The 48945-nt window shown below is 60.0% G+C and carries 48 protein-coding genes; 15 read left to right on the forward strand and 33 right to left on the reverse strand.

From position 1 onward, the window contains the following. Window positions 1-215: 215 nt before the first annotated feature. A complete protein-coding gene (locus tag ACM6IR_RS08775; RefSeq protein WP_414907348.1) occupies window positions 216-1154 on the reverse strand; it encodes an aspartyl/asparaginyl beta-hydroxylase domain-containing protein in 939 nt (312 codons plus the stop codon). Between the two features lie 234 nt (window positions 1155-1388). Continuing rightward, window positions 1389-2363, reverse strand: a complete 975-nt coding sequence (gene cysK, locus ACM6IR_RS08780) for a cysteine synthase A (protein WP_414907349.1) — start codon at window positions 2361-2363, stop codon at window positions 1389-1391. A 127-nt stretch (window positions 2364-2490) separates the two neighbouring features. Between cysK and ACM6IR_RS08785 the strand changes: the two genes are divergently transcribed. Continuing rightward, the gene (locus ACM6IR_RS08785) at window positions 2491-3567 is read left to right on the forward strand and encodes a DUF748 domain-containing protein (protein ID WP_414907350.1); all 1077 of its coding nucleotides are present in this window, start codon (window positions 2491-2493) and stop codon (window positions 3565-3567) included. On the opposite strand, the gene ACM6IR_RS08790 is transcribed toward ACM6IR_RS08785, so the two are convergent. Then, window positions 3564-4067, reverse strand: a complete 504-nt coding sequence (locus tag ACM6IR_RS08790) for a DUF2442 domain-containing protein (RefSeq protein ID WP_414907351.1) — start codon at window positions 4065-4067, stop codon at window positions 3564-3566. The genes ACM6IR_RS08785 and ACM6IR_RS08790 overlap by 4 nt on opposite strands. Further along, window positions 4055-4285 carry a DUF4160 domain-containing protein gene (locus ACM6IR_RS08795; protein WP_414907352.1) on the reverse strand — a complete coding sequence of 77 codons (231 nt, stop codon included), beginning with the start codon at window positions 4283-4285 and terminating at the stop codon, window positions 4055-4057. Before ACM6IR_RS08795 ends, ACM6IR_RS08790 begins: the two co-directional genes overlap by 13 nt. Before the next feature lie 201 nt (window positions 4286-4486). Here ACM6IR_RS08795 and ACM6IR_RS08800 point away from each other — a divergent pair, with 201 nt between their 5' ends. Together ACM6IR_RS08800 and ACM6IR_RS08805 are read left to right on the forward strand one after the other, a co-directional pair. Next, on the forward strand, window positions 4487-5332 hold the full coding sequence (locus ACM6IR_RS08800; RefSeq protein WP_414907353.1) for an AAA family ATPase: 846 nt from the start codon (window positions 4487-4489) through the stop codon (window positions 5330-5332). Window positions 5333-5365: 33 nt separating this feature from the next. Continuing rightward, entirely contained in the window at window positions 5366-6544 is a 1179-nt protein-coding gene (locus tag ACM6IR_RS08805) for a vWA domain-containing protein (protein WP_414907354.1), read from the forward strand. Between the two features lie 100 nt (window positions 6545-6644). Here ACM6IR_RS08805 and ACM6IR_RS08810 read toward each other — a convergent pair whose 3' ends face one another. The 4 genes from ACM6IR_RS08810 to ACM6IR_RS08825 are packed head-to-tail and all read right to left on the reverse strand — an operon-like array spanning window position 6645 to window position 10352. Further along, window positions 6645-7571, reverse strand: coding sequence for a biotin-dependent carboxyltransferase family protein (locus tag ACM6IR_RS08810; RefSeq protein WP_414907355.1), 927 nt, complete (start codon window positions 7569-7571; stop codon window positions 6645-6647). Next, complete coding sequence (locus tag ACM6IR_RS08815; RefSeq protein ID WP_414907356.1) at window positions 7568-8272, reverse strand: 5-oxoprolinase subunit B family protein; 705 nt, start codon at window positions 8270-8272, stop codon at window positions 7568-7570. Before ACM6IR_RS08815 ends, ACM6IR_RS08810 begins: the two co-directional genes overlap by 4 nt. Then, on the reverse strand, window positions 8269-9021 hold the full coding sequence (locus ACM6IR_RS08820) for a 5-oxoprolinase subunit PxpA (protein WP_414907357.1): 753 nt from the start codon (window positions 9019-9021) through the stop codon (window positions 8269-8271). Before ACM6IR_RS08820 ends, ACM6IR_RS08815 begins: the two co-directional genes overlap by 4 nt. 44 nt (window positions 9022-9065) lie before the next feature. Next, entirely contained in the window at window positions 9066-10352 is a 1287-nt protein-coding gene (locus ACM6IR_RS08825) for an MFS transporter (protein WP_414907358.1), read from the reverse strand. A gap of 160 nt (window positions 10353-10512) precedes the next feature. Between ACM6IR_RS08825 and ACM6IR_RS08830 the strand changes: the two genes are divergently transcribed. Next, a complete protein-coding gene (locus tag ACM6IR_RS08830) occupies window positions 10513-11427 on the forward strand; it encodes a LysR family transcriptional regulator (protein WP_414907359.1) in 915 nt (304 codons plus the stop codon). 154 nt (window positions 11428-11581) lie between these two features. Here ACM6IR_RS08830 and ACM6IR_RS08835 read toward each other — a convergent pair whose 3' ends face one another. From ACM6IR_RS08835 to ACM6IR_RS08845, 3 genes are read right to left on the reverse strand one after another with little or no spacing between them, the layout of a single operon-like run. Then, a complete protein-coding gene (locus tag ACM6IR_RS08835; RefSeq protein WP_414907360.1) occupies window positions 11582-12124 on the reverse strand; it encodes a DUF2937 family protein in 543 nt (180 codons plus the stop codon). A gap of 13 nt (window positions 12125-12137) precedes the next feature. Next, window positions 12138-12914 (reverse strand): class II glutamine amidotransferase, encoded by a 777-nt coding sequence (locus ACM6IR_RS08840; RefSeq protein ID WP_414907361.1) that lies wholly within the window; start codon window positions 12912-12914, stop codon window positions 12138-12140. Window positions 12915-12946: 32 nt separating this feature from the next. After that, window positions 12947-13444, reverse strand: coding sequence for an MFS transporter (locus ACM6IR_RS08845; protein ID WP_414907362.1), 498 nt, complete (start codon window positions 13442-13444; stop codon window positions 12947-12949). Between the two features lie 190 nt (window positions 13445-13634). On the opposite strand from ACM6IR_RS08845, the gene ACM6IR_RS08850 reads away from it, so the two are divergent. Together ACM6IR_RS08850 and ACM6IR_RS08855 are read left to right on the forward strand one after the other, a co-directional pair. Then, window positions 13635-15689, forward strand: coding sequence for a S9 family peptidase (locus ACM6IR_RS08850; protein ID WP_414907363.1), 2055 nt, complete (start codon window positions 13635-13637; stop codon window positions 15687-15689). A gap of 238 nt (window positions 15690-15927) precedes the next feature. Further along, a complete protein-coding gene (locus ACM6IR_RS08855) occupies window positions 15928-16401 on the forward strand; it encodes a cyclic nucleotide-binding domain-containing protein (RefSeq protein ID WP_414907364.1) in 474 nt (157 codons plus the stop codon). Here ACM6IR_RS08855 and ACM6IR_RS08860 read toward each other — a convergent pair. Beyond that, complete coding sequence (locus ACM6IR_RS08860) at window positions 16398-16688, reverse strand: hypothetical protein (RefSeq protein ID WP_414907365.1); 291 nt, start codon at window positions 16686-16688, stop codon at window positions 16398-16400. The two genes, ACM6IR_RS08855 and ACM6IR_RS08860, sit on opposite strands and share 4 nt — an antisense overlap. A 93-nt stretch (window positions 16689-16781) precedes the next feature. Between ACM6IR_RS08860 and ACM6IR_RS08865 the strand changes: the two genes are divergently transcribed. The 4 genes from ACM6IR_RS08865 (at window position 16782) to ACM6IR_RS08880 (ending at window position 19009) form a co-directional block, all read left to right on the forward strand. Beyond that, the gene (locus tag ACM6IR_RS08865; RefSeq protein WP_414907366.1) at window positions 16782-17468 is read left to right on the forward strand and encodes a spermidine synthase; all 687 of its coding nucleotides are present in this window, start codon (window positions 16782-16784) and stop codon (window positions 17466-17468) included. A gap of 48 nt (window positions 17469-17516) precedes the next feature. Beyond that, window positions 17517-17888, forward strand: coding sequence for a YajD family HNH nuclease (locus ACM6IR_RS08870; protein ID WP_414907367.1), 372 nt, complete (start codon window positions 17517-17519; stop codon window positions 17886-17888). Window positions 17889-18080: 192 nt separating this feature from the next. After that, the gene (locus ACM6IR_RS08875) at window positions 18081-18551 is read left to right on the forward strand and encodes a TrmH family RNA methyltransferase (RefSeq protein ID WP_201119185.1); all 471 of its coding nucleotides are present in this window, start codon (window positions 18081-18083) and stop codon (window positions 18549-18551) included. 80 nt (window positions 18552-18631) lie between these two features. Beyond that, on the forward strand, window positions 18632-19009 hold the full coding sequence (locus ACM6IR_RS08880; RefSeq protein WP_414907368.1) for a DUF2892 domain-containing protein: 378 nt from the start codon (window positions 18632-18634) through the stop codon (window positions 19007-19009). A gap of 46 nt (window positions 19010-19055) precedes the next feature. Here the strand turns inward: ACM6IR_RS08880 and ACM6IR_RS08885 are convergent, their stop codons facing one another. After that, window positions 19056-20285: a hypothetical protein gene (locus ACM6IR_RS08885; RefSeq protein ID WP_414907369.1), complete on the reverse strand. Its 1230-nt coding sequence runs from the start codon at window positions 20283-20285 to the stop codon at window positions 19056-19058. 26 nt (window positions 20286-20311) lie between these two features. Next, entirely contained in the window at window positions 20312-20761 is a 450-nt protein-coding gene (locus tag ACM6IR_RS08890; RefSeq protein WP_414907370.1) for a YcgN family cysteine cluster protein, read from the reverse strand. A gap of 280 nt (window positions 20762-21041) precedes the next feature. Here ACM6IR_RS08890 and ACM6IR_RS08895 point away from each other — a divergent pair, with 280 nt between their 5' ends. After that, window positions 21042-21635: a nitroreductase family protein gene (locus tag ACM6IR_RS08895; protein WP_414907371.1), complete on the forward strand. Its 594-nt coding sequence runs from the start codon at window positions 21042-21044 to the stop codon at window positions 21633-21635. A gap of 141 nt (window positions 21636-21776) precedes the next feature. Here ACM6IR_RS08895 and ACM6IR_RS08900 read toward each other — a convergent pair whose 3' ends face one another. The 6 genes from ACM6IR_RS08900 to ACM6IR_RS08925 form a co-directional block, all read right to left on the reverse strand. Next, the gene (locus ACM6IR_RS08900; protein WP_414907372.1) at window positions 21777-22709 is read right to left on the reverse strand and encodes a D-2-hydroxyacid dehydrogenase; all 933 of its coding nucleotides are present in this window, start codon (window positions 22707-22709) and stop codon (window positions 21777-21779) included. A gap of 120 nt (window positions 22710-22829) precedes the next feature. After that, complete coding sequence (locus ACM6IR_RS08905; RefSeq protein ID WP_007898694.1) at window positions 22830-23123, reverse strand: YcgL domain-containing protein; 294 nt, start codon at window positions 23121-23123, stop codon at window positions 22830-22832. Further along, window positions 23120-24253 (reverse strand): ribonuclease D, encoded by a 1134-nt coding sequence (gene rnd, locus ACM6IR_RS08910; RefSeq protein WP_414907373.1) that lies wholly within the window; start codon window positions 24251-24253, stop codon window positions 23120-23122. Before rnd ends, ACM6IR_RS08905 begins: the two co-directional genes overlap by 4 nt. 123 nt (window positions 24254-24376) lie before the next feature. Then, a complete protein-coding gene (locus tag ACM6IR_RS08915; RefSeq protein ID WP_414907374.1) occupies window positions 24377-25039 on the reverse strand; it encodes a class I SAM-dependent methyltransferase in 663 nt (220 codons plus the stop codon). A 74-nt stretch (window positions 25040-25113) separates the two neighbouring features. Then, a complete protein-coding gene (locus ACM6IR_RS08920; RefSeq protein ID WP_414907375.1) occupies window positions 25114-26763 on the reverse strand; it encodes a phosphoethanolamine transferase in 1650 nt (549 codons plus the stop codon). 167 nt (window positions 26764-26930) lie between these two features. Continuing rightward, entirely contained in the window at window positions 26931-28313 is a 1383-nt protein-coding gene (locus tag ACM6IR_RS08925; RefSeq protein ID WP_414907376.1) for a glutamine synthetase family protein, read from the reverse strand. A 548-nt stretch (window positions 28314-28861) separates the two neighbouring features. Between ACM6IR_RS08925 and ACM6IR_RS08930 the strand changes: the two genes are divergently transcribed. From ACM6IR_RS08930 to ACM6IR_RS08940, 3 genes are all read left to right on the forward strand, one after another. Continuing rightward, the gene (locus tag ACM6IR_RS08930; RefSeq protein WP_414907377.1) at window positions 28862-30046 is read left to right on the forward strand and encodes a cyanate transporter; all 1185 of its coding nucleotides are present in this window, start codon (window positions 28862-28864) and stop codon (window positions 30044-30046) included. Between the two features lie 15 nt (window positions 30047-30061). Continuing rightward, entirely contained in the window at window positions 30062-30979 is a 918-nt protein-coding gene (locus tag ACM6IR_RS08935) for a DMT family transporter (protein WP_414907378.1), read from the forward strand. A 96-nt stretch (window positions 30980-31075) separates the two neighbouring features. Next, window positions 31076-32011: a LysR family transcriptional regulator gene (locus ACM6IR_RS08940; protein WP_414907379.1), complete on the forward strand. Its 936-nt coding sequence runs from the start codon at window positions 31076-31078 to the stop codon at window positions 32009-32011. A gap of 3 nt (window positions 32012-32014) precedes the next feature. On the opposite strand, the gene ACM6IR_RS08945 is transcribed toward ACM6IR_RS08940, so the two are convergent. After that, complete coding sequence (locus tag ACM6IR_RS08945) at window positions 32015-32380, reverse strand: 5-carboxymethyl-2-hydroxymuconate Delta-isomerase (protein ID WP_414907380.1); 366 nt, start codon at window positions 32378-32380, stop codon at window positions 32015-32017. A gap of 57 nt (window positions 32381-32437) precedes the next feature. Then, complete coding sequence (locus ACM6IR_RS08950; RefSeq protein WP_414907381.1) at window positions 32438-33364, reverse strand: LysR substrate-binding domain-containing protein; 927 nt, start codon at window positions 33362-33364, stop codon at window positions 32438-32440. Between the two features lie 186 nt (window positions 33365-33550). Here ACM6IR_RS08950 and ACM6IR_RS08955 point away from each other — a divergent pair, with 186 nt between their 5' ends. Continuing rightward, the gene (locus tag ACM6IR_RS08955; protein WP_201119215.1) at window positions 33551-33742 is read left to right on the forward strand and encodes a YegP family protein; all 192 of its coding nucleotides are present in this window, start codon (window positions 33551-33553) and stop codon (window positions 33740-33742) included. Between the two features lie 179 nt (window positions 33743-33921). On the opposite strand, the gene ACM6IR_RS08960 is transcribed toward ACM6IR_RS08955, so the two are convergent. The 11 genes from ACM6IR_RS08960 to ACM6IR_RS09010 form a co-directional block, all read right to left on the reverse strand. Then, window positions 33922-34626, reverse strand: a complete 705-nt coding sequence (locus ACM6IR_RS08960) for an NAD(P)H-dependent oxidoreductase (RefSeq protein WP_414907382.1) — start codon at window positions 34624-34626, stop codon at window positions 33922-33924. A 9-nt stretch (window positions 34627-34635) separates the two neighbouring features. Then, on the reverse strand, window positions 34636-36291 hold the full coding sequence (locus ACM6IR_RS08965; protein ID WP_414907383.1) for an ABC transporter ATP-binding protein: 1656 nt from the start codon (window positions 36289-36291) through the stop codon (window positions 34636-34638). Between the two features lie 2 nt (window positions 36292-36293). After that, the gene (locus tag ACM6IR_RS08970; protein WP_414907384.1) at window positions 36294-37121 is read right to left on the reverse strand and encodes an ABC transporter permease; all 828 of its coding nucleotides are present in this window, start codon (window positions 37119-37121) and stop codon (window positions 36294-36296) included. A 3-nt stretch (window positions 37122-37124) separates the two neighbouring features. Next, entirely contained in the window at window positions 37125-38084 is a 960-nt protein-coding gene (locus ACM6IR_RS08975; protein ID WP_414907385.1) for an ABC transporter permease, read from the reverse strand. Between the two features lie 190 nt (window positions 38085-38274). Further along, complete coding sequence (locus ACM6IR_RS08980; RefSeq protein WP_414907386.1) at window positions 38275-39876, reverse strand: ABC transporter substrate-binding protein; 1602 nt, start codon at window positions 39874-39876, stop codon at window positions 38275-38277. A 106-nt stretch (window positions 39877-39982) separates the two neighbouring features. Further along, a complete protein-coding gene (locus tag ACM6IR_RS08985; RefSeq protein ID WP_414907387.1) occupies window positions 39983-41398 on the reverse strand; it encodes an aldehyde dehydrogenase family protein in 1416 nt (471 codons plus the stop codon). Beyond that, window positions 41391-42581, reverse strand: coding sequence for a pyridoxal phosphate-dependent aminotransferase (locus ACM6IR_RS08990; RefSeq protein ID WP_414907388.1), 1191 nt, complete (start codon window positions 42579-42581; stop codon window positions 41391-41393). The genes ACM6IR_RS08985 and ACM6IR_RS08990 overlap by 8 nt, the downstream gene beginning before the upstream one ends. A gap of 27 nt (window positions 42582-42608) precedes the next feature. Beyond that, a complete protein-coding gene (locus ACM6IR_RS08995) occupies window positions 42609-44225 on the reverse strand; it encodes a 5-guanidino-2-oxopentanoate decarboxylase (protein ID WP_414907392.1) in 1617 nt (538 codons plus the stop codon). A gap of 10 nt (window positions 44226-44235) precedes the next feature. Continuing rightward, the gene (locus ACM6IR_RS09000) at window positions 44236-46335 is read right to left on the reverse strand and encodes an acetate--CoA ligase family protein (RefSeq protein WP_414907389.1); all 2100 of its coding nucleotides are present in this window, start codon (window positions 46333-46335) and stop codon (window positions 44236-44238) included. Between the two features lie 18 nt (window positions 46336-46353). After that, window positions 46354-47514 carry an acyl-CoA dehydrogenase family protein gene (locus ACM6IR_RS09005; protein WP_414907390.1) on the reverse strand — a complete coding sequence of 387 codons (1161 nt, stop codon included), beginning with the start codon at window positions 47512-47514 and terminating at the stop codon, window positions 46354-46356. Between the two features lie 51 nt (window positions 47515-47565). After that, a complete protein-coding gene (locus tag ACM6IR_RS09010; protein WP_414907391.1) occupies window positions 47566-48357 on the reverse strand; it encodes an enoyl-CoA hydratase/isomerase family protein in 792 nt (263 codons plus the stop codon). Window positions 48358-48945: the final 588 nt, after the last annotated feature.

Consider the following 48945-nt stretch of genomic DNA (forward strand, 5'->3'; position numbering starts at 1 on the left):
ATGGTCTGGACAAGGGAACCGCTCAATTCCCTACGCGCCCTGTAGCAGCTGGTGAAGCCTGCGTTCGGCGGCTGTAGGAGCGAAGCTTGCTCGCGAAGAACGATAACGCGGTGTGTCAGAACTGACGCCTTCGCGAGCAAGCTTCGCTCCTACGGTAGCCGAACGCAGGCTGCTACAGGTCGTGTTACGGGCAGTTTTTCATTCTGGGACCGGAATCACCCAAACAGCCAATACCCCAACAACGTCAGCACCACCACCGCCAACACCGGCCGCATCACGCGGTAGGCCTTTGGATTGCGACGCTTCCACTTTTTGACCACACCACTGAACTTGTCGCTGGAGTTCTTGCTCCACGCATAAGCTCGGTTGATACCGCCCACGTGTTCGTCGTCGAGGTTCTGCGGCGCAGTCGCGCGACCCAGCCAGCCGCTGATGAAGCGGTTGATGCGGGTCATGACGCGGTTGCTCAGCGGTCGTTCAATGTCGCAGAAAAGGATGACGCGAGTCTTCTCGGTTTCGTTCTTGACCCAGTGCACGTAGGTCTCATCGAACATCACGTCTTCGCCATCGCGCCAGGCGTAGACCTGACCGTCGACAAAGATTCGGCAGTCATCGGAGTTCGGTGTCGACAGCCCCAGGTGATAGCGCAGGGAACCGGCAAACGGGTCGCGGTGCGGATTGAGGTGACTGCCGCCGGGCAGCAACGCGAACATGGCGCCTTTGACGTTCGGAATATTGCTGACCAATGCCACTGTTTTCGGGCACAGGGCTTCGGCGGATGGCAGGGGTTTGTCGTACCACTTGAGGTAGAAGCGCTTCCAGCCTTTCTTGAAGAACGAGCCAAAACCGGCGTCGTTGTTCTTTTCGGCGGCACGGATGTACCCCTCGTCGAACAGGTGCATCGCTTCATCGCGAATGACTTCCCAGTTGTCCTTGAGCACATCCAGTTCCGGGAACTTGCTGCGATCCAGATACGGTTTGGACGGCACGCCGGAGAACAAGTACATCAAGGCGTTGTAGGGCGCGAACAGCGCTGAGTGGTTGACGAACTGACGCAGGACCGGCAGGCGCGCCTTACCGCGCAAATGCACATAGAGGACGCTGCCGAGAAACAGCAGCAACACAGAAGTCTTTGCGGCAAAGGAAAAGGTCATCAACAACTCCTGAAAAATAGGCAACTTTGCGCAACGCCATTTACCCGACGTGACAGCCGGGCATGATAAACATTCCCGGCAACGGGAAACACCCGCATAAGCCAACATTCAGTGTTAAGGATTGTGCAATAAATCACTTAATTAACATAAAGCTCCTGAACGGGGACTGACCTGAATCAGTCCTGCTACAAGATCAAAAGATCGTCCGAACGCGGCCCGAACCTGCGGCAGCTCCTACTGCTGATTCTCCTGTTCGGTGAACAGATCGCTGAACAACATGCTCGACAAGTAGCGCTCACCCGAGTCCGGCAGGATCACGACGATGGTTTTGCCTTGCATTTCCGGGGTCTCCGCCAGGCGAACCGCTACTGCCATGGCGGCACCGCAGGAAATCCCGCACAAAATCCCTTCTTCTTGCATCAAGCGCAGCGCCATGGCCTTGGATTCGTCGTCGGTCACCAGCTCGACCCGATCGACGATCGACAGATCAAGGTTCTTCGGCACAAAACCGGCACCAATGCCCTGGATCTTGTGCGGGCTCGGTTTGATTTCCTGTCCAGCCAACGCTTGAGTGATGACCGGAGACGATACGGGCTCCACCGCCACCGAGATAATCGGTTTGCCCTGGGTATTCTTGATATACCGCGAAACCCCGGTAATGGTTCCACCTGTGCCAACGCCTGCCACCAGGACATCGACCGCACCATCGGTGTCGTTCCAGATTTCCGGGCCCGTGGTTTTTTCGTGGATGGCGGGGTTGGCAGGGTTATCGAACTGCGACGGCATGAAGTACGTGGCCGGGTCACTGGCAACGATTTCGCCCGCTTTTTCGATCGCACCCTTCATGCCTTTGGCGGGCTCGGTCAACACCAGTTCGGCGCCGAGTGCTTTGAGAACCTTGCGTCGTTCGATGCTCATGGATGCCGGCATGGTCAGCACCAATTTGTAACCACGGGCAGCGGCAACGAACGCCAGGCCGATGCCAGTGTTACCCGAGGTCGGTTCGACAATGGTCATGCCCGGCTTGAGTTTGCCGGTGCTTTCGGCATCCCAGATCATATTCGCACCGATCCGGCATTTGACCGAATAACCCGGGTTGCGCCCTTCGATCTTGGCCAGGATTGTCACGCCACGCGGGGCGATGCGGTTGATCTGCACCAGTGGCGTATTGCCGATGGAATGGGCGTTGTCAGCGAAAATACGGCTCATGGCTGGGTCCTTGTACAGCGTTGAATTAACTGCCAAAGGTATGCTTCTTGCCTGTAGTCGTCCAGTTCAGGCGAACGTCCAGGCACCGCAACAGTCAATGGCTTTACAACGCCAGAGATTTGCCATCATGAATCGTCGATACAGCTGGCCCCTATGGACCCTCGCCGGCGTCGTTGTGCTGCTGATTGCCTTGCACATCGCCTTGCCCTACATGGTGCGCAACTACTTGAACGACAAATTGGCGGACATGGGCGCCTACCGTGGCCAGATCAACGACGTCGACCTGGCCCTGTGGCGCGGTGCTTACAAAATCAATGGGCTGAAGATCGTAAAAATAGACGGCAAGATCCCGGTACCCTTCGTCAATGCGCCACTGATTGACCTCTCCGTCAGCTGGCATTCTCTCTGGTACAACCACGCGGTGGTGGCCGAGGTGCAGTTCTTTCATCCCGAGGTGAATTTCGTCGATGGCGGCGCCAACAAACAAAACTCGCAAACGGGTCAGGGCACTGACTGGCGAGCTCAACTGGGCAAGTTGTTGCCAATCACGTTGAACGAAGTGCGTATCTTCGACGGCAAGATCAGTTTCCGTAACTTCAATTCCAAGCCCCCCGTTAATATGAACGCCACCCAGGTCAATGCCAGCATTTTTAATCTGACCAACGTGGTCGATACCAAAGGCAAGCGAGATGCCCGCTTCGAAGGCAATGCGCTGCTATTGGGGCAGGCGCCATTGGAAACCACTGCCACGTTCGATCCGCTGAGCAACTTCGAAGACTTCGAATTCCGCCTGCGGGTCAAGGACATCGAACTCAAACGCATGAACGACTTCGCTTCAGCCTACGGCAAGTTCGACTTCAACGCCGGCCACGGAGATGTGGTGATCGAAGCGCAAGCCAAAAAAGCCCAATTAAACGGCTACATCAAACCGCTACTGAAGGATGTCGACGTGTTCAATTGGCAACAGGATGTTGAAAACAAAGACAAAGGGATTTTCCGATCCATTTGGGAAGCCATTGTCGGGGGCTCCGAAACAGTGCTGAAAAACCAGGCCAAGAATCAGTTTGCGACTCGCGTTGAACTCAGCGGCAGCGTACATCGACAAGATGTCAGCGCGTTCCAGGCGTTTTTGCAGATTTTACGCAATGGTTTCATTCAGGCATTCAATGCCCAGTATGAGCGGCCGAAGCCGGATGCGGGCTAAGGTTTTCGGGTGATCGTGTAGCGACCGCTTTCTTCAGCGGCCTGCGCCGGCCTCGATTGTTGCTGCAAGAAATCCCAGCCCAGACAGGCCAGTGCCAACGATCGAGGCACCGCGTCACGACCGCTGCTGTAGCGAGTAATGGTGCGGGCACTGACCCCAAGCGCTTCAGCCGCCTGACTCAGGGGCAAACCAGTACGGGCACGCCAATCGATGAAGATCCGCGTGTTTTCGTCGGACGCGTTTTGCGCGAGTGCGTCCAGATAGAGCGTATCGGCGCCGATCTGGATGTCCTGCTCGGGCCACTCGACGCTCCAACCCTCGTCGCCCAGGGTCGCACGTTCGAATGCACCCGCCTCCAGCAATGGCTGTAATCCGGGATAGGCGTGCAGGTCGCGGCTCAAATCGAGGGTCAACTGCTGGCCGTCGATAAACGTCAGCGCCAGGCGGTAACTCGTCAAAACCTGTATGGACGCCAGCCGTGGTCGTTTCATGGGTAACATCGTTTCCAATCCTCCAGTAGTTGCACTTGATGGGCCCTGACCCATGCCAGCGCTTCCTTGATGATCAGCGGCGGCGCCTTGCCGACCACCACTTCGACGGTTTCCAGGCTGAGCATCACGTCGAGTCCACCGCCCGTCAGGTGCACATGGGGTGGTGGGTGATCCTTCTCACGCAACTGAATGCGGTACGTATCGCGAAATCGATATTTAGTAGACATGCACCGCACACTATCGCCAATATGGCGATAGCTCAATACTGGCCAGCCGCCGAGACTGAGTCAAGATGTGACGCTCTATTCAGAGACTGAATAGGCCGTCTGCGTTCACAGTCGACCGGGCACCGCGTTATAGTCGGGCACTACAATTATTGCGCCCCGCCCTGCCCCGTCAGGTCGGCGTTACCGTTCGAGGATTTGCAAATGAAGTTCGAAGGCACCCAGGCCTATGTCGCCACCGATGACCTGAAACTCGCGGTCAATGCCGCCATCACCCTGGAGCGGCCGCTGCTGGTCAAGGGTGAACCGGGCACCGGCAAGACCATGCTCGCCGAGCAACTGGCCGAGTCCTTCGGCGCCAAGCTGATCACCTGGCACATCAAGTCCACCACCAAGGCACATCAGGGCCTGTACGAGTACGACGCGGTCAGCCGCCTGCGAGACTCGCAGCTGGGCACCGACAAGGTCCACGACGTTCGCAACTACCTGAAAAAGGGCAAGCTCTGGGAAGCCTTCGAATCAGAAGAGCGGGTGATCCTGCTGATCGACGAAATCGACAAGGCCGACATCGAGTTCCCTAACGACCTGCTGCAAGAACTCGACAAAATGGAGTTCTACGTTTACGAGATCGACGAGACCATCAAGGCCAAGAAGCGCCCGATCATCATCATTACCTCCAACAACGAGAAAGAACTGCCGGACGCCTTCCTGCGCCGCTGCTTCTTTCACTACATCGCCTTCCCCGACCGCGTCACGCTGCAGAAGATCGTTGACGTGCACTACCCTGATATCAAGAAAGACCTGGTCAGCGAAGCGCTGGACGTGTTCTTCGACGTGCGCAAGGTGCCGGGCCTGAAGAAAAAACCATCGACCTCCGAACTGGTGGACTGGCTGAAGCTGCTGATGGCGGACAACATCGGCGAAGCGGTGCTGCGCGAACGCGATCCGACCAAGGCCATTCCACCGCTGGCCGGCGCGCTGGTGAAGAACGAACAGGACGTGCAATTGCTTGAGCGCCTGGCGTTCATGAGCCGTCGCGGCACTCGCTGATCCCTCTGTTTAACAAGATAGAGGGCAACAGCCATGCTGCTTAACCTGTTCAATGAAATGCGTGCAGCCAAAGTGCCGGTCTCGGTACGCGAACTGCTGGACCTGATCAACGCGCTGAAACAGCGCGTGACCTTCGCTGACATGGACGAGTTTTATTACTTGTCACGGGCGATTCTGGTGAAGGACGAAAAGCATTTCGACAAGTTCGACCGGGCCTTCGGCGCCTACTTCAATGGCCTGGAAAAACTTGACGATCACCTTCAGGCGTTGATTCCTGAAGACTGGCTGCGCAAGGAATTCGAACGTTCCCTGACCGACGAAGAACGGGCAGCGATCCAGTCCCTCGGCGGCCTGGACAAGCTGATCGAAGAGTTCAGGAAACGCCTCGAAGAACAGAAGGAACGCCATGCCGGCGGCAACAAATGGATCGGCACCGGCGGCACCAGTCCGTTCGGTTCCGGTGGTTTCAACCCGGAAGGTATTCGGGTCGGTGATGCCGGCAAGCGCCAGGGCAAAGCAGTCAAGGTCTGGGATCAGCGCGAGTACAAGAACCTCGACGATTCGGTGGAGCTGGGCACGCGCAACATTAAGGTTGCCCTGCGCCGGTTGCGCAAATTCGCCCGTCAAGGCGCGGCGGAAGAGCTCGACATCGATGGCACCATCGACCACACCGCGCGCGATGCCGGCCTGCTGAACATCCAGATGCGTCCGGAGCGGCGTAACACCGTCAAGCTGTTGCTGTTGTTCGACATCGGCGGCTCGATGGACGCCCATGTGAAGATCTGCGAAGAGCTGTTTTCGGCCTGCAAGACCGAGTTCAAGCATTTGGAGTACTACTATTTCCACAACTTCATTTATGAATCCGTGTGGAAGAACAACATGCGCCGCACCTCCGAGCGCACGTCGACCCAGGATTTGCTGCACAAGTATGGCGCCGACTACAAAGTGATCTTCATCGGCGATGCCGCCATGGCGCCTTATGAAATTACCCAGGCCGGCGGCAGCGTCGAGCACTGGAACGAAGAAGCGGGTTACGTGTGGATGCAGCGCTTCAAGGAGAAGTTCAAGAAGCTCATCTGGATCAATCCGTATCCAAAAGATACGTGGGGCTATACGTCTTCGACCAATATCGTGCGCGATTTGATTGATGACCAGATGTACCCGCTGACGTTGCGGGGACTTGAAGAAGGGATGCGGTTTCTTTCCAAGTAATCTCTGTTGCCTGTTCGGACGCTTTCGCGAGCAGGCTCGCTCCCACATTGGACTTTGTGTTCGCTGGAGATCAACTGTGTGCGAGCCTGCTCGCGAAGCTTTAGCGATCTGAAAACCGCCGCAAATACTCAACTTGCTCCCGATGCGCCACCTCCTGCACCACCGGCCGCAACCGCACCTTCGCCCCCGGCAAACACTGCGCCAGCCGCGCCAGCGCCAACGGCGTCAACGCCCCCAATCGCGGATACCCGCCAATGGTCTGCCGATCATTAAGCAGCACGATCGGCTGCCCGTCCGGCGGTACCTGGACTGCACCCAGCGGGATACCTTCAGAAATCATCGGTTTGCCCTCGTACTGCAACGCCGTTCCCAGCAGGCGTATGCCCATGCGATCGGCACGGCTGTCGAGGGTCCAGACGCTGTTGAACGCGTCGAACGTACTTTGTCCGCTGAATTTGCCGATCTGTGCACCAAGCACCAAATCCAACGGCAAATTGGCGTTGAGGTCCGGCCGATGTTCTACCGGTAGCTCGCGCAGCAGCAACAACCCACTGCCGGAGTAACTCAACGGCGCGCCTTTGGCTAACGCCCTGCCCATTCCATCCAGGCCACCGAGCGCCTCACGGACCACCGTCGCACTGCTGCCCAACACCTTCGGCGCATCAAACCCGCCGGGCGCCGCGAGATAGGCCCGCGCCCCGAGCAGCGGTTGCGTGAACTGCAATCGCTGACCTTTGTTCAGCCTGAAACTGCGCCACGGCGCCAACGCCTCGCCATCCACCTGTGCGCCCAGATCCGCCCCGGCCAACGCCAGCACGCAGTCTTCTTCGGCCACCACGGTGAACCCGCCGAGGGTGATTTCGATTACCGGTGCATCCAGTCCATTGCCCAGCAGCCAATTGGCCCAGGACATCGATCGCCAATCCAGCCCGCCGCCCTGGGTAACGCCCAGGTGTCGCACGCCGAATCGCCCCGCGTCCTGCAACAGGCACAGTGGCGTACTCGCTTCTATCAATAGACGGCTCATGCCTGTGCCTCCAACGGCGTGTCGTCACCGCCCAGGTTGATGAACTCGGCATGGCCGATCGCCTCGAAACGCACCGTGTCGCCCGGTTGCATCAGGCTATAGCCGTCGCGCTCGCGGTCGAACAGTTTGGCCGGGGTACGGCCAATCAGGTTCCAGCCGCCGGGAGAAACCACCGGATATGCAGCCGTCTGCCGTTCGGCGATACCGACACTGCCGGCAGCGACCTTTTTGCGCGGAGTGTTCAGACGCGGCGCTGCGAGCACTTCCTCCACCAGCCCCATGAAAGCGAAGCCCGGTGCAAAGCCCAGCGCAAACACCTGATACTCGTGCTCGCTGTGGCGGCGGATCACCTCCGCCACCGCCAACCCGCTGCGCTTGGACAACAGATTCAATTCCGGGCCAACGCTCAGGTCATACCAGACCGGCAGTACATGACATTTGCCGAGGGTGTGAGCATTGGGCGACAGGTCGATCAAGGCTTGGGCGATCAGTTCCCGGGCCTGAGATGGATTCAGCGCCGTCAGGTCGTAATGCACCATCACCGTGGTATAGGACGGCACGAGATCGATCAAACACGTCCCGAACGCCGAACGCAGGCGTTCGCTGGCCGCGAGCATCCACGGCATGTTGGCTTCGGCGATTTCATCGAACAGACGCACCATCAAGCAATCCAGCGCCACCACCTCCACGCGAAGTTTCATGGCGCACTCTGCTGATCTAAGGCGGCACGAATACGCCGCACGGCGGCTACCGAACTGGCGTTGTCGCCGTGCACGCACAGGGTGTTGGCCTGCAGGTGCAAGGCGCTGCCATCGCTGGCGGTGAGGGCACCGCCACGGGCAATGATCAGTGCCTGTTCGATGATTTTCTCGGGATCGTGATGCACCGCCCCCGGCAATTGCCGCGACACCAGCATGCCCGCGCTGTCGTAAGCGCGATCGGCGAAGGCCTCGAACCACAGGGTCACGCCGTATTCATCGCCCAGTTGCTGGGCGGCGCTGTTGTCGCGAGTGGCCATCAACATCAGCGGCAACTGCCGGTCGTAGGACGCAACAGCCTGAAGCACTGCGCGCAATTGCGCCGGGTTGGCCATCATGTCGTTGTACATCGCCCCATGGGGCTTGACGTAACTCAGGCTCCCGCCCTGCGCCCGGCAGATGCCGTCCAGGGCGCCGATCTGATAATGCAGAATGTCTTGAAGTTCCTGAGCGGGGTAGGCCATGGAACGACGGCCAAACCCCACCAGATCCTGATAGGCCGGATGAGCACCGATCTGCACGCCGTGGCTCAGGGCCAGGCTGACCGTCTTGCGCATGATGCTCGGGTCGCCCGCGTGGAAGCCGCAGGCGATGTTGGCACAATCAATGAAGGGCATGACCTCGGCGTCCAGACCCATGGTCCAGTTGCCGAAACTCTCGCCGATGTCGCAGTTCAATAGCAGGCGGCTCACGGTGAACACTCCTGTAGGAATTATTCTCTTCAGATGTAGGCAGATTACTGCGCATCCAGTCGCTTGCCACGGGTTTCCGGCAAACTCAGTGCCGCGAGTATCACCACCCCGTAGGACACAGCCGCGAAAGCCCCGATTCCTACACTCAGTGGCACCGTTTGGCTAAGCAATCCAATCAATAGCGGAAACAACGCTGCCAGTGCCCGGCCAATGTTGTAGCAAAAGCCCTGCCCCGAACCGCGAATCCGCGTCGGAAACAGTTCGGTCAGAAACGCGCCCATGCCGCTGAAAATCCCCGAGGCGAAGAAGCCCAGCGGAAAACCCAACCAGAGCATCACACCGTTACTGACGGGCAATTGGGTATAGAGCAGAACGATGGTGAACGAGCCGACCGCGAACAGAATGAAGTTCTTTTTACGACCGAGGATGTCAGTCAAATACGCGCTGATGACATAACCAACGTAGGAACCGATGATCACCATCGCCAGATATCCGCCCGTACCGAGTACGCTTAAACCGCGCTCATTCTTCAGAAAGGTCGGCAGCCAGGAGGTAATCGCGTAGTAACCGCCCAGTGCGCCGGTGGTCAACACCGAAGCGCGAATCGTAGTGAAGAGGATGCCTGGCGCGAAAATCTCGTAGAACTTCGCCGGGTTGCTCGGTTCTTGCCTGGCTTTGGCTTCGCGATAAATCTCCGGGTCCTTGACCAGCCGGCGGACGAAGATCACGAAAATCGCCGGTACGATGCCAAGGATAAACAGTGCGCGCCAGGCGTCTTCCGGCGGCAATACCGAGAACAGCAGCGCATACAGAATCGCCGTCAGCCCCCAACCCAACGCCCAGCCCGATTGCACCATGCCCACCGCTTTACCACGGTCCTTGGCGCGAATCACTTCACCCATCAGCACTGCACCGGCCGTCCACTCACCACCGAAACCGAAGCCCATCAAGGTTCGGCTGATCAGCAGTTGTTCGTAGTTCTGGGCAAAGCCGCAGAGAAAAGTAAAGAAGGCAAACCACAACACTGTCAGTTGCAAGGTGCGTACGCGACCGATGCGGTCGGACAGAATCCCCGCCACCCAACCGCCGATGGCCGAGGCGATGAGCGTGCTGGTGTGAATCAGCCCGGCCTGCCCGGTGCTGATGCCCCACATCGCAATCAGGGTTGGCACCACGAAGCTGAGCATCTGGGTGTCCATGCCGTCCAGACCGTAGCCGATCTTGCAGCTCCAGAAGGTGCGGCGCTCTTGTTGATTGATGTTGCGGTACCAGTCGAAAGGTCCCGGTCGAGCCGTCGCCTTGGGGATGTCGAGCGTGTCGGGCGCACTCATGGCAAATCTCCGAGCTAATTTTATTGGTATTGTTCTGAGCCCCGACGACGCCTATCGTGGGAACCGGATGCGCCGATTTTTGGGCGCCAGGCCCTGCCAAGTCCAACTAATAAAACCCCGCCTTAGACATAAGAAAACTTTATATCCACGAGCTGACCCCATGAACCTGAAGTTTCTCGAGACCTTCGTCTGGGTCGCCCGACTCAAAAGTTTCCGCCTGACAGCTGACAAGCTCTTCACCACCCAAGCGTCGATTTCCAGCCGCATCGCCGTGCTCGAAGGCGAGCTCGGAGTGAAGTTGTTTTTGCGTGATTCGCGCGGCGTGAGCCTGACGCCCGAAGGGTTGAAAGTGCTCGAATATGCCGAGCAGATGATGGACACCATGCAAGCCCTCAAGCAGTCGATCGAGACGCGCTCGAGCAAGGTCGGACGCGTGCGGATCGGCGTCATGGACACGGTCATCCACACCTGGCTCAGCCCGTTAGTGGCGCAGATGACGGATCACTATCCGCTGGTGGAAATCGAGCTGGTGGCCGATACCTCGCTCAACCTCTGCGATCAGCTGCAAAAAGGCTTCCTCGACCTGATCCTGCAAACCGACTTGCTGCGCCAGGAAAGCGTGCGCAGCCTGGAGCTGGCCAGCCACCCCATGGGCTGGATTGTGGCCACTAACTCGATCTACAACCGCAAGTATTCGGGCATCACCGATCTGGCCCGGGAACGGGTCATTACTTACTCGAAAAACTCCCATCCCCATCAGGATGTCTTGAGTCTGATGCAGGCCAACGGCGTCATGGCGCCACGGCTGAACTGCGTGAATTCGGTATCGGCGATTACCCGGTTGCTGCGCGACGGATTTGGCATCGGCGCACTGCCGCCAGTACTGGTGACCGAGGAACTGGCGCGGGGGGAATTGACCTTGCTGGCCATTGAACAACGACCACCGAATTTACCAGTCGTGGTGTCATGGCGGATTGGCGTGGAGTGGGTCGAGGAGATTGTTGCGTTGTGTCAGCAGGTGCTGGAGGCGTATGCGCGCAAGGTGGGCAAGGACTACCTCGTCCTGGCGAACTAAGCTTTTGTAGCAGCTGGCGAAGCCTGCGTTCGGCTGCGCAGCAGTCGCAAAATCAGTCACTGCGGTTTTCCAGATAAATCGAATTCGCTGGATTGACGACTGCTTCGCAGACGAACGCAGGCTTCGCCAGCTGCTACAGGAGTCAGTGAGTGGCTTAGAGGCCGCGCACATCCCGATCTTCAATCGGCCGGCTCTGGCGCAGGCGTTTGCCGCCCAGCACCACCCAGTCGATCAACCGGAACAGACATTCGATCCCGAACGACAACAGCAGCGCGCCGCTCATGCCCCAGATCATCGCTTGCGGTGTCAGCAGAATCTGGTAGCTGTAGCCATTCCAGGTTTCCTTGCGAATGTCCGGGTCAGCCGCCAACGCCACTTGCAGCATGCGGATGTACCACGGCCCCTGCATGGCCTGGAACTGCTTAACGAGTGCCAACTGGCGGGACAGCAAGGTGCTCAGGCTCTCGGCATCGCTACGGAAAATCGGGTCTTCGCTGGCGCGGTAATGGGCGACCAGATCCTGCATGTCACCCTTGAAAAACTGATTGGCTGTGCCCTGAAAACCGCTCAAAGCGGTCTGCGCCTCAATCAAATGCGCTTCAACCCGCTTGGTGTAATCGCTGATGAACCCCGGCACCTGGACGCCAATCAACAGGCCCGCCGCAAACAACACCAGCCGTAGATAACTGAGCAACATGGGGAAGAGATCCTTATTCGGTCTTGCCTTGGCTGACGCATTCGCCGCGTCGCCAGAGGCTCCATTGGCCCGGTTCATAGCGGGTCCAGGTTTCGTTTTCGGTCAGGGGTTCGGTGGCGATCACCGTAACCACGTCGTTGGGTGTGGTTTCGGCCTGGAAATCGACGATCACATCGACATCCTTCAAACGTGCCGGGCCGAAGGGCGCACGACGGGTAATCTGCGCCAATTTGGTCGAGCAGTAACAGAACAGCCAGTCGCCATCACTGAGCAAGCAATTGAACACGCCCTTGCTGCGGTATTCGGCGCAGGCGGCCACCAGGTCCGGCAGCAATGCTTCGACCTCGACCGGTTCCGGGAACGCCGCCCGCACGCGGTTGAGCAAATCGCAGAAGGCCGCTTCGCTGTCGGTATCGCCAACGGGGCGATAGAAACTGGCGGTCGGTTGAAAGTCCGCGAGCTGGCCATTGTGGGCGAAACACCAGTTGCGCCCCCACAGTTCGCGCACGAAAGGATGGGTGTTGGACAGGCAGACCTTGCCGACGTTGGCCTGGCGAATATGCCCGATCACCACTTCGCTCTTGATGGGATAGCGCTGCACCAGGTTCGCCACTTCGGACTCGCTACTTGCCGCCGGGTCCTGGAACAGTCGCAGGCCACGGCCTTCGTAGAAAGCGATGCCCCAGCCGTCACGGTGCGGCCCGGTACGGCCGCCACGTTGCATCAGCCCGGTGAAGCTGAACACGATATCGGTCGGCACATTGGCGCTCATGCCCAATAACTCACACATGCTCGGACTCTCGCTTCAAGGCAGGGGCAAGGCTACAAACGCGGTTCGACCCGTAACCGCTGAGGGTTGCTCGGGACGGGCGGACGACCATAACGATCATCGCCGGCACCGCCGAAAGGCTGGTCATCTTCCGGCTCCTCAGCCTTTTGCGCAGCTTGCGCGGCGGCAGCCCGTTCCTTGCGAGCCTTGGACGCGCGCTCGATAGGGAAGCGGATCACCACGAAAACCAGGTAGATGCCGAAGGCGATCATGCCGTACATGAACAGATCGGAAATCGCCCGCCAGACGTTGTTGCCCACCTTGAAGGCGAGGTCCAGGGCGGTGATGGCGATGGCCGGCGCGACCTTTTCCTTCACCGGGTCGATGATGGTCGGGGTGAACAGCAACACGGCCATCAGCAGCCGCAGTGGCTCACGCAGCCAGCGCCACATCCAACGGGTCATCCGCATCCACACTAACAAGCAGCCTAAAGCGGCAAAGGCGTAGAGGCCCCAAGCGATCAGATAGTCGTTCTCGGTCATGGTGTCCATGGCAAGGCAGGCAAAGAGGCGCTTATAGTAACGACTTTTCGCACATCAGGCTTGCCCATGTAGGAGCGAGCTTGCTCGCGATAGCGGTGGATCAGTCAACAGAGATGTTGAATGTACTGGCCTCTTCGCGAGCAAGCCCGCTCCCACAGGTTGCGAAATTCCTATTCAGTACATTGTTCGAGAGCCCTCCATGCCCCTATCCGCCAACGTTTCCGACGCTCCGATTGCCCGCAAGGCCGACGGCGATGACCCGTATGCCTGGCTGCAAGAGCGTGACACCGATGCGGTGCTCGACTACCTGAAGGCTGAAAACAGCTATCAAGAGGCACAAACCGCCGATCAGGCCAAGCTGCGTGCAACCCTGTTCGAAGAGATCAAGAGCCGGATTCTCGAGACGGATTTGTCCTTGCCCTCCCCTTGGGGCCCGTACCTGTATTACACGCGCACCACGGCGGGTGACGAATACGCCCGCCATTACCGCTGCCCACGTCCAGCCGATGACAGCCTGCAGCTTGACGAAAGCCGGGAAGAACTGCTGCTGGACCCGAACGTACTGGCCAATGGCGGCTTCTTCTCCCTCGGCGCGTTCAGCGTCAGCCCCGATCATCAGCGCCTGGCCTACAGCCTCGACACCACCGGCGATGAGATTTACACGCTATTCGTGAAGGAATTATCCGACGGCCGCGTCAGCGAACTGGAGTTTCAGGACTGCGACGGCAGCATGACCTGGGCCAACGACAGCCTGACGCTATTCTTCGGCGAGCTGGACGATACCCATCGCCCGCACAAACTGATGCGCTATCGACTGGACGGCACCGCGGCCGAAGAAGTCTTCCATGAGCCAGACGGTCGATTCTTTTTGCATTGCTACCGCTCCAGCTCCGAGCAGCAATTGCTGCTGTCTCTGGGCAGCAAGACCACCAGCGAAGTCTGGGTCCTCGACGCGAACCAGCCGCAGCAGGCCTTTACCTGCCTGGCGCCACGCGTTGAAGACCACGAGTACGATGTCGATCACGGCGCGCTCGACGGCCAATGGGCCTGGTTCATACGGACCAACCGCGACGGCATCAACTTTGCGCTGTACCACGCCATCGACACGGGCGTGGCGCCAACCGAAGCCGACTGGCAGAACCTGATCCCGCACAGCGACACCGTGATGATCGACGGCATGAGCCTGAATGCCGGCGCCATGACCCTGAGTTTGCGCGAGGGTGGCTTGCCCATCATCGAAGTCCATCCGCAGGACCTGCCGAGCTACCGCGTGCAACTTCCAGATGCGGCTTACAGCCTGCACGTACAGAACAGTCTGGAATTTGTCAGCGATAGAGTCCGTTTGCGCTACGAGGCATTGAACCGTCCGGCGCAAATCCGCCAGCTTGAGCTGGGGAGCGGCACGCAAAAAGTCCTCAAGGAAACCCCGGTGCTCGGCCCTTTCGACGCCGACGCCTACGTCAGCCAGCGCCTGTGGGCGACGGCGCCTGACGGTACGCAAGTGCCGATCAGCCTCGTGGTCAAACGCGAAGCGCTCGGAAAACCTGTACCGCTGTATCTGTACGGCTACGGCGCCTACGGAGAAAGCCTCGACCCGTGGTTCTCTCACGCTCGCCTCAGCCTGCTGGACCGCGGCGTGGCGTTTGCCATCGCTCACGTGCGTGGCGGTGGTGAACTGGGCGAAGCCTGGTATCGCGCCGGCAAGCAAGAACACAAACACAACACCTTCAGCGACTTCATCGCCTGTGCCGAACACCTGATTGCCAATGGCTTTACCACGCCATCGCAATTGGCGATCAGCGGGGGCAGCGCCGGAGGCCTGCTGATCGGCGCGGTGCTCAACATGCGGCCGGAGCTGTTCGGCGCCGCCATAGCCGAAGTGCCGTTCGTCGACGTGCTCAATACAATGCTCGACCCGGACCTGCCGCTGACCGTCACCGAATACGACGAGTGGGGCAATCCTGAAGAGCCGGACGTTTATGATCGGATCAAGGCCTACGCCCCGTACGAAAACGTCACCGCGCAAGCGTATCCGCCCACTTTGGTGATTGCCGGCTACAACGACAGTCGCGTGCAGTACTGGGAAGCGGCCAAGTGGGTGGCGAAATTGCGCGCGACCAAAACCGACACCCACCCTCTGCTGCTCAAGACCGAATTGGGTGCCGGGCATGGCGGGATGAGCGGTCGATACCAGGGATTGCGTGACGTAGCACTCGAATACGCATTTGTTTTCAAGGTTTGGGGTATCAACTGAGGAACTCGGCCCGATTATTCAGTCTTAACACCAGACACCGGGCTGACGTTGCCCCTTGTAGCAGCTGGCGAAGCCTGCGTTCGGCTGCGCAGCAGTCGTAAAATGGCCAACGCGGTTCGCCAGATAAACCGAGAAAACCGGTTTTACGTCTGCTATGCAGCCGAACGCAGGCTTCGCCAGCTGCTACAAGGATTCGAGAGACCTGAACAGCAACAGACACAAAAAAGAACGTGACGACATGTCAGAACCGACCCTACTGAACAACGAAATTCGCGACTGGCTGATGGATTGCGGCCTGTTCGATCAACTGCTGCCCGTGGACTTCGCCGCCGCTTCGGGCTACTTCAGCATTAGCACCGTCGCCCAGGGCGAAGAGATTTTCCACGAGGGCGATGCCGGCAGCTTCATGTGCATCATCCACTCCGGCCAGGTGGCCGTGCAGAAAACCAACGGCGAGGGGCAATTGGTGACCATGGCCACCTTGCGCAGCGGTCGCTCGTTCGGTGAAATGGCGGTGCTCGACGGCGAGCGACGCTCGGCCAGTTGCGTGGCCGCCAGCAACTGCCAGTTGCTCAATCTGGGCAAGGACTCACTGGAAAAGATGATCAACGACGCGCCGAAAATCGCCGCGAAGATCATCCGCGCCCTCGCCGTTGCCCTGTCCAAACGCTTGCGGATGGCCGACGGACAACGGCTTTCACAGCAAGTCTAACCGCCCGGTGCTTTGGTTTTCGACGGGTTTTGCTCCATCCCCGGCAGGGGTTGGTCCTTGGTCGGCGGGCTCGGCATTTCTATGGGCACCAAGGGCGGTCCTGCGCTGCCAGGGCTGACTTTAGGCACTGGGGCGGGGCTGATTTGCGGATACGGCGTCGGGGTCGCGGTGCCCGGTGAGCCGGGCATCGGTGCCGGACTGGTCGGAATGCTTTGCTGCTCCTGGGCCTGCGCTGCAGTTATCGAGAGCGCGGCCAAGGCAATGACCGTTAGAATGGTGCGCTTCATCAATGGCTCCGTTGGCCTTGTTGTCTGCTTGCAGGCTACTCCCAACTGCGTTCGTTTGCCCTCCCCCTTGCCCATTCTTCTCAAGAGAGCCCCATGAAACGTTTCGTTCTGCTCGACACCGCCCCTATTCCTGAAAACGGCGGTGCCCTGTGCCTGTTCGAATACGGAGAGGATTTCGTCATCAAGATCCAGGGCGGCGACGGCGGGCAGTTGATGAACACCCGCATGCATGGTTCCGAAGATGCCCTGGCCGAGATCCCGTGCCGCAAGGTTGCCGGTCGGCCGAACTCACGGGTATTGATCGGCGGTCTGGGCATGGGTTTCACCCTTGCCTCGGCCCTCAAACATTTGGGCAAGAGCGCTGAAGTCGTGGTCGCCGAATTGGTGCCCGGCGTGGTTGAGTGGAACCGTGGAGTGCTGGGGGAAAAAGCCGGGAACCCACTGCTTGACCCGCGCACGGTGATCCGCCTGGAAGACGTGGCGAAAGTTCTGCAAGCCGAGCCACAAGGGTTCGACGCGATCATGCTCGACGTCGACAACGGCCCTGAAGGCTTGACTCAGCGGGCCAACAGCTGGCTGTACTCCGCTGGCGGCCTGAGCGCCTGCGCCAAGGCCCTGCGGCCCAAAGGCGTGCTGGCCGTATGGTCGGCCAGCGCCGACAAGCAGTTTTCCGACAAACTGAAGAAGGCCGGGTTCAAGGCCGAGGAAGTGCAAGTCTTTGCCCACGGCAATAAGGGCACCCGGCACACCATATGGATTGCCGAGAAGCTCAAGGGCTGAGCTAAACTCCACCTATACCGTCATTAGTCATTTAACAAAGGTGAACCCATGAGTTCGTCCACCCCAACCAACACGTCGAAGCTGGACCGCATTCTCGCCGACAACCAGCGCGACAGGGAAATGGGCTACCGCGACAAGGCCCTGAAAATGTACCCGCACGTGTGCGGGCGCTGTGCCCGTGAGTTCTCTGGCAAACGCCTGAGCGAACTGACCGTGCACCACCGCGACCACAACCACGACAATAATCCACAGGACGGTTCGAACTGGGAATTGTTGTGCTTGTTTTGCCATGACAACGAACACTCCCGTTATACCGATCAGCAGTATTTCGGCGAGGGCTCGCTCAGCAGCCCGAAAATCGCCAAGGCGACGCATAATCCGTTTGCGGCGTTGGCGGGGTTGATGAAGAAAGAAGACTGAAGGTCTTCAGCGCCTGGACTGCCCTCTTCGCGAGCAGGCTCGCTCCCACATTGGTTTTGTGTAGACCGCAAATCGAATGTGGGAGCGAGCCTGCTCGCGAAGGGGACAGTCCAATCACCACCAATCTCAAACCGAACACCCCTCCCCCAATCCCCGTATAATCGCCGTTTTTTCCCCGAAGGCACCCCGCTCGTGGCAGACAAACGGTACAGCTGCATTGGTTTGTATAACCCCAAATCACCGGAAAACGTCGGTTCGGTAATGCGCGCCGCCGGCTGCTATAGCGTGGCGTCCGTGTTCTACACCGGTAAGCGCTATGAACGCGCCGCCGACTTCGTCACCGACACCAAGCGCGTCCACTACGACATTCCGCTGATCGGCATCGACGATCTGAAAAAAATCCTGCCGCTGGGGTGTGTACCCGTCGCCGTCGAACTGGTCGAAGGTGCCCGCTCGCTCCCGGAATACACCCACCCGGACCGCGCCCTCTATATTTTTGGCCCGGAAGACGGCTCGCTGGATAAAGAAATCCGCGACTGGTGCGAAGACGTCGTCTACATTCCGACCACCGGCTGCATGAACCTGGCCGCTACCGTCAACGTCGTGCTCTACGACCGCATGGCCAAGGGGCTCAACACCCGTTCCGGGCCGAAATTCCGCTGATTGATCGTACATCCAATGGAACGAGCTACCCGCCCGGGCAGTCAGCTTAACTATCTATTCTTGAAGCCTGGAGACAGATCATGAGCGAACTCAACCGCGTAGAGCGCATCGAATCCACCCCGTTCCAGACTCACCCCGACCAGAATGTTCAGGGTTGGGAGCGCATAGGCTCCCTGGCGGGTGGCGTGGTCATGATCGGCAAGGGCCTGCGTCGCGGCGGCGTGTTCGGCTTGATTCAAGTGGCGATTGGCGGCGTGGCGTTGGCTCGCGGTATTACCGGGCACAGTTCGGCCAAGAGCCTGCTGGAGAAAAGTCATCAGGACATGAACAACGTTCGGGCGAAGATTCAGCGTACCGGGGAAGAGTTGAGTCAATTGAAAGCGAATGCCGAGGCGGCGACCAGGACGGCTACTGTGACGGGCAATGATTCGTTGAAATCGCCAAAAGCAGGGGTTTGATCCGCAAGATTCGTTGAGGCTTAGGGCCTGCTCGCGAATGGCGCTATTACTGAAGTAACTCGGTATCAAGGACTCTGGACGACTCGCCCAGTACGCTCTCACTGAGCTGAATAAATGCCTTGGTATCGACACTCTCCAAATGCATCGCCCCACGCAGTACATCATCCAGCGACCGCTTGTTGCGCGTCTTCAACCGAATCTCGCGATCCAGTTCTTGTAACAACACCACCGCTTTCGACAGCTGCGCCGGGCTGATCTGCTCGCCGCGCAAGGTCGTGACTTTTTGGCTGTCCTTGGCCAACGTGCGCTGCAAACTTTCATAGCGCTCGTCACTCATGCCACCCGCACGGCGCACCAGTTCGATGGCGTAATACTCGGCAAACCCTTCGCTGATCCAGTCACTGTGCCGTTTGTCATTGATCCGCCCGAATACCTGAGCCAATTCACGCACCAACGCACTGGTGCCCCGTTCGCTGACCAGTGGCAAACGCGTGTTGAGATAGATCGACTCGTGCGCTGCCAGGCTGCCGCGCCACATCGGGTCGTTGGCGCCGACAATCAGCAGTTTGCTGGGATGACGCGCAAACACCGCCTGCACTTGCGGCCAGACGAACGTCAGCAGCGTCAGCACGTCCATACGGCGCATGCCTTGCCCTAGAGGCGAGGCGACCGTGACTTCGGTTTCGCCCAGCCGTGTGCGACGGCTGCCCAGGTGGCCGGCGAGCATCCAGCCGGTGGGCCTGTCGAACAACCGGGAAACGTTATCAATGCGGAATTTGTTCTTGCCGATTCGCGGCCAGGCGGTTTCAACGCTTTTCCAACCGTCGGGCAATTCGAACTCAAGGCGTGAAACCAGCTCGATACCGTCCTGCTGATCGAGCTTTGCTGCGGGCACCAGATCATCGCCGCGCATCAGCGCCCAGGTCGGGGTCATGCGGGTGTCGAAGCTGCCATTCTTGCGGCCATGGCTGATGCGCACACGGTAGGTGAGGCTGGCTTTGTCCGCCGACGGGCGCCAGACACCCCTTACCTGCTGGCCCGGCGCAAGTTGCCATTGGCCATCGGCCTTGAAATCACTGTAGTGGCTGCCATCGCCGAGGTCGAAATCCAGACTGCGCACCGCCGAGCCCTGGGCGAGGGTCAGACGCACTTCAGCCTGATCGCTTTGCGGCAACAGGCGCACGTGATAATCCAGATCGACTTTCTTGGCCGCCCACACTGGCAAACTCAGGCCCAACAGCCCGACAACCAACGCCAGCCGCAATCCCACAGCCATACACACTCCTAGTGTGGCAACGGGAATTAACCCGCTCGAAAAATCAGATGATCTTCCCAATCGTCTTCAGCCACGCTGCCTTCGGCCAGCATGCGCCCGGACTGGGAAATACGTTCGTAGTGCACTGCATCGCGATCACCGCACACCAGATGATGCCAGAGCGGCAGGTCCTTGCCCTCACTGACCAGGCGATAACCGCAGGTGGGCGGCAGCCATTTGAACTGGTCAGCCTTGCCCGGTGTGAGCTGGATGCAGTCCGGCACAAAGTCCCGACGGTTGGGGTAGTCGGTGCACTGGCAGGTTTTCAGGTCCAGCAGTTTGCAGGCGATGCGCGTGTAATAGACGGAGTTGTCGTCTTCATCTTCGAGCTTTTGCAAGCAGCACAGGCCACAACCGTCGCACAGCGACTCCCATTCCTCCTGATCAAGTTGATCGAGGGTTTTGCGTATCCAGAACGGTTCGACTTTGGCGGCCATGGCTCAAGCATCAACATCAGGTGGTGAAAAGGCCGCCAGTCTAGTGCCCGCAGCCTCGTGGGCCAAGCGCTGGCGACTGCCGGTAGAACGGCACTTGTCAGTTCTTGCGCCGCCAAGTAGTTTTGCCAGTCGCACGGAGCCGAACCTGCGTGCCATTAACGCTCAACCGCGTTGCATTCAGGTGAATGGTCACGGCTCTCGAAAAACCTAATCGCCCAGCTCAACTGCGCCCGCAGGTTTCAGACGAACTTCCCTTTCAAACGTAGCAAGGAATCTCTCGATGAGTGCCAATACACGCGTTGCCGACTATGCCATCCACCCTCAGTTCACCGATCGCTGGTCGCCCCGCGCCTTCACCGGCGAAGCCATCCCCCTCGAAACCCTGCTGAGCTTCTTCGAAGCCGCACGCTGGGCGCCATCGGCCTATAACTCGCAGCCTTGGCGGTTTCTCTACGCGCGTCGCGACACGCCGAACTGGGAGCGTTACCTGGGCCTGCTGAACGAATTCAACCGCAGTTGGGCGCAACACGCCTCGGCACTGGTGATCGTGATCTCGAAAACTACTTTTGCCGTACCTGGCGCTACGGAAGAAACCCCGGCCCTGTGGCATACCTTCGACACTGGTTCGGCCTGGGGTCATCTGGCGCTGCAAGCGAGCATCAGCGGCTGGCATACCCATGGCATGGCCGGCTTCGATCAGGAACTGACGCGTAAAGAGCTGAATATTCCCGAGGGCTATGCCCTGCATGCGGCGGTGGCAGTGGGCAAATTGGGCGACAAAGCGACGCTGGCGGATTACCTGCAAGCGCGTGAAGAGCCAAGCCCGCGTCGTCCGCTGAGCGAGTTGGCGGCTGAAGGCGACTTCACCCTCTGATCAACAATACAAAACCAACTGTGGGAGCGAGCTTGCTCGCGATGAGGCCAGCACATTCAACATCAACGTTGACTGTCAGACCGCTATCGCGAGCAAGCTCGCTCCCACAGGTTTTGCACTATTTTCAAGTCAGCGGTGGGTTCAATACCCGCGATCGAAATCCACTTCTCCGCGCAACGCTTCACCCGCTTGATACGCCCGCAGGTTCTCGACAAACAGATTCACCATCATCGATGGCGAAGTCGGCGCCGAGCTGTGCCCCGTCAACAGCAAGCCCCAGGCCGTCCAGAACGGATGGCGTTGCGGCAGCGGCTCCTGACGGCAGACGTCGATCACCGCGCCCGCCAGATGCCCTTCTTTCAAGGCCTCCACCAGGTCCGCATCGACTACCGCCACGCCGCGCCCGACGTTGATGAACAATCCGGTCGGCTTGAACTGCTTGAACAGGGCCGCGTCGTACAGGTCGTGGGTATTCGGGGTGTTGGGCAGCAGATTGACCACGTAATCCACTTCACCGACCAGGCGCGGCAAGTCCGCCAGCGTTGCGACTTCGACAAACGGCGCCTGCTTGCGGGCTTCGCTGGCGATGCCATACAACTCGACGCCAAACGGAACGAGAAATTGCGCTACGGTCTGACCGATGTCACCGGTGCCGACGATCAACACCTTGCGTCCCACCAGGCTCTGGCCATGGCGACTGTCCCACTTGCGCTCAACCTGGCTGACCAGTCGCGCCAGCACTTCGCGCTCGTGACCGAGCATGTAAGTCAGCACGTACTCGGCCATCACCTGGCCAAAAATCCCCACCGCCCGTGTCAGGCGATAGTGCCGTGGCAAGCCGTCGGCCAGCAGCGGCGTGATGCCCGCCCAGGTCGATTGCAGCCATTGTGGCTCGTGGCCCTGACGCAGCAGAGTCGCCAGAAGGTCCGGCTGACCGAGCCAGATCGGGCAATTGGCGGCCTGGCTGGCCAGTTCGGCGGAGTCGCCGCTGGTCAGCACTTCCAGATCAGGTGCTGCCTGACGCAACAGTCGGGCGTACACGGGGTGGTCGTGTTCAGCAATCAGAACGCGCATGGTTCAAACCTTTCAAAAGCAGTGCAGACGCCCGTCGACGGAGTATCGCTCCGTCGCCCTGGCCATCGCCAAAATCATTCCAGTGTTTCATAAAGGCTCTGAATAGAGCCTGTCTGCCGATTACATCGGATCGTTGCGACGCAGCAACTCTTCTGGCAAATGTTCGATGTACTCGTCTTCAGCCGGCGGCATTTGCAGGTGATAGCCCTGCTTCTCGAGGTTTTCCAGGACCACGGTGATGTCCTCGCGCGACAGTTTGCGCTCGGGGGTCAACACCAGGTCGAAGGCGTGGTGAGGTTTGCCGAAGGCGGCCATCAGGCTTTCCGGAACACGCTCCAGTGCATCGCTTTTGAGCACATAGAGGTACATCTCGTTTTTTTTCAGGCTTCGATAGATAGAGCAAATACGTTTCAAGGCTGTTCTCCGGGGGTGGCCAGGCTGTCAAGCAGCGCCTGGCCCATCAACTCGCGGCGCCAGCCACGCAGCGAATCAGGCAATTGGTAAGGACCATTGGGGTAGCCGCTCTTGAGCAGCGCTTCCAGGGTTTTCTTGCGCAGCATCAGCTCTGGCGCAATGTTCAGGCGCTCGGCCTCGGCCTGGCCGATGGCTCGCAGCTGCTTGACCCGCGCGGCGGCGTCCACCGGCAAAGGCTCCGGCACCGCAGATGGCCATTGATCGGGCGACACACTGCCAGAGCGCTTGATCAGATCAAGCAGAAATTCGCCGTCCTGACGCACGGTGCGCGGATGCATGTCTTCGATTTTCGCCAACGCGCCGAGGTTGTCCGGTTGAGTCCGCGCCAGCGGCCACAGCGAATGCTCACGGATAATGCGATTGCGCGGCAGATCCCGCGCGCGGGCTTCGTGCTCACGCCAGGCGCAGAGTTCACGCAGCACCGCGAGTTGAGCGCGAGACAGCTTCCAGGCCAGTTTGGCGTCGCGGTAGACCTCGTACGGATCAACCTCGCGGCGCAGGTTGGCGACGAGTTCAGCGCCGTCTTCCAGGACCCAGGCGTACTTGTCGTCAGAAAGCTTCGGACGAAGCTGTACGAAAACTTCCGCCAGATGCAGGGCATCTTCAGCGGCGTAGCTGATCTGAGTGTCGGAAAGTGGACGCTGCAGCCAGTCGGAGCGGGTCTCGCCCTTGGGCAGGTCGATGCCGAGCACTTCCTGCACCAGCCGCGAATACCCCATCGAAAAACCGAGGTTCAGGTACGCCGCAGCCAATTGGGTATCAAACAACGGCGTCGGCAAACTGCCGGTCAGGCGCAGCAGGACTTCGAGGTCTTCGCTGCACGCGTGGACGACTTTGACCACGGCCGGGTTTTCCAGCAACGCGGACAGCGGCTGCCAGTTATCGATGGTCAGCGGATCAATCAGGTAAGCGCGTACGCCATCGCCGATCTGCAGCAGGCCGGCGATCGGGTAAAAGGTGTCGACCCGCATGAATTCGGTGTCGAGGGCAACGAATGGCAGCTGTTGCCACTCGGCACAAAACTGACCGAGGCTATCGTTGTCGCGAATCCAGTGAATATCGATGGCCACACGGCTCTCCCTTGAAGAATGGCGCGCAGTATATATCGCCCCCGGCGATTTCCGCGCATCCACTGAACAAGAGCTTTAGCGAAATTACGTACCGAACGGCAAGAATTGCCTGACAAGCGGAGACTAGCCGACCTTACGCAGCACGTAGATCCGCGTCCGCGCATAACCCGGAAGGAAATCCTGATGGTTGAGCACGTCGAAACCCGCTTGCTTGAACTCACCTTCTACCTCGGCCTTGCTGACCAGCTGTTGGGCTGGAGCACCCTCTGCGTCTGGTCGCCGGGGCTTGAAACGCGCCTGGACCCGCACTGCCACAATCACCGTATCGCGGCTGACCCGATAGAACTCTTCAAGCATGGCCAACCGATGCTCGGGCGTGGCGATGTGTTGAAACAGATACATGCAAAAAATGCAATCGACCGCGTTCTCGGACAACCCGATGGTGAAGGCTGAACTTTGAAAGGTCTTGATCCGCTTTAACAGGTCCTGCGAATGGTGTGTCTGGGCGTGATTGAGCATGTCCTGAGACGGGTCTGACGCGAGAACCACCCGGTTCGCGTGCTCGGCCAGGACCGGCCAGTAACGCCCGACCCCACAGGCCACATCGAGAATCAGCCCCGGCTCGCCGGCAACCTTGAGCGCGTGGCGCACCATCTGCTCGTCGCGCCAGAACGCCAGGCGCCCGGCCAGGCCACTCGGTTGCGGCTGAAGACAGACGCGAGCGTGCTCCTGGTCGTAGCGCCTGGCGAACTCAAGTTCGATGGCGGAAGGGGGCTGAGCGGACATGTGCGTTTGGCTCTTGGTGGACGATCCGACGGCCGCAGCTTAGCGACCGGTGCATGAGTAAAAGGTCGAAGTATTCACTCTTTGGCCAACACGCCATTGACGACAGCACCGCGACAACCGGCAAACATATCCAGATTCGGGTTGTACACGTTGCTGTTGATCTGCATCAAACCGAGCATCGAGTGGAACAGGTTGTCCTGGCTCAAAGGCTTGTCACGACTCTGTTGCAGGCAACCGGTGTCCACCGAGAACGACTTCTGATAGCTGTCGGAGAACCAGGCCAACATCGCGACTCGCTTCTGTTGTTCCGGCGCCAGCATGTAAGGCGTGCCGTGGAGGTACAAGTTGTACTCGCCCAGGGATTCGCCGTGGTCCGACAGATAAAGCATCGCGGTATCAACCTTGTTCTGGTTGTTGCGCAACAGATCGATCAGGGTCGACAGCACATGGTCGGTGTACACCAGGGTGTTGTCGTAACCGTTGACGATACTGTCGCGACTGCAATTGTTCAGCGCATTACTTTCACACACCGGGGTAAAGCGTTCGTATTCTTTCGGGTAGCGCTTGAAGTACTCCGGACCGTGACTGCCCATTTGGTGCAACACCAACACCGTGTCCTTACTCAGGGTATCGATGAAGTGCTGCAAACCTTGCAGCAGGATTTCATCGCGGCATTCGCTGTTGGCGCACAGTACCGGATCCTTCAGGTCGCTCACGTCATCGAGGGTGACCCGATCGCACGTGCCTTTGCAGCCCGACTGGTTGTCACGCCAGATCACGTCGAGACCGGCGCGCTTGAGCACGTCCAGCAGGCCTTCTTCATTCTTGGCCTTGCTGGCATCGTAATCCTTGCGACCCATGTTGGAGAACATGCACGGCACCGAAACGGCGGTTTCCGTGCCGCAGGAATGCACGTCCGTATAAGCAATCAGGCCGGCTTCTTTACTCAGTTTTGGGGTGGTGTCGCGGTTGTAACCGAGGATGCCGAAGTTTTCGGCCCGGGCACTTTCACCCACGACCAATACCGTCAGGGATTTACGGTCATGGGTCTGCCACGCCGGGTTTCTCTGGGCATCTTCGCCGATTTTGACAAAGGGTTGCCGCGCCGACACCACTTGCTCACGCAGGTAGCCGACCGAGGCACCAATGTAATTGCTCGGCACCACCATCAGTCGCAACTCATGGTGGTTACGAAATAATGAAGACAACCCCTGATAGTTGACCAGCGCGACACCACCTATGACGGCGATCGAGGCAATGCTGACCAACGCCTTGCTCAACAACTCGCGGTACCAGCGGCGATAACCGACCGGGGTTTTCCACAACAGCAAAGAGGGCAAAACACCGAGCAAGAGAATATAAACAACCAGCTTCAAGGACAGTAAATCGCGCACTTCCGTCGCATTGGTTTGCGCGAAGTTGCGTAGCATGCCCGTGTCAATCAGCACACCGTACTGGCTCATGAAATACGCCACCCCGGCGCTGATCATGAAGATCAGCGTCAGGACAGGCTTCATCACACGCCGGAAAGCCAGCAAGGTCAGCACAATGTTGAAAGCGGCCAGGATCATCACCCCGAAGGCCACACGCATGGCCATGCCCTTGGCGTCGGAATCGGTGATCTCAAACAGGTGCTGCCAGAGAACTAAATTGAACCCTGCCAAAAGAAAGGCACTGGCAATCAGTGTGACCCATTCGGGACGCACGGTTTTGAATTTCAACATGGGGATCGACTGTTCCTGAAAAGAGCGCCTTCGGCAAATGTGAAAATTTCATTTTCCGCAGCAGCCAGAAATGTTAAGCCGCCGACCATCAATTTTTTGTGAAAAAGAAGCCAACGATTAGTTGGCTAATGAAATTAGCACAAAATTTTAAACTATTTAACAATGGTTCAGGCCTGATTCAGGTACCAACGCCAATCCTGTTCCCCCACTTCACCCATGAATTGCCGGTATTCCGCCCGTTTCACTGCCAGGTAGACGCCGAGAAATTCACCGCCAAACGCTTCCCGAGCCCAGCTCGAACCTTCCAGCGCCCGCAATGTGGTCAACCAGTCCGTCGGCAGCAGTTCCTTGGCCTGCGCATAACCATTGCCCTCCACCGGCGCGCCGGGGTCGAGTTGTTCACGAATACCGCGATGGATACCGGCCAGGATCGCCGCAGCCGCCAGGTACGGGTTGGCGTCGGCGCCACAAATCCGGTGCTCGATATGCCGGGAGAACGCCGGCCCCCCAGGTACGCGCAAACTCACGGTGCGATTGTCCACGCCCCAGGTGGCCGCCAGCGGCGCGTAGCTGTTGGTCTGGAAACGACGATAGGAGTTGGCGTTCGGACAGAACAACAGCAGCGAATCAAGCAACGTGCCAAGCATCCCGCCAACCGCGTGCCTGAGCAGCGGCGTGCCGTCCGCGGCTTCGCTGGCAAACAGATTGTTGCCCTCCTTGTCCGCCAGACTGACGTGCATGTGCATCCCGGTGCCAGCCAGGTCATCGAACGGTTTGGCCATGAAGCAGGCGGTCATCCCGTGTTTGTGGGCTACGCCCTTGACCAGCCGTTTGTAGCGAACCGCTTCGTCCATCGCCTGCAACGCGTCGGCGCGGTATTCGAGCGTAATTTCCACCTGCCCCGGCGCGTATTCGGAAATCGCGGTGCGCGCCGGAATACCCTGGAGCTTGCAGGCACTGTACAGGTCGGCGAGAAACGGCTCGATCTGCTCAAGTTCGCGCAAACCGTAGACCTGAGTACCCCGCGGACGGCCACCATCGACATCCCGTGCCGGTTGTGGACGGCCATGGCTGTCGCGCTGCTGGTCCAGCAGATAGAACTCCAGTTCCGCCGCCATGACCGGGTAATAACCGTCGGCCTGCAGCCCTTCAATGACCTTCGCCAGCAGGTGTCGTGGATCAGCAATGGTTGCCGGCATGCCCTCCTTTGGGTGCATGCTGACTTGCACCGCCGCCGTCGGAATCAGGCGCCACGGCATCCGCGTCAAACTGCCGCTGATCGGATAAGCCCGGCAATCGATATCTCCGACGTCCCACACCAGCCCGGAATTCTCCACGTCGTCGCCGTTGATGGTCAGGCCGAGAATGGTGCTCGGCAATGGTCGGCCGCTTTCGTATACCGCCAGCAACTCATCGCGGTGCAGCAACTTGCCCCGTGGCACACCGTTGTTGTCGATGATGAATAACTCGAACATCTCGATATCCGGGTTTTGTTCAAGGAAGGTCAGGGCTTCTTGTTTCGTGGCAAACGAGGTCGTGGCATTAATCATGGGAATTCTCGTATTTCCGCGTCAGGCAAACGCGCAGGCGTTGCCGGTCTGATCCTGCGCATAGCGCGGGACCCGTAGGAACAATCAACGGGAAATGCAGGAATCCGGCGGGCGCGCGTGTCGGCAGTGCCACAGCGCCCAAAAGGCTAGTTCGCAGGGAAGTACGACGAGACAACCGTCCATAGTAGAAACCGCAGAGAACAGATGCCCAGCAGCGTCACACGGGCGGTTAAGTCGTTAAATCGCGATTTGAAGAACTTTGGTTGCGGGATGACTAAACAATTGATAACACACCTCGCCTGTAGCAGCTGCCGAGCCTGCGAGGCTGCGTTCGGCTGCGAAGCAGTCGTGATATCAGGCGATGCGGTATCCAGCAGGACCGCGTGCTCAGAATTTACGACTGCTTCGCAGCCGAACGCAGCCTCGCAGGCTCGGCAGCTGCTACGTCGGACATTTATTTAATAGTTAAATACCACTTCAGACTTTCTGATTTGCGGGCTCCCGGCCTCGCGCGCCTAATCGGCTCCTGTTTATTCAAGGTCCGATTGATGGAAAACGTTCGTGCAACTTCCCGCTCCGCGCTCTGGCTAATGCTCGGCATTGCTCTGGTCGCCCTGAACCTGCGCCCCTCCATGGCCGCCGTCGGGCCTTTACTGTCGGCGATTCGCGGCGACATTGCGCTGAGTTTCAGCCTCGCCTCGCTGCTGACCATGCTGCCGGTGATGGCGATGGGGTTGGCGATGTTTTTTGGCCTTAGCGTCAGCCAGCGGCTCGGCGAACAACGCACGGTGGTGCTCTCGTTGTTGATTATTGGCCTGGCCACGTTAGTGCGCCTGTTCCTCGACTCCGCGGCCGAATTGATCCTCAGCGCCGTGCTGGCGGGTGTCGGTATCGCGCTGATCCAGGCGTTGATGCCGGCACTGATCAAGTCGCGTTTCAGCTACAACGTTGCACTGTGCATGGGGCTCTACGTCACATCGATCATGGGCGGTGCGGCCATCGCGGCCTCTGTTGCTCCCGTGGTGATGACCCGCACCGGCAGTTGGCGCGTGGGCCTGGCGGTGTGGGCGGTGCTGGTGCTGGTGGCGTTGCTGTTCTGGCGCGTGCAACGCCCGGCGATGCCGACACGAGAACCCAGTGATTCACGCACTCCATCGTTCTTCGGCAATTCCCGCGCCTGGTTACTCGCAGTCTTCTTCGGTCTGGGTACGGCCTCCTATACCTGTGTGCTGGCCTGGCTGGCGCCGTACTACGTCGAAAATGGCTGGAGTGAGCAAGGCGCCGGGCTGCTGCTGGGCTTCCTGACCGCCATGGAAGTGTTGTCCGGCCTGCTGACGCCCGCCATCGCCAACCGTAGCCGCGACCGACGTCGGGTGCTGGTGGTGTTGCTGATGCTGATCATGGCCGGCTTCTGCGGACTGGTTCTGAGCCCGCACCACTTGGCCCTGCTGTGGCCGTGTCTGCTGGGACTGGGCATCGGCGGACTGTTCCCGATGAGCCTCATCGTGTGCCTGGATCATCTGGACAATCCACGTCGTGCCGGTGGCCTGACTGCGTTCGTGCAAGGCATCGGCTACCTGATCGCCGGCCTTTCGCCGCTGATGGCCGGGATAATCCGCGACCAACTCGGCAGCTTCGAATGGGCGTGGTGGTCACTCATGGGGGTCATGGCGCTGATGATCCTGATGGTCCTGCGCTTCGACCCACGGCATTACGCCCGACACATTCACTGACCCGGGAACCCCCTCATGAAACACGCAGGTTTCGCCATCGCCCACACTGGCATGCTGCTGTGGGCACTGTTGATCGCCGCCTCATTTTCGGCAGCGGCGCAGGTCAGTCAAGCCATCGACCCGATCCTGCTGACCGGATTGCGTCTGCTGTTTTGCTGCGTAGTGTTTTTACCGCTGAGGCTGTTCAACGGCGATACCGCCATGACCGCTCGCGGCTTGCTCGGGCATGCCATGCTCGGTTTGTTGCTCGCGGTGTATTTCGGCTCGCTGTTCGAGGCGTTGCGTTACACCTCGGCGGTCAACACCGGGACGATGTTCACCCTGGTTCCTTTGCTGACGCTGCTTTTCGAAGCCGTTTTGATGCCTGACAGCAGCCTGAAACAACGTGTGCTGCCAATGCTGATGGCCGCCGCCGGGGCAGTGTTGCTGGTACTCAAAGGCACGGAGCCAGACGAGCTGCCATCGCTGTATGCGGTGTCGGTGTATGGCGTCGGTTGCCTGGCGATGGCGCTCTACTCACCGCTGAGTCAGCGACTCAAGGCCCACAGTCTCAAGGGACGCGGGCCAGTGGGCATGACCTTCTGGAACATGCTGTTCGGCGCACTTTTTCTGTTGCTGCTGTGCGGCTTCAGCGGCGGCTGGCGCTCTGCTTCGTTGCTGACTCTGAACGATTTTTTCTGGTTGATCTACCTGGCGCTGTTCGCCACGCTGGCCACGTTCTGGCTCCTGCACCGGGCCATCGGCGTGATCGCCCCTTCCTCGGTCATTTCCTACATTTACCTGAGCACGCTATTCATCACCTTGTTTCATTGGCTCTGGTTGCGCCAGTCGCCATTGCCCCTGGAAGTCCTCGGCGCAACACTGGTAGGGCTCGGCATGCTGGCACTCCTGATGTCCAGCCGCAGAGCCGTTTCAGCCGTCGTTCAAGGCTAAATGCCGACGAAGCATTCTCCTGGCTCGCTCGTTCCGTTAGGATCATTCGCACACGTTGCGCACCGTCAGCGCAAGGAACACGGCGGGACGCAATGGATGCTGAACAGTAACTTGCTAAGAAAGCTCGACATGCAAGACCTCATGGTGTTTGTCGCTGTATACGAGCAAAGCAGCGTCACTGCGGTGTCCGAGGTGCTCTGCGTCAGCCAGTCCACTGTGAGTTACTGCCTGAAAAAGCTGCGCAGCAGTTTCGAGGACGAGCTGTTCATCAATACCCGCGCGGGGATGCGGCCAACGTGCAAAGCCAACGGCATGTACACCCATGTGTTGAAGATCCTCGAAAGCATCAACCTGTGTCATGCCGGCGCCCAGGCGTTCGACCCGAGCGCACAACCGGTCACCTTCAACCTCTGTGCGCCGGAATACTTCGAGCAGTTGATCTTGCCGTGTCTGTTGAAGCGTTTCGATTTCGCCGGCCTGCCAGTGATGATCAACATGCACAAGTTCGACACTGACATCCCCGCCGAGCAATTGCGCGATGGCCGCCTCGACCTGGTGATGTGTTTCGGGCCGAACTTTCATCGCAGCCACGACGATTTAAAATCCCGGAAGCTGCTGGAGGAAGACCTGGTGTGTGTCTTCGATAAACGCGCCACGCCGCTGGAACCGCGCTTAAGCCTGCAAGCCTTTGTCGAACGGCGGCATGTGTTCCCGACCCCCTGGACGTCCACCACCAACATGATCGACGGCTGGCTCGCGCAGCAGGGGCAAAAACGGCAGATCGTCGCGCGCGCCAACAGCTACAGCGCGGCGCTGAAAATGATTATCGGCACCGAGTTCATGGTGACCTTGCCTCGGCGCATTCAGCGATGGCTGGCCGGCGAGGCGACCTTTGATCATTGCGAAGCTCCCCTCGGCTTGCCGGGGTTCACCCTCGACATGCAGTGGCATCAAAGCATCGATCAAGACAGCGCCAACACCTGGCTGCGTGAGCAAATCGTTCAGGCCTGCGCTGAGCAGGAAATGACCTGACCGTCAGTGGCTGATGGCGGTTTTGACGTAAGACTCGCGATCGATGTCGAGGATTTCAACGGCCAGTTGAACCTCAATCTCCGCCGGCCATTCACTCACATCCTGCAGTACCGCCAGCAGGTTTTCGGACAACTGCTTCTTGATCTGCGGCGAGCGACCGCTCAACAGTGCCAGTTTCACATGCACAAAGGCGCGCTCAGCCAGCGCGGTGCCGACCTTGAACGTCTCGACCTTCACCGCGCGGCTCTTGATGTCGAATTCGGCAGCGAACTGACCGGAAGCCATCAGGGCATTGTTAAGCCGGATCAACGCCACTTCGGCATTCAGTTCGGGCAGGTTGGCGGTGTATTCCATGTGCAGGTGGGGCATGACAGGGCTCCTGAAGTGTGGCGCAAAGGTCCTACATATAACACAGCGTCGCCGGACTCACCGGGACAACGGCAACGCGGGACGCTCACTCATAAACGCCTCCAGCCGCGAGCGCAACCAGCGTTCGGCGGGATCGGTGTCGACATGGCTGAGCCAGACCATGGACAGGTCCAGGGTCGGCGTCTTGAACGGGAATGGCTCATGGAACAGCAGACCGGACGCCGCCATCGCCTCGGCCGCGTAGTCCGGCAGACTGGCGATCAGATCGGTTCCCGCCAGCAGGGCCGGCAACGAGCTGTATTGCGGCACGGACAGTACGACTTGGCGCGTACGACCGATCTCCGCCAACCATTCATCGGCGTAACCACTGACGTTGGCGGTGTGGGAAACCAGCACATGGGGGCGTGAGCAATATTCATCGAGGGTCAGCGGTGTGTCGGAGGCATCCGCGCGCAAAATGCTTGGCAAAATATGTCGCAGCAATTTGCGCTTGGCATTGGCCGGAAGACCGCGAGTCTGGCTGATACCGACGGTAATATCACCGGAGGCCAGCAAGTCGGGAATCCGCCAGTAATCGACATGCTGCACCACGAACACGACCTTTGGCGCCTCCTGGCGCAAAGCCCGCAACAGCGGCGGCAACAGGCCAAACTCGACATCGTCGGACAGCCCGATACGAAAGGTCATGGTGCTGCTGGCGGGGTCGAAATCATGGGTCAGGCTCAACGCCACCGACAACGAGTCCAGCGCTGGCGACAGGTGCCGAATGATCTCCTCCGCCCGCGCCGTCGGCTCCATGCGATGCCCCACGCGAATGAACAGCGGATCGTTGAACATCGTGCGCAAGCGGTTAAGCGCCGAGCTGATGGTCGGTTGACCGAGAAACAGTTTCTCCGCCACCCGCGTGACGTTGCGCTCCAGCATCAATGTTTCGAACACCACCATCAGGTTGATGTCGGCCTTGCGCAGTTCATTACGATTCATGCGTGTTCCCCATGCCCAAGACACGCGTCAGTTTAGAAAGGCAGGGAGAAGGCGTCTACTGCGCTGTCAGGCCAGTGCTCAAACTATTCGAAACAAATGCCCGATAGCCAAATAACCCGGGTCCGCTAGGCTTCATTCGACGCGCTAAACAGGCTGCGCATAGATCAATCGCATGGAGCGAGCAGTATGTATTTTGAGATTTACAGGCAATCCAAAGGCACCCCGAGCACGGGGAAAGGGCAATGGCGCTGGCGCTTGAGGGCGGGAAATCACGAGACAATCGCCAGTGGCGAGTCGTACGTGAACAAGGGAGATTGCCTGCACGCCATCGGGCTGATCAAAGGTGTGGAAAGTGAAACGCCGGTGAAGGAAATCTAGGCCTCAAAAGAACCGGCTTTTTTGGATTGAACCCATTGGCCTCTTCGCGAGCAGGCTCGCTCCCACAGGGGATCTCCAGTGACCGCACTTTTTGCGAACAACCGAAATCAACTGTGGGAGCGAGCCTGCTCGCGAAAGGGCCCGAAAGAGCACCATCAAATCCTGGGCAACAGTCCTCTTCAGCTTGGCAACGGATACAACGCATCATCGAACTGCGACAAACGCGGGAACACCATCGGCAGGTCATCGCTCACGTGTTCCAGGCGTTGCCGGTAACCATGCAGGAACGCCTTGCGGGCTTCGTCACTGATGTACGGCACATGCCAGGCCACGAACGGTTCCAGCACGTCGAAGCCGACATAGGCCAGCGTGCCGCGCAGGATCGGTCGCAGCATGTCTTCCAGCGGGCCGTGAATCGCGCCGTCACCGAACATGTGCTCGCGCCCGCCCAGCGTCACCGTAACCAGCGCCTTCTTGCCGCTCAATCCGCCCTGGTCGTAGAAGCGTTTGCCGCCGTAGCAGACACCGGACACCAGCACCCGATCAATCCAGCCCTTGAGCATCGCCGGCGCCGAGAACCAGAAAATCGGGAAATTCAGAATCAACAGGTCGGCCCACAGCAGCTTGTCGAGCTCCTGCCGGATGTCCGGCGCGAGCGACTGGCTCTTCACACCCAAGCGTTGCTCCAGGGCATACACCAGGTACTCCGGGTTTTCCCGCGAAGAAAAGTCATCGGCGCTGGCCACCGGATTCCAGTTCATCGCGTAAAGGTCGCTGACCTGGACTTCATGCCCTTGGGCTTGGAGAGTCGTAACAGCCTGGTCACGCAACGCCGCGGTGAAGGATTGAGGCTCTGGATGGGCGTGGACAATCAGTACTTTCATGGCAATTCCTTAGACGTTTACAAGCTTTGTGTTGGAAGACGGTAACGCGCGCGCGGCCAACAACCGGTCAAGCCAGTCGGGGTCCATTTGCGGTTCGGAAGAAAACAGCAGCCCGGTGTAATCCTGATGTGGCGGCGTGAAAATGGCGCTGCGCGAGCCGTGGTCGACCACCCTGCCCCGCTGCATCACCAATACTTCATCGGCAATCGCCCGCACGGTAGCGACATCGTGGGTGATGAACAGGTAAGCGACGCCCAGTTGTTGCTGAATCCGGTTGAGCAGTTTCAGCACGCCTTCGGCGACCAACTGATCCAGCGCCGAGGTCACTTCGTCGCAAATAATCAGCTGCGGATCGGCTGCCAGTGCCCGAGCAATACACACGCGTTGCTTCTGCCCACCCGACAGCTCGCGGGGCTGACGCTCCATGAAGGTCGCCGGATCGAGCTCGATCATTTCCAGCAACTCAGCCACCCGCGCCCGCATCGCCTTGCCTTTGAGCCCCAGGTAAAAGGTCAGTGGCCGACCGATGATATCGACAATGCGCTGACGCGGGTTCAGCGCGGTGTCAGGGATCTGGTAAATCATCTGGATGCGCCGCAATTGCTCCTTGCTGCGCTGCCGAAAGTCCGCTGGCAGAGCCTCGCCGTCATACAGCACCTGACCCGATGTCGGCGACAGCAACCCGGTGATCAAGCGCGCGGTCGAGCTCTTGCCACTGCCGGACTCACCGATCACGGCCAGGGTCTGGCCTCGATACAGGCTCAACGAGACATCGTGCAGTACAGGCTGATGACCGTAACTGGCGCAGCTCTTGCGCAGTTCCAGCAAGGGTTTTTCCTGTTGCGGGCATGGCTTGGGTTCGGTGCGGAAACTGCGCACCGCCCACAGCGACTTGGTGTAGTCCTCTTGCGGGTCGCCGAGCATTTTGCGGGTCTCGGCCTCCTCCACCAGTTTGCCGTGACGCAGCACCATGATCCGGTCGGCCATTTGCGCCACCACCGCCAGGTCATGACTGATGTAGATCGCCGCGCTGCCGTAAGTCGCCACCGCATCTCGAATGGCCGCCAGCACTTCAATCTGCGTGGTGACGTCGAGGGCGGTGGTGGGTTCGTCGAAGATGATCAGGTCCGGGTGGCAGGCCATGGCCATGGCGGTCATGACCCGCTGCAATTGCCCGCCAGACACCTGATGTGGATAGCGCTGACCAATCTGTTCCGGATTCGGCAGGCGCAGCACCCGATATAACTCCACCGCTTCTGCCATGGCCTGGGCACGGCTCATGCCACCGTTCTTGACCGCCGTTTCCACGTGCTGATCAATCAGCCGATGGGCCGGATTAAACGACGCCGCGGCGCTTTGTGCGACGTAGGCGATCCGTAGACCACGCAGTGTGCGCAGCGCTTCAGGTTTGGCCCGCAGCAGGTCGATGCCGTCGAACTGCACCGAGCCGCCGGTGATCCGGCAACCGTCACGGGTATAGCCCATGGCGGCCAGGCCGAGGGTCGACTTGCCGGCACCCGACTCCCCGATCAGCCCCAATACTTCGCCGCGTTGCAGGGTCAGGTCGATGCTCTTGATCAGCGGGTGCCAGGCGTCTTCGTAATGGCCTTCGATGTGCAGATCGCGGATTTCCAGCAGCGGCTTTTCGTTGTCGATCGCGTTCATGTTCAGCACTCCTTGAGGCCGCTGGATTTATGCAACATCCAGTCGACGACGAAGTTGACGCTGACCGTGATCAACGCCACGGCCAGCGCTGGCAACAGTGGACTGATGTCGCCGAAAGTAATCAGCACCGCGTTGTCACGGACCATGCTGCCCCAATCGGCGGTGGGCGGCTGAATGCCCAGACCGAGGAACGACAGCGCGCTGATGAACAAAAACACGAAGCAGAAACGCAGGCCGAACTCGGCAATCAACGGTGCGGCGGCGTTGGGCAACACTTCGCGGGTCACCAGCCACCACAGGCCTTCACCGCGCAGACGCGCGGCTTCGACGAAGTCCTGCACCACCACGTTCATCGCCACCGCCCGCGACAGGCGAAACACTCGGGTCGCATCCAGTAGTGCGATCACCAACACCAGCGATGTCGCCGTGGTGCCAACCACGCTGAGAATCAGCAAGGCAAAGATCAGTTGCGGGATCGCCATCAAAATATCCACCACCCGCGACAGGCCCTGATCGACCCAGCCGCCCTTGATCGCCGCGATCAATCCGCTCAAGCCGCCGAGCAAGAACGCCAGCACTGTGGTCAGGAAGGCAATGCCGAGGGTGTTGCGCGCGCCGTAGACCAGGCGGCTGAACATGTCCCGGCCGAGGTTGTCGGTGCCCAGCAGAAACTCGCCACTCCACGGCGCGAAGCCGTCGCCCACCACTTGCGTTTCGCCGTACGGCGCCAGCACCGGAGCGAACAGCGCTACCAGGATGTACAGGATGATGACCAATATTCCGAACTTGGCACTCAGCGGCGCCCGGAGCAATTGTTTGAGCAGGCTCATGTTCTACCCCTTCGGATGCATCAGGCGTGGGTTGCTGGCGATGGACAGCACATCGGCCGTGGTGTTGAGCAGAATGTAGGTCGCCGCGAAAATCAGGCTGCAGGCCTGGACCACCGGGATGTCGCGCTTGGCCACCGAGTCCACCAGCAATTGGCCAAGGCCCGGATAGACAAACACCACCTCGACCACCACCACGCCGACCACCAGGTAAGCGAGGTTCAGCGCCACCACGTTGACGATGGGTGCCAGTGCGTTGGGCAACGCGTGACGGAAGATGATGCGCGACTGGCTGATGCCCTTGAGCCGGGCCATTTCGATGTAGGGGCTGGCCAGCAGATTGATCAAGGACGCGCGGGTCATGCGCATCATCTGCGCGATGACCACCAGGCTCAATGTCGCGACCGGCAGCACCGAGCGTTCCAGCACGGTGCCCAAGGATGCGTCTGGCGCGAGGTTGGAAATGCTCGGGAACCAGTTGAGTTTCACCGCGAACACCAGGATCAGAATGTAGGCGACAAAGAACTCCGGAAACGACACCGCGCTCAGCGCCGTCGTGTTGAGCAAGCGGTCGAACCAGCTATTGCGATACAGCGCCGCGAGCATGCCCAGCAACAAGGCGAGCGGAACGGAAACCAGCGCTGCCAACGCCGCCAGACTGAAGGTGTTACCCAGACGCGAGGCGACCAGCTCGGCGATGGGCCGCTGATTGGCCAGCGAGACACCGAGATCACCTTGCAGCAGGTGCCAGATCCAGTGCCCGAAGCGGGTTAGCGGTGGCAGGTCCAGGCCCAGTTGAGCACGGAATGCCGCGACGGTTTCCGGGGTGGCGGATTGGCCGAGCATGGCCTGGGCGATATCACCCGGGAGCATGCCGACGGCCAGGAAGATAATCACCGATACCGCGAAGAGCGATAACAAACCAAGTGCCAGGCGCTGCAAGAGCAACTTGAAAATACTATTCACTGCACAGTTCCTTGTTGTAGCAAACAGGCATTTACGCGGTTACGCGACCTGTAGCAGCTGGCGAAGCCTGCGTTCGGCGGCGTAGCCGTCGTAAATCCTGTTTGCTCGATTAACCTGAAACACCGCGTGCTCTGACCTTACGGCGGCTACGCCGCCGAACGCAGGCTTCGCCAGCTGCTACAACAAGCAATCACGCTTGCCACCAGCGTTCGATGACGCGCAGGCCGTCCAATTCGCCATAAGGCGCAGTCTGGCCGCCGTGAGCGACCCGGTTCGACCGCGCGGCCACCGAGCTGGCAAACAACGGCACAATCGCCCCGCCGTCGTCCCGACACAGCGACTGCATTTCGTTGTACATTTCGCGGCGCAGCGGGTCGTTCATCTCGCCTCGGGCGGCGTTGAGCAACTGGTTGAAACGCGGATTGTCCCAATGGGTTTCGTTCCACGCCGCGCCTTTGGCGTAACCGATGCTGAACATCCGGTCGGCTGTCAGGCTGCTGTACCAGAAGGAAGTGGTGAACGGCTGCTTCATCCAGACATTGGAGAAGAAGCCGTCGGCCGGCTCGCGGACCACATCGATATCGATCCCGGCCTGACGGGCCTGCTCCTTGAACAGCACCGACGCATCCACCGCGCCGGCGTAGGCCGCATCGGAGGCTTGCAGGCGGACCTTGAGCGAATCGACACCGGCCTGGCGCAGGTAAAAACGCGCTTTGTCCGGGTCGTACGTGCGCTGCTCCAGCGCCGTGTTGATGAAGCGGCTGCCAGGCTGGATCGGATGGTCGTTGCCCACCAGGCCGTAGCCATGCAGCACCGAGGCCAGCAGGGTTTCGCGATTGATCGCGTGCTTCATCGCCAGGCGGATGTTGCTGTTCTGGAACTGCTGGCTGTCGCACAACATCGGGAAGGTGTAGTGCTGCGCGCCTTTGGTTTCTTCGATCACCAGGTTCGGGTTGCGTTTGAGTAAGGCCACGGTTTTCAGGTCGACCTTGTTGATGACATCGACCTGCCCGGTGACCAACGCATTGATCCGTGCGGCGCCGTCGGAAATGGCAATCAACTCGGCACTGGCGAAATGCGCCCGGCCCGGTTTCCAGTAATCGGGGCTGCGTTCCAGGGCCATGCGCACACCTGGATCGAACGCCTTGAGGCGATAGCCGCCGGTGCCCACACCGCTTTGCCAGTCGGGGACTCCGTCCTTGCTGGGCATGATCACCAAATGGTAATCGGCGACCACGAAAGAGAAGTCGGCGTTGCCCGAACGCAGCTCGAACACCACGCTGTCAGTGCCTTGGGCACTGACCTTGGCGACATCGCCCAACACGGTCTTGGCGGCTGACGTGGATTTTTCGCCGAGGTGATGCTGGATCGACGCAACCACGTCATCAGCGGTCAGGGTTTTGCCATTGTGAAAGGTCACGCCCTGACGCAGTTTGAAGGTCCAGATGCGCGCGTCGGGGGTCGACGTCCAGCTCTCGGCCAGTTCCGGAATCGCGGTGCCGTCCACGGCAATTTCGGTCAGGGTGTTATAGACCGCCGAGAAGCCGACGAAGGTGAACGTGTCGCTCCAGGAACCGGGGTCTTTTGAGTCGGTGGTGCTGCCGCCCGCCAGACCCAGGCGCAACACGCCACCTGGCTTGGGCGTCGCGTCCTCGGCGAAGGCGCCAAACGGCAGCCCCATGGAGAATGCCCCCGCCACCGTGGCGGCAGCGGCGCTGTATTTCAAAAAGTCCCGACGCGGAAAACTGAATTCATGGTTCGCTTGAGTAATTTTGTTGTTGTTATCGCTCATTGCACTGCCCCTGATCAAAAGCCACGAAAGTAATGAATTACCGGTTCAAAACCACGCAAGACACCGGGCCAGGGCCCGGTGCGAAGATCGTTTACCTCATCAAGGCTCACACCTGAATCGCCTTCACTTCGACGAACTCGTTAAGCCCTTCTTCCCCCCATTCCCGGCCATTGCCCGATTGTTTGTAACCACCGAACGGCGCTTGATAGTTGAACGCGGCGCCATTGAGGAAACATTGCCCCGCCCGCAGCTGACGGCCCAGTTGCAAGGCGCGATCAGTGCTGCCGGCCCAGACACCGCTGGACAACCCGAACGGCGAATCGTTGGCCATCTCAATGGCCTGCGCTTCGTCGGCGTAAGGAATCAGGCACAACACCGGACCAAAGATTTCTTCCTGAGCGATGCGCATCCGGTTATCGACATCCGCGAACACGGTTGGACGGACGTAGAAACCACGCTCGAACTCCTGCGCTGTCTCACCGCCACACACCAAACGTGCGCCTTCCTGCTGGCCGGCCTGAATGTAGTCACGCACGGTGCGACGTTGCGCCGCCGAACACATCGGTCCGAGGAAACTTTGCGGGTCCAGCGGGTCACCCATGCGCAGGCTTCGGGTTTCGGCGATGGCCAGTTCCACGGCTTCGGCGTAACGGCTGGCGGGTAGCAACATGCGAGTCAACGCGGTGCAGGTCTGACCGGAGTTGATCATCACGTCCTGCACGCCGTAACGCACGGCAGCCGCCAGATCCGCATCTTCGGCAATCAGCAGCGGCGACTTGCCGCCCAGTTCCAGGCACACCCGTTTCACCGAAGGCGCCGCCGCTTGCGCCACGCGCACACCGGCGCCGGTGGAACCGGTGAACGACACCATGTCCACGTCCGGGTGTTTGGCCAATGCTTCGCCAACCTTTGAACCTGGCCCGCTGACCAGGTTGAAAACCCCAGCCGGCAAGTCGATGGCTTCGATCATCCGGGCCAGCCAAAAGGCGTGCAACGGGGTTTCCTGACTCGGCTTGACCACCACGGTGCAACCGGCGGCCAGCGCCGGAGCGAGCTTGCCGATCAATTGATGCAGCGGGTAATTCCACGGATTGATGAAGGCGCAAACACCCACCGCCTCACGAATCACCAACGAATTGCCCACCTCGCGCACTTCGTCCATCAGGCCCGCGAGCTCGACGTATTGCTCGAGCCCCACAATGGGCCCGTCCACCTGAACCGAACGGCACCATTGCACCGGCATCCCCAGCTCAGCGGTGATCACCGCGGCCATCTCATCGGCACCCGCGCGCAATTGCTCGGCGAGGGCACGGATGTAGCCGGCGCGCACGCTCGAGGGCGTGCGCGACCAAGGACCAAACGCCCGGCGGGCGGCCGCCACGGCCCGGTCTACATCGCGCTCATCACCCAGTGGCACCGAACCGGCGACGCCTTCGGTGGCCGGGTTAATCACCTCGGCGATGCCCTGTCCGGACGGGGTTTGCCAGCGACCATCAATAAACAGCATTTTGTAGTTATGCATACACCCGATCCTCCATCAGCTCACGGGCACAACGGGCGATGCGCTGGCAGGCGTCACGCAACGGTTCTGCCCCCACCACCAACCCCAGACGAATATGCCCGGCGGCACTCGGACCGAACGCTTCCCCGGCCAGCACCGACACGCCATGGTGGTCGAGCAAGCGGTCGGCGAACGCGTGGGCGCTGAGTCCGGTTTCGCGGATATCGACCATCACGAACATCCCGCCATCGGGTTTCAAGGCACGTACGCCGGGGCAGTCGGCCAGGCTTTCACAGACCAGATCGCGGCGCTGACGGTAGGCCTCACGCATGGCTTCCAGTTCCGGCAAGTGGCTTTCCAGGGCGACGACAGCGGCGTCCTGAATGAAATCCGGCGAGCCGTACAGCATGCACAGCGCGAGGTTTTCCAGGTGCGTCGACAGGGAGGTCGGTGCCACCACCCAGCCGACGCGCCAGCCGGTCATGGCGTGGGATTTCGACAGGCTGTTGAGCGTGGCGGTGCGCTCAGCCATGCCCGGCAAGCTGGCCGGGCTGACGTGTTCACCGTCAAACAACAACTCGCTGTAGACCTCATCGGAAATCAGCCACAGGTCGTGGGCGATGCACAGTTCGGCCAGCGCCGCCCAGGTGCTTCGCGGCAGACTGGCGCCTGACGGGTTGTGTGGGCTGTTCAGCGCCAGCGCACGAGTGCGCGGCGTGATGCGAGCCGCGACGTCTTCGGGCAGGACCCGAAAACCGTTTTCGGAGCGCACCGGCACCGGAATCACCACCGCGCCACACGCACCGAACACCGCTTCGTAAGTGACGTACATCGGCTCGGCGACCAGTACTTCATCGCCGGGGTTGAGCACGCATTGGGCGACGCAGAACAACGCGCACTGCGCTCCGGCGAGCACGGTGACCTGGTCGGCCGAGACCTGCTGGCCGCTGCGTTGCTGGTGACGCTTGGCGATACTTTCACGCAAGGCGCGCTTGCCGCGCACCTCGGCGTAGTGAGTGTTGCCGGTCAACAGACTGTCGATGGCCGCCTGCACGATGGGCACCGGGGTGTCGAAGTCCGGGTCGCCCACCGACAACAGCAGAATGTCTTCGCCCTGTTCCTGCAGCGCCAGCGCACGGTAATGAATCCCCCAGGCGGCGGCGCCGTCACCGGCGATACGTTGAGTCAGATCGGAAAAGCGCATGGCGATACCCCTGTAAAAAAATGAAAATCAGTGCGCGCACGCGTGCTTGAGCTCGATCAGGGTCACGCCGTTGCGTTTGAAGCCGTGGCGCAAATCGGTTTGCAGTTCCGCCAGACTCTGCGGCTGGCTCACGGTGCAACCGAACGCGCGGCCAAGCGCGGCGAAGTCCGGGTTGCGCGGCAACACGCCGATCGGCTCGATATCCAGCCCGAGCATGTCGTCACGAATCTGCCCCAACGCATCGTTGTTCCAGAGCAACACCACCAGCGGGCTGTCCAGCTCTTCAACGGCCGTCGCCAGTTCCTGCGCGGTGTAGAGAAAACCGCCGTCGCCTACCAACACCAACCCTGGCCGTTGCGGCGCACCAAACTTGGCGCCGATGCCGGCGGGCAAGCCGTACCCCAAGGTGCCGTAGCCGGTCGGGTGCAACCAACTGCGCGGTGCCAGGCTGTCGAAGGCGTAGTTGCCGGTGTAGGCCAGTTGGGTCATATCGGTGCTGATGAACGCGTTGTCCGGCAGTTCGGCTTCGATACGTTCCAGAATCGCTTGATGGATCGACTGCAACGGACCGTGACCGGCCTTCACCGCTTCACGCAATGCGGCGACGGCAGCGATGGCAGCGATGGCAGCCCTGGCATCGCGTGGAGTGGGCGACAAACGCTCCAGCAGCGCAGCGAGGGTTTGCTGCGCATCGCCATGCAACGCCACCGCGCACGGGTAAAAGTCATTGAACTTGCGCGGATCAATGTCGACGCGCAGCAACTCGGCTTTCAGCGGCAGGCGCTCGCGCCAGAAATCGGTGTCGGCCAATTCGGTGCCGACTGCCAGCACCACGTCAGCCTCGGCGATCAGGTTCCAGCCCGGTTCCACGCACAACGTCGAGCCGGCATTGAGCGGTGCATCCGGCGCCAACAAGCCTTTTCCGGCAACGCTGGTGAACAGCGGCGCGGCCAGCCGGGTGCTGAGTTCGTGCAATGCCTGCTGCGCATTCAATGCGCCACCGCCGGCAATAATCATCGGTCGCCTGGCGCTTTGCAGCTTGGCCACGGCTGCCTCAAGTGCCGGGCTCGATGCCGGACCGCGCCCCGGACGACGCACCACGTCGTTGCTCCAGTCACGGCTGACTTGCGCTGCCAACACATCCAGCGGCACTGAAATATGCACTGGGCGCGGACGCTCGCTGTCGAACACTGCGTAAGCGCGGGCGATCAGTTCGGGCAGATCATCGGCGCTCAATGCGACCGCCGAAAACGCGGTGATCGGTGCGGTTATGGCACGCTGATCCTGGGTTTCGTGCAGGCAGCCCCAGCCTTTGCCGAGGCTGGCGGTGTGGTTGACGCTGGAAATCACCAGCATCGGAATCGAGTCGGCATAGGCCTGACCGATGCCGGTCGCGGCGTTGGTCACGCCAGGCCCGGTGATGATGAAGCACACGCCCGGTTTGCCACTGACGCGCGCATAGCCGTCGGCCATGAAACTGGCGCCTTGCTCATGGCGCGTCAGGACATGGCGAATGCCGCTGCCGGGCAGGCCGCGGTACAACTCCAGCGTGTGCACGCCGGGAATCCCGAACACGGTGTCGACGCCGTAGTTGGCCAGTAGACGCACCAGTGCCTGGCCGCCGGTCAATGTCGTGGTTTGCATGTTCATATCCTCACTCGTGGCCGAGACGAATCAACGCATCGACCGCAGTCGTGCCGTGGGCACCGACCAATAATGGGTTCACATCGAGTTCCAGCAATTGCCCGGCGTTCTCACAGGCGTAATCGGCCACCGCACGAATCGCCGCCACCAGCGCGTCGAGGTCCGCCGCTTCGCGACCGCGAAAGCCTTGCAACAACATCGCACTGCGCAGGCTCAGCAACGCAGCGTGAATGGCGCCATCGGTGGTGGGCAGCAACAGGCTGCGGCTGTCCTTGAGCAGCTCCACCAGAATCCCGCCGGCACCGATGACCAAGGCCAGACCGAAGTCGTTTTCGCGCTTGATGCCGACGATCAATTCAGCCAACGGCGACGTGGCCATGGGCTCCAGCAACACCTGATCGAACGGCACCTGCGGCGCGTAATCGGCAATGCTCGCGCGCATTTTTTCCAGTGCTGCGGTCAGGGCAGCGGCGTCCTTGAGGTTCAGTGCCACGGCCCCGGCTTCGGTTTTGTGCGGCAGTTGCGTGCTGACCGCTTTCAGCACCAGCGGGTAACCCAGCGTGTTGGCGTCACTCAATGCGTTGTCTGGAGTGCTCAATACGCCATTAGGCGTCGGCAGGCCAAAGGCACGCAGGGCCAGTTTGGAGTCCCACTCGTTGAGCAAGCGACCTTCACCGTCCAGTGCCTGCGGACACAACGGCACCAGCGCCGACTCGCCCAGCGCCAGCAGCGCCTGACGATTGCGCTGATAGCCGGCGATTCGGCCCCAGGCCGCCAGTCCGTCCTCAACCCCTTGCAGCGCCGCTACGCCTTGCGCGTGCAGACGTTCACGAGCGTGAGCCGGCAGCAGTTCAGGAAAGGCCGAAGTGACGAAACCGGTCTTGCCGTGGCGCACCAGCGCGGCGCAGAACAACTCCAGCAGCAGGTCGCATTCCTTGCGTTCGCCGGTGTACTCCGACGGGTAATCGAGCACCAGCATCGCGGCATCGGCTTCGGTGCGCAGGGCACTGTCGAGCATGCGGTTCAGGGCTTCGCCATCGCCCCAGATCGCCGTGGTGAAATCCAGCGGATTGACCAGGTTGGCGTAGCTCGGCAGTACGTGGGCAAGCTCGCTGCGCTGACCTTCATCGAGTTTCGGCAAGCCCAGGTCGTTGCATTCGGCATAGTCGGCAATCAACCCGGCGTCACCTCCGGAACAGGCCAGCGCGATCAGGCTGTTGCCCGACGGCAGCTTGCCGCACGCCGCCGCCTTGAGGGTTTCGACGAAGCTCACCGGACCACTGACGCGGATCACCCCAAGGCGCGCAAACAGACTGTCGTACAACGCGTCGGAGCCAGACAGCGAACTGGTGTGACTGATGGCCAGTTCGGCGCCGATCTGCGACACACCGGTTTTCAAGGCGATGATCGGAATGCCTTTCTCCAGCGCCTTGTGCGCGGCCCGGGCAAAACCCGGCACGTTTTTCAGGCCTTCGAGGTGCAAGCCGATGGCGGTGACACGCGGCTCGTCGAGCAGCACGTCCATCAATTCGGCGATGCCCAGTTGCGCCTGATTGCCGACCGATGCCATGTAAGCCACCGGTAGCGAGCGGTCGCTCATGGACAGGTTGTAGGCGAAGTTGCCGCTCTGGGTCAGGACGGCGACGCCCTTCTCCACCGACTTGCCGCCGTGAGCCACCGGCCACAGCGCCGAGCTGTGCAGATAGTCCAGAACGCCGTAGCAATTGGGGCCAAGCAATGCCATGTGGCCGGCCGCCTTGAGCAACTGTTGCTGCAAGGCCTGACCTTCTTCGCCTGTCTCGGCAAATCCCGAGGCGTAGCAGATCGCCCCGCCCGCGTCCTTTGCCGCCAGTTCGGCGACGCAGGTCAGGGTCAGTTCACGGTTGGTCGCGATAAACACCGCATCCGGGCCGCACGGCAGCTCGGCGACGCTGCGCACACACGGCACGCCTTCGAGGCTGTCGTGCTGCGGGTTGACCAGCCACATCTGCCCAAGGTATCCGCCCTCGGCGCAGCGCTTGAGTGCCCGGGCCATGCTGCGGCCACCGACAAACGCCAAGTGGCGCGGCGCGAGCAGGCGTTTGAGGTTGTCACGAATCGTCTGCGACATAGGTATTCTCCAGGCTGATCAGCGCAGCAACGGCCGCAGCAATTCGCGGGAAATGATGTGGCGCTGGATCTCCGAGGTGCCTTCCCAGACGCGCTCGATCCGAGCGTTACGCCAGATGCGCTCCACCGGGCATTCATCCATCAGGCCCATGCCGCCAAAGATCTGCACCGCTTCATCGGCCACCCGACCGAGCACTTCACTGGCGAACAGTTTGGCCATGCCGGCCTCGCCATCGGTCATGCTGCCCTGGTCCATTTTCCAGGCGGTGTGCAAGGTCAGCAGTTCGGCGGCGCGGATCTGCGTGACCATGTCCGCGAGTTTGAACGAGATGCCTTGATACGTGCCGATAGGCTGGCCGAACTGCTTGCGATCCGCCGCCCATTGCAGCGATACGTCGAGCGCGCGTTGCGCCTGACCGACGCAGTTGGCCGCCACCATGACGCGCCCGGCGGTGAGCCAGGCGTTGGCCACTTCCCACCCCTTGCCGACTTCACCCAGCACTTTGGAGGCCGGGACACGGCAGTCGTCGAAGAACATTTCGTAAGTGTGATAACCGCGATTGCTCACACACTTCGGACCACGGCGGATGGTCATGCCCGGCGTGTCGCGATCCACCAGGAACGAGGTCACGGCATTGCGCTTGCGGCCGTTGTGCTCGTAGGTGTCGGTGACCGCGAAGACAATGGCGAAATCGGCGTGCCCGGCATGGCTGATGAAATGTTTGCTGCCATTGAGAACAAAGTCGTCGCCCTCGCGCACGGCGCGGGTCTTGATCGCGTTGGCATCGGAACCGGCGCCCGGTTCGGTGAGCGCGAAGCAATCGATCTTCTCGCCCTGAATGCACGGCAGCAGGTAGTCGTTGATCTGATCCCCGGTACAGGCCATGAGGATTTTCGACGGCCGCGCGACGAACACATGCAGCGCCCATGATACCTTGGACAGTTCACGTTCGATCAGCGCCTGGGACAGGTAATCCAGACCGCCACCGCCCACTTCTTCAGGCATGTTGAAGGCATAGAAACCCGCCGCAATCGCCTTGCCGCGAATCTGCGCGGCCAGCTCCGGGGAGACTTCGTCAGCGCGATCGACCGCTTCCTCATGGGGCAGCAGTTCCTTGGCGACAAAGCTGCGTACCGCGTCCACCAACATTTCTTGTTCTTGGGTCAGTTGGAAATTCATGGTGCTACCTGTTGTTCGTTCACGGGTTATGGGTGCGTGGCAACGGCGGGCTTATTGGCCGACAAACTGTGCCGGGCGTTTTTCAATGGAGGCGCGCAAGGCTTCGGCGCCGTCTTCACTGCGACCACAGAGCAGACCCGCGGCCTGTTCGGCTTGCAGTTGTTCCGGCAGGCTGCGCCCGGCGCTTTCGCGCATGAGTTTCTTGGTTTGGGCGAAGGCGAACGTCGGGCCGTTGGCCAGGCGCGTGGCCAGTTCGGTGGTCACCTCAAGCAGTTGCTCATCGGCGCAAACTTCGCCGACAAGGCCGGCGGCCAAGGCCCGATCCGCGCCCCACAACTCATCGAGAAACAGCAAACGCTTGGCCTGCTCGGTGCCGATCAGCCGTGGCAAATGCCAACTGGCACCGGCATCCGGCGAGTACGCCATGCTGGTGTAACCGGCCTTGAACCGCGCCGATTGACCCGCGATGCGCAAGTCGCAGCACAGCGTCAGGTCCATCCCGGCGCCAACGGCGGTGCCGTTGATTGCAGCGATGGTGGGTTTTTCCAGGCTGTACAAGCGGCTCATCAAGGCGTGGGCGGTTTCGGTCCAGCCGTAGGTTTCCAGAGCCCCCCGGGCTTCGGCTTCGGCCCACTCGGCGAGGTCGGCGCCAGCGCAGAAACTGCGACCGCTACCGGTCAGCACCACGACCCGAACGGCGGGATCGGCGTTGAAGTCGTCAAGCAAGGTGTGAAGGTTTTTCAGGGTCGGGATGTCCAGCGCATTACGCTGAGCAGTGCGATTGAGGGTGATCCAGGCAATACCGGCTTCGACCTGACTGAGCAGAGAAGATTGAGTAGTCATGCGAATCCTCGAATTATTGTGTTTGGCGTGAGGTGATGCGACTTGAGGCCATACTAAACGAGTGTTCAGTAAGGCGGCAATCGGTGATCTCTAAGGCTGTAACAGCTTAAAAATAAAGCTAAGTTATTGGTTTTAAATGGTTTATTTGTTTGTTAGGGGGATGTGGCGATACGGCTGTTACAACTTTGAACAACTGGGGACAGGTTGGGGTTGTTGGGAATATCCGTTTCTTTGGTAGCGGCTGCTGGCGGTTTCGCTTTTACAGCGAGTCCCTTTTTCAAACGCCAAAAAGGAACCAAAAGGCTTTGCCCCTCCATTCGGTGCCTCGCTGAGGCTCGGCATGCCCTCACTCCGGCCTCTGGGAAAGGGGCGGCAGATCAAAAGCTAAAGCAACATCAAGATCAAAAGATCGCAGCCTTCGGCAGCTCCTACAGAGCGCACGCATTCCCCCTGTAGGAGCGAGCCTGCTCGCGATGAATTCGAAGGCAACGTATTTTTCCAGACAGCACGCGTTATCGTTCACGTCCATCGCGAGCAGGCTCGCTTGTATGGTAGGACTTGAAGGGAGGAGGAGGGACAAGGCTCGAT

It is taken from the genome of Pseudomonas sp. IT-P253 (assembly GCF_949768125.1).
Taxonomy (GTDB): domain Bacteria; phylum Pseudomonadota; class Gammaproteobacteria; order Pseudomonadales; family Pseudomonadaceae; genus Aquipseudomonas.

What these genes read in the sequence shown, in the direction of transcription:
- ACM6IR_RS08775 (WP_414907348.1), bottom strand. Translation starts at nt 1,154, where the DNA reads ATGACCTTTTCCTTTGCCGCAAAGACTTCTGTGTTGCTGCTGTTTCTC.
- cysK (WP_414907349.1), bottom strand. Translation starts at nt 2,363, where the DNA reads ATGAGCCGTATTTTCGCTGACAACGCCCATTCCATCGGCAATACGCCA.
- ACM6IR_RS08785 (WP_414907350.1), top strand. Translation starts at nt 2,491, where the DNA reads ATGAATCGTCGATACAGCTGGCCCCTATGGACCCTCGCCGGCGTCGTT.
- ACM6IR_RS08790 (WP_414907351.1), bottom strand. Translation starts at nt 4,067, where the DNA reads ATGTTACCCATGAAACGACCACGGCTGGCGTCCATACAGGTTTTGACG.
- ACM6IR_RS08795 (WP_414907352.1), bottom strand. Translation starts at nt 4,285, where the DNA reads ATGTCTACTAAATATCGATTTCGCGATACGTACCGCATTCAGTTGCGT.
- ACM6IR_RS08800 (WP_414907353.1), top strand. Translation starts at nt 4,487, where the DNA reads ATGAAGTTCGAAGGCACCCAGGCCTATGTCGCCACCGATGACCTGAAA.
- ACM6IR_RS08805 (WP_414907354.1), top strand. Translation starts at nt 5,366, where the DNA reads ATGCTGCTTAACCTGTTCAATGAAATGCGTGCAGCCAAAGTGCCGGTC.
- ACM6IR_RS08810 (WP_414907355.1), bottom strand. Translation starts at nt 7,571, where the DNA reads ATGAGCCGTCTATTGATAGAAGCGAGTACGCCACTGTGCCTGTTGCAG.
- ACM6IR_RS08815 (WP_414907356.1), bottom strand. Translation starts at nt 8,272, where the DNA reads ATGAAACTTCGCGTGGAGGTGGTGGCGCTGGATTGCTTGATGGTGCGT.
- ACM6IR_RS08825 (WP_414907358.1), bottom strand. Translation starts at nt 10,352, where the DNA reads ATGAGTGCGCCCGACACGCTCGACATCCCCAAGGCGACGGCTCGACCG.
- ACM6IR_RS08830 (WP_414907359.1), top strand. Translation starts at nt 10,513, where the DNA reads ATGAACCTGAAGTTTCTCGAGACCTTCGTCTGGGTCGCCCGACTCAAA.
- ACM6IR_RS08835 (WP_414907360.1), bottom strand. Translation starts at nt 12,124, where the DNA reads ATGTTGCTCAGTTATCTACGGCTGGTGTTGTTTGCGGCGGGCCTGTTG.
- ACM6IR_RS08840 (WP_414907361.1), bottom strand. Translation starts at nt 12,914, where the DNA reads ATGTGTGAGTTATTGGGCATGAGCGCCAATGTGCCGACCGATATCGTG.
- ACM6IR_RS08845 (WP_414907362.1), bottom strand. Translation starts at nt 13,444, where the DNA reads ATGGACACCATGACCGAGAACGACTATCTGATCGCTTGGGGCCTCTAC.
- ACM6IR_RS08850 (WP_414907363.1), top strand. Translation starts at nt 13,635, where the DNA reads ATGCCCCTATCCGCCAACGTTTCCGACGCTCCGATTGCCCGCAAGGCC.
- ACM6IR_RS08855 (WP_414907364.1), top strand. Translation starts at nt 15,928, where the DNA reads ATGTCAGAACCGACCCTACTGAACAACGAAATTCGCGACTGGCTGATG.
- ACM6IR_RS08860 (WP_414907365.1), bottom strand. Translation starts at nt 16,688, where the DNA reads ATGAAGCGCACCATTCTAACGGTCATTGCCTTGGCCGCGCTCTCGATA.
- ACM6IR_RS08865 (WP_414907366.1), top strand. Translation starts at nt 16,782, where the DNA reads ATGAAACGTTTCGTTCTGCTCGACACCGCCCCTATTCCTGAAAACGGC.
- ACM6IR_RS08870 (WP_414907367.1), top strand. Translation starts at nt 17,517, where the DNA reads ATGAGTTCGTCCACCCCAACCAACACGTCGAAGCTGGACCGCATTCTC.
- ACM6IR_RS08880 (WP_414907368.1), top strand. Translation starts at nt 18,632, where the DNA reads ATGAGCGAACTCAACCGCGTAGAGCGCATCGAATCCACCCCGTTCCAG.
- ACM6IR_RS08885 (WP_414907369.1), bottom strand. Translation starts at nt 20,285, where the DNA reads ATGGCTGTGGGATTGCGGCTGGCGTTGGTTGTCGGGCTGTTGGGCCTG.
- ACM6IR_RS08890 (WP_414907370.1), bottom strand. Translation starts at nt 20,761, where the DNA reads ATGGCCGCCAAAGTCGAACCGTTCTGGATACGCAAAACCCTCGATCAA.
- ACM6IR_RS08895 (WP_414907371.1), top strand. Translation starts at nt 21,042, where the DNA reads ATGAGTGCCAATACACGCGTTGCCGACTATGCCATCCACCCTCAGTTC.
- ACM6IR_RS08900 (WP_414907372.1), bottom strand. Translation starts at nt 22,709, where the DNA reads ATGCGCGTTCTGATTGCTGAACACGACCACCCCGTGTACGCCCGACTG.
- ACM6IR_RS08915 (WP_414907374.1), bottom strand. Translation starts at nt 25,039, where the DNA reads ATGTCCGCTCAGCCCCCTTCCGCCATCGAACTTGAGTTCGCCAGGCGC.
- ACM6IR_RS08920 (WP_414907375.1), bottom strand. Translation starts at nt 26,763, where the DNA reads ATGTTGAAATTCAAAACCGTGCGTCCCGAATGGGTCACACTGATTGCC.
- ACM6IR_RS08925 (WP_414907376.1), bottom strand. Translation starts at nt 28,313, where the DNA reads ATGATTAATGCCACGACCTCGTTTGCCACGAAACAAGAAGCCCTGACC.
- ACM6IR_RS08930 (WP_414907377.1), top strand. Translation starts at nt 28,862, where the DNA reads ATGGAAAACGTTCGTGCAACTTCCCGCTCCGCGCTCTGGCTAATGCTC.
- ACM6IR_RS08935 (WP_414907378.1), top strand. Translation starts at nt 30,062, where the DNA reads ATGAAACACGCAGGTTTCGCCATCGCCCACACTGGCATGCTGCTGTGG.
- ACM6IR_RS08940 (WP_414907379.1), top strand. Translation starts at nt 31,076, where the DNA reads ATGCTGAACAGTAACTTGCTAAGAAAGCTCGACATGCAAGACCTCATG.
- ACM6IR_RS08945 (WP_414907380.1), bottom strand. Translation starts at nt 32,380, where the DNA reads ATGCCCCACCTGCACATGGAATACACCGCCAACCTGCCCGAACTGAAT.
- ACM6IR_RS08950 (WP_414907381.1), bottom strand. Translation starts at nt 33,364, where the DNA reads ATGAATCGTAATGAACTGCGCAAGGCCGACATCAACCTGATGGTGGTG.
- ACM6IR_RS08955 (WP_201119215.1), top strand. Translation starts at nt 33,551, where the DNA reads ATGTATTTTGAGATTTACAGGCAATCCAAAGGCACCCCGAGCACGGGG.
- ACM6IR_RS08960 (WP_414907382.1), bottom strand. Translation starts at nt 34,626, where the DNA reads ATGAAAGTACTGATTGTCCACGCCCATCCAGAGCCTCAATCCTTCACC.
- ACM6IR_RS08965 (WP_414907383.1), bottom strand. Translation starts at nt 36,291, where the DNA reads ATGAACGCGATCGACAACGAAAAGCCGCTGCTGGAAATCCGCGATCTG.
- ACM6IR_RS08970 (WP_414907384.1), bottom strand. Translation starts at nt 37,121, where the DNA reads ATGAGCCTGCTCAAACAATTGCTCCGGGCGCCGCTGAGTGCCAAGTTC.
- ACM6IR_RS08980 (WP_414907386.1), bottom strand. Translation starts at nt 39,876, where the DNA reads ATGAGCGATAACAACAACAAAATTACTCAAGCGAACCATGAATTCAGT.
- ACM6IR_RS08985 (WP_414907387.1), bottom strand. Translation starts at nt 41,398, where the DNA reads ATGCATAACTACAAAATGCTGTTTATTGATGGTCGCTGGCAAACCCCG.
- ACM6IR_RS08990 (WP_414907388.1), bottom strand. Translation starts at nt 42,581, where the DNA reads ATGCGCTTTTCCGATCTGACTCAACGTATCGCCGGTGACGGCGCCGCC.
- ACM6IR_RS08995 (WP_414907392.1), bottom strand. Translation starts at nt 44,225, where the DNA reads ATGCAAACCACGACATTGACCGGCGGCCAGGCACTGGTGCGTCTACTG.
- ACM6IR_RS09000 (WP_414907389.1), bottom strand. Translation starts at nt 46,335, where the DNA reads ATGTCGCAGACGATTCGTGACAACCTCAAACGCCTGCTCGCGCCGCGC.
- ACM6IR_RS09005 (WP_414907390.1), bottom strand. Translation starts at nt 47,514, where the DNA reads ATGAATTTCCAACTGACCCAAGAACAAGAAATGTTGGTGGACGCGGTA.
- ACM6IR_RS09010 (WP_414907391.1), bottom strand. Translation starts at nt 48,357, where the DNA reads ATGACTACTCAATCTTCTCTGCTCAGTCAGGTCGAAGCCGGTATTGCC.